47 protein-coding genes and 1 pseudogene are annotated in these 56,136 nt (G+C 45.6%); 16 read left to right on the forward strand and 32 right to left on the reverse strand.

What is annotated here, in order from left to right; all coding sequences use genetic code 11:
- The first annotated feature begins 215 nt into the window (after positions 1 to 215).
- The 4 genes from JGK36_RS07755 to argJ all read left to right on the forward strand — a co-directional run bounded on the left by JGK36_RS07755 (position 216) and on the right by argJ (position 3,988).
- Positions 216 to 1,658, forward strand: coding sequence for a serine/threonine-protein kinase (locus JGK36_RS07755; RefSeq protein WP_293183212.1), 1,443 nt, complete (start codon positions 216 to 218; stop codon positions 1,656 to 1,658).
- Between the two features lie 161 nt (positions 1,659 to 1,819).
- A complete protein-coding gene (locus JGK36_RS07760; protein WP_293183210.1) occupies positions 1,820 to 2,014 on the forward strand; it encodes a hypothetical protein in 195 nt (64 codons plus the stop codon).
- A 66-nt stretch (positions 2,015 to 2,080) separates the two neighbouring features.
- The gene (locus JGK36_RS07765; protein ID WP_293192263.1) at positions 2,081 to 2,221 is read left to right on the forward strand and encodes a hypothetical protein; all 141 of its coding nucleotides are present in this window, start codon (positions 2,081 to 2,083) and stop codon (positions 2,219 to 2,221) included.
- Between the two features lie 525 nt (positions 2,222 to 2,746).
- Positions 2,747 to 3,988 carry a bifunctional ornithine acetyltransferase/N-acetylglutamate synthase gene (argJ, locus tag JGK36_RS07770; protein ID WP_293192225.1) on the forward strand — a complete coding sequence of 414 codons (1,242 nt, stop codon included), beginning with the start codon at positions 2,747 to 2,749 and terminating at the stop codon, positions 3,986 to 3,988.
- A 119-nt stretch (positions 3,989 to 4,107) separates the two neighbouring features.
- Here the strand turns inward: argJ and JGK36_RS07775 are convergent, their stop codons facing one another.
- From JGK36_RS07775 to JGK36_RS07795, 5 genes are all read right to left on the reverse strand, one after another.
- On the reverse strand, positions 4,108 to 4,677 hold the full coding sequence (locus JGK36_RS07775; protein ID WP_293183206.1) for a Uma2 family endonuclease: 570 nt from the start codon (positions 4,675 to 4,677) through the stop codon (positions 4,108 to 4,110).
- 124 nt (positions 4,678 to 4,801) lie between these two features.
- Positions 4,802 to 6,172, reverse strand: a complete 1,371-nt coding sequence (locus JGK36_RS07780; RefSeq protein WP_293196655.1) for a hypothetical protein — start codon at positions 6,170 to 6,172, stop codon at positions 4,802 to 4,804.
- Positions 6,165 to 6,629, reverse strand: a complete 465-nt coding sequence (locus JGK36_RS07785; protein WP_293196656.1) for a hypothetical protein — start codon at positions 6,627 to 6,629, stop codon at positions 6,165 to 6,167. The genes JGK36_RS07780 and JGK36_RS07785 overlap by 8 nt, the downstream gene beginning before the upstream one ends.
- Positions 6,626 to 9,454 (reverse strand): CHAT domain-containing protein, encoded by a 2,829-nt coding sequence (locus tag JGK36_RS07790; RefSeq protein ID WP_293196657.1) that lies wholly within the window; start codon positions 9,452 to 9,454, stop codon positions 6,626 to 6,628. The genes JGK36_RS07785 and JGK36_RS07790 overlap by 4 nt, the downstream gene beginning before the upstream one ends.
- Before the next feature lie 488 nt (positions 9,455 to 9,942).
- Positions 9,943 to 10,950: a zinc-dependent alcohol dehydrogenase family protein gene (locus JGK36_RS07795; protein ID WP_293196658.1), complete on the reverse strand. Its 1,008-nt coding sequence runs from the start codon at positions 10,948 to 10,950 to the stop codon at positions 9,943 to 9,945.
- 266 nt (positions 10,951 to 11,216) lie between these two features.
- On the opposite strand from JGK36_RS07795, the gene JGK36_RS07800 reads away from it, so the two are divergent.
- Positions 11,217 to 14,756, forward strand: a complete 3,540-nt coding sequence (locus JGK36_RS07800; protein ID WP_293192229.1) for a GGDEF domain-containing phosphodiesterase — start codon at positions 11,217 to 11,219, stop codon at positions 14,754 to 14,756.
- A gap of 299 nt (positions 14,757 to 15,055) precedes the next feature.
- Here JGK36_RS07800 and ilvN read toward each other — a convergent pair whose 3' ends face one another.
- From ilvN to JGK36_RS07820, 4 genes are all read right to left on the reverse strand, one after another.
- The gene (gene ilvN, locus JGK36_RS07805; RefSeq protein ID WP_293128958.1) at positions 15,056 to 15,574 is read right to left on the reverse strand and encodes an acetolactate synthase small subunit; all 519 of its coding nucleotides are present in this window, start codon (positions 15,572 to 15,574) and stop codon (positions 15,056 to 15,058) included.
- 426 nt (positions 15,575 to 16,000) lie between these two features.
- Complete coding sequence (locus JGK36_RS07810) at positions 16,001 to 16,813, reverse strand: carbon-nitrogen hydrolase family protein (protein WP_293183194.1); 813 nt, start codon at positions 16,811 to 16,813, stop codon at positions 16,001 to 16,003.
- 312 nt (positions 16,814 to 17,125) lie between these two features.
- Positions 17,126 to 17,254: a photosystem I reaction center subunit IX gene (gene psaJ, locus JGK36_RS07815; protein WP_293183192.1), complete on the reverse strand. Its 129-nt coding sequence runs from the start codon at positions 17,252 to 17,254 to the stop codon at positions 17,126 to 17,128.
- A gap of 122 nt (positions 17,255 to 17,376) precedes the next feature.
- Positions 17,377 to 17,865, reverse strand: a complete 489-nt coding sequence (locus JGK36_RS07820; protein ID WP_293183190.1) for a Photosystem I reaction center subunit III — start codon at positions 17,863 to 17,865, stop codon at positions 17,377 to 17,379.
- A 342-nt stretch (positions 17,866 to 18,207) separates the two neighbouring features.
- Here JGK36_RS07820 and tsaD point away from each other — a divergent pair, with 342 nt between their 5' ends.
- Positions 18,208 to 19,290 (forward strand): tRNA (adenosine(37)-N6)-threonylcarbamoyltransferase complex transferase subunit TsaD, encoded by a 1,083-nt coding sequence (tsaD, locus tag JGK36_RS07825; protein WP_293183188.1) that lies wholly within the window; start codon positions 18,208 to 18,210, stop codon positions 19,288 to 19,290.
- Between the two features lie 395 nt (positions 19,291 to 19,685).
- Positions 19,686 to 20,177, forward strand: a complete 492-nt coding sequence (locus tag JGK36_RS07830; RefSeq protein WP_293183186.1) for a GNAT family N-acetyltransferase — start codon at positions 19,686 to 19,688, stop codon at positions 20,175 to 20,177.
- Between the two features lie 130 nt (positions 20,178 to 20,307).
- On the opposite strand, the gene JGK36_RS07835 is transcribed toward JGK36_RS07830, so the two are convergent.
- The 18 genes and pseudogenes from JGK36_RS07835 to JGK36_RS07920 form a co-directional block, all read right to left on the reverse strand.
- Entirely contained in the window at positions 20,308 to 21,051 is a 744-nt protein-coding gene (locus JGK36_RS07835) for an HAD family hydrolase (protein ID WP_293183184.1), read from the reverse strand.
- Between the two features lie 274 nt (positions 21,052 to 21,325).
- Positions 21,326 to 25,528: a chemotaxis protein CheB gene (locus tag JGK36_RS07840; protein ID WP_293196659.1), complete on the reverse strand. Its 4,203-nt coding sequence runs from the start codon at positions 25,526 to 25,528 to the stop codon at positions 21,326 to 21,328.
- Positions 25,529 to 26,163: 635 nt separating this feature from the next.
- A complete protein-coding gene (locus JGK36_RS07845) occupies positions 26,164 to 27,351 on the reverse strand; it encodes a 30S ribosomal protein S1 (protein WP_293183180.1) in 1,188 nt (395 codons plus the stop codon).
- A 343-nt stretch (positions 27,352 to 27,694) separates the two neighbouring features.
- Positions 27,695 to 28,306 carry a transcriptional regulator NrdR gene (nrdR, locus tag JGK36_RS07850; protein WP_293183214.1) on the reverse strand — a complete coding sequence of 204 codons (612 nt, stop codon included), beginning with the start codon at positions 28,304 to 28,306 and terminating at the stop codon, positions 27,695 to 27,697.
- A 394-nt stretch (positions 28,307 to 28,700) separates the two neighbouring features.
- Positions 28,701 to 28,796, reverse strand: coding sequence for a photosystem II reaction center protein T (locus JGK36_RS07855; protein ID WP_083622085.1), 96 nt, complete (start codon positions 28,794 to 28,796; stop codon positions 28,701 to 28,703).
- A 409-nt stretch (positions 28,797 to 29,205) separates the two neighbouring features.
- A complete protein-coding gene (gene psbB / locus JGK36_RS07860) occupies positions 29,206 to 30,735 on the reverse strand; it encodes a photosystem II chlorophyll-binding protein CP47 (RefSeq protein WP_293183178.1) in 1,530 nt (509 codons plus the stop codon).
- Between the two features lie 521 nt (positions 30,736 to 31,256).
- A complete protein-coding gene (locus tag JGK36_RS07865) occupies positions 31,257 to 31,586 on the reverse strand; it encodes a hypothetical protein (protein ID WP_293143313.1) in 330 nt (109 codons plus the stop codon).
- A 149-nt stretch (positions 31,587 to 31,735) separates the two neighbouring features.
- Complete coding sequence (locus JGK36_RS07870) at positions 31,736 to 33,973, reverse strand: PAS domain S-box protein (RefSeq protein WP_293183176.1); 2,238 nt, start codon at positions 33,971 to 33,973, stop codon at positions 31,736 to 31,738.
- 781 nt (positions 33,974 to 34,754) lie between these two features.
- Positions 34,755 to 38,018 carry an ATP-binding protein gene (locus tag JGK36_RS07875; RefSeq protein WP_293192237.1) on the reverse strand — a complete coding sequence of 1,088 codons (3,264 nt, stop codon included), beginning with the start codon at positions 38,016 to 38,018 and terminating at the stop codon, positions 34,755 to 34,757.
- A gap of 286 nt (positions 38,019 to 38,304) precedes the next feature.
- Positions 38,305 to 39,009, reverse strand: a pseudogene (locus tag JGK36_RS07880) (MAE_28990/MAE_18760 family HEPN-like nuclease).
- Between the two features lie 84 nt (positions 39,010 to 39,093).
- Positions 39,094 to 39,603, reverse strand: coding sequence for a DUF262 domain-containing protein (locus tag JGK36_RS07885; RefSeq protein ID WP_293183172.1), 510 nt, complete (start codon positions 39,601 to 39,603; stop codon positions 39,094 to 39,096).
- Between the two features lie 142 nt (positions 39,604 to 39,745).
- Positions 39,746 to 40,093, reverse strand: coding sequence for a DUF5615 family PIN-like protein (locus JGK36_RS07890; protein WP_293183170.1), 348 nt, complete (start codon positions 40,091 to 40,093; stop codon positions 39,746 to 39,748).
- Complete coding sequence (locus JGK36_RS07895; RefSeq protein ID WP_293183168.1) at positions 40,083 to 40,466, reverse strand: hypothetical protein; 384 nt, start codon at positions 40,464 to 40,466, stop codon at positions 40,083 to 40,085. The genes JGK36_RS07890 and JGK36_RS07895 overlap by 11 nt, the downstream gene beginning before the upstream one ends.
- 93 nt (positions 40,467 to 40,559) lie before the next feature.
- Entirely contained in the window at positions 40,560 to 40,823 is a 264-nt protein-coding gene (locus JGK36_RS07900) for a type II toxin-antitoxin system RelE/ParE family toxin (protein WP_293183166.1), read from the reverse strand.
- Positions 40,816 to 41,070 carry a hypothetical protein gene (locus tag JGK36_RS07905; RefSeq protein ID WP_293183164.1) on the reverse strand — a complete coding sequence of 85 codons (255 nt, stop codon included), beginning with the start codon at positions 41,068 to 41,070 and terminating at the stop codon, positions 40,816 to 40,818. The genes JGK36_RS07900 and JGK36_RS07905 overlap by 8 nt, the downstream gene beginning before the upstream one ends.
- Positions 41,071 to 41,216: 146 nt before the next feature.
- Positions 41,217 to 41,771 (reverse strand): hypothetical protein, encoded by a 555-nt coding sequence (locus tag JGK36_RS07910; RefSeq protein ID WP_293183162.1) that lies wholly within the window; start codon positions 41,769 to 41,771, stop codon positions 41,217 to 41,219.
- 202 nt (positions 41,772 to 41,973) lie between these two features.
- The gene (locus tag JGK36_RS07915; protein ID WP_293183160.1) at positions 41,974 to 42,348 is read right to left on the reverse strand and encodes a DUF5615 family PIN-like protein; all 375 of its coding nucleotides are present in this window, start codon (positions 42,346 to 42,348) and stop codon (positions 41,974 to 41,976) included.
- Positions 42,332 to 42,574 (reverse strand): DUF433 domain-containing protein, encoded by a 243-nt coding sequence (locus tag JGK36_RS07920; RefSeq protein WP_293192239.1) that lies wholly within the window; start codon positions 42,572 to 42,574, stop codon positions 42,332 to 42,334. The genes JGK36_RS07915 and JGK36_RS07920 overlap by 17 nt, the downstream gene beginning before the upstream one ends.
- A gap of 193 nt (positions 42,575 to 42,767) precedes the next feature.
- Between JGK36_RS07920 and JGK36_RS07925 the strand changes: the two genes are divergently transcribed.
- The 3 genes from JGK36_RS07925 (at position 42,768) to JGK36_RS07935 (ending at position 46,430) form a co-directional block, all read left to right on the forward strand.
- Entirely contained in the window at positions 42,768 to 44,690 is a 1,923-nt protein-coding gene (locus JGK36_RS07925) for an ABC-F family ATP-binding cassette domain-containing protein (protein WP_293196660.1), read from the forward strand.
- A gap of 77 nt (positions 44,691 to 44,767) precedes the next feature.
- Positions 44,768 to 45,886: an AAA family ATPase gene (locus JGK36_RS07930; protein WP_293183155.1), complete on the forward strand. Its 1,119-nt coding sequence runs from the start codon at positions 44,768 to 44,770 to the stop codon at positions 45,884 to 45,886.
- The gene (locus JGK36_RS07935; RefSeq protein ID WP_293196661.1) at positions 45,873 to 46,430 is read left to right on the forward strand and encodes a hypothetical protein; all 558 of its coding nucleotides are present in this window, start codon (positions 45,873 to 45,875) and stop codon (positions 46,428 to 46,430) included. The genes JGK36_RS07930 and JGK36_RS07935 overlap by 14 nt, the downstream gene beginning before the upstream one ends.
- Before the next feature lie 25 nt (positions 46,431 to 46,455).
- Here JGK36_RS07935 and JGK36_RS07940 read toward each other — a convergent pair whose 3' ends face one another.
- Together JGK36_RS07940 and JGK36_RS07945 are read right to left on the reverse strand one after the other, a co-directional pair.
- Positions 46,456 to 47,076, reverse strand: a complete 621-nt coding sequence (locus JGK36_RS07940; protein WP_293192245.1) for a methyltransferase domain-containing protein — start codon at positions 47,074 to 47,076, stop codon at positions 46,456 to 46,458.
- 204 nt (positions 47,077 to 47,280) lie between these two features.
- Positions 47,281 to 47,892: a 2OG-Fe(II) oxygenase gene (locus JGK36_RS07945; RefSeq protein ID WP_293200870.1), complete on the reverse strand. Its 612-nt coding sequence runs from the start codon at positions 47,890 to 47,892 to the stop codon at positions 47,281 to 47,283.
- Positions 47,893 to 48,530: 638 nt separating this feature from the next.
- Here JGK36_RS07945 and JGK36_RS07950 point away from each other — a divergent pair.
- The 5 genes from JGK36_RS07950 to JGK36_RS07970 all read left to right on the forward strand — a co-directional run bounded on the left by JGK36_RS07950 (position 48,531) and on the right by JGK36_RS07970 (position 53,542).
- On the forward strand, positions 48,531 to 49,760 hold the full coding sequence (locus JGK36_RS07950) for a hypothetical protein (RefSeq protein WP_293183147.1): 1,230 nt from the start codon (positions 48,531 to 48,533) through the stop codon (positions 49,758 to 49,760).
- A gap of 309 nt (positions 49,761 to 50,069) precedes the next feature.
- Positions 50,070 to 50,654, forward strand: a complete 585-nt coding sequence (locus JGK36_RS07955; protein WP_293183144.1) for a TIGR04376 family protein — start codon at positions 50,070 to 50,072, stop codon at positions 50,652 to 50,654.
- Between the two features lie 304 nt (positions 50,655 to 50,958).
- Entirely contained in the window at positions 50,959 to 52,020 is a 1,062-nt protein-coding gene (gene mtnA, locus JGK36_RS07960) for an S-methyl-5-thioribose-1-phosphate isomerase (protein WP_293183142.1), read from the forward strand.
- A 128-nt stretch (positions 52,021 to 52,148) separates the two neighbouring features.
- Positions 52,149 to 52,658: a type IV pilin-like G/H family protein gene (locus tag JGK36_RS07965; RefSeq protein ID WP_293196663.1), complete on the forward strand. Its 510-nt coding sequence runs from the start codon at positions 52,149 to 52,151 to the stop codon at positions 52,656 to 52,658.
- Positions 52,659 to 52,672: 14 nt separating this feature from the next.
- Positions 52,673 to 53,542 (forward strand): sulfurtransferase, encoded by an 870-nt coding sequence (locus tag JGK36_RS07970; RefSeq protein ID WP_293192253.1) that lies wholly within the window; start codon positions 52,673 to 52,675, stop codon positions 53,540 to 53,542.
- Between the two features lie 192 nt (positions 53,543 to 53,734).
- On the opposite strand, the gene JGK36_RS07975 is transcribed toward JGK36_RS07970, so the two are convergent.
- Positions 53,735 to 54,082, reverse strand: a complete 348-nt coding sequence (locus JGK36_RS07975; RefSeq protein ID WP_293183136.1) for a hypothetical protein — start codon at positions 54,080 to 54,082, stop codon at positions 53,735 to 53,737.
- A gap of 241 nt (positions 54,083 to 54,323) precedes the next feature.
- Between JGK36_RS07975 and JGK36_RS07980 the strand changes: the two genes are divergently transcribed.
- Complete coding sequence (locus tag JGK36_RS07980; RefSeq protein WP_293192255.1) at positions 54,324 to 55,268, forward strand: cation diffusion facilitator family transporter; 945 nt, start codon at positions 54,324 to 54,326, stop codon at positions 55,266 to 55,268.
- A gap of 227 nt (positions 55,269 to 55,495) precedes the next feature.
- Here JGK36_RS07980 and JGK36_RS07985 read toward each other — a convergent pair whose 3' ends face one another.
- Together JGK36_RS07985 and JGK36_RS07990 are read right to left on the reverse strand one after the other, a co-directional pair.
- Positions 55,496 to 55,621 carry a hypothetical protein gene (locus JGK36_RS07985; protein WP_293192257.1) on the reverse strand — a complete coding sequence of 42 codons (126 nt, stop codon included), beginning with the start codon at positions 55,619 to 55,621 and terminating at the stop codon, positions 55,496 to 55,498.
- 42 nt (positions 55,622 to 55,663) lie between these two features.
- Positions 55,664 to 56,136: transposase (locus JGK36_RS07990; protein WP_293200872.1), on the reverse strand; the 473-nt coding region annotated here is incomplete at its 5' end.

Below are 56,136 nucleotides of genomic sequence, written 5' to 3' on the forward strand. Positions count from 1 at the left end.
TCCCAATTCCCAATTCCCAATTCCCAATTCCCAATTCCCAATTCCCAATTCCCAATTCCCAATTCCCAATTCCCAATTACCAATTCCCAATTACCAATTCCCAATTACCAATTACCAATTACCAATTACCAATGCCCAATGCCCAATGCCCAATGCCCAATGCCCGATGACCAATGCCCAATGCCCAATGCCCTATGACCAATTAGCAAACCAAAATGGAAGTTTACTGCACCCGCCCGGGCTGCCCGCGCCCTCAAAACAATTTTTCCGACCTCGATGACAGTTCCCTGCTGAAAACGGTGCAGCAAAGGTATTGCAAGGCCTGTGGAATGCCCCTAATTTTGAGCGGGCGCTATTTGCCAGTCAGGTTGCTGGGTCAAGGCGGTTTTGGGGCGGCATTTTTGGCCAGAGACCGCTATACTCCGGCGATGCGGCAGTGCGTTGCTAAACTTTTGCAGCCGTCGGCAAATATGACTCCGGCACAGCTAAAAATCGCTCAAACTCTGTTTGAACGGGAAGCGGCGGTGCTGGAAGAACTGGGAAACGAACATTCGCAAATTCCGAGTTTGCTGGCGTTTTTTGAGCTGACTGTTCCGAGTTTGCAGCCTGGGAAAAACGATCAGTTTTTCTATCTGGTTCAAGAATTTATTGACGGTCACAATTTGGAGGAAGAACTTGTTGTTAAAGGCAAGTTTTCGGAAGCGGAAACGATGGAGGTGCTGCGGGAAATTTTGAAGGTTCTCGATTTTGTACACTCGCGCGGTTCGATTCACCGGGATATTAAACCTGCTAATATTATGCGGGCTAAAAGTGGTCGGCTTTATTTATTAGATTTTGGGGCTGTCAAACAGGTGACGCAAACTGCGGGTGCTTCTAAGGCTTCGACTGGTATTTATTCTTTGGGTTATGCTCCGCCCGAACAGATGAACGGACAAGAGGTTTATCCCGCAACGGATTTTTATGCTTTGGCTGTGACTTGCATTACTTTGCTCAGCGGTTTGCAGCCGACGGAATTGTTTGATAGTTATGAAAATGAGTGGAATTGGCGATCGCACGTACAGGTAAGCCCGCGTTTGGCTGAAGTTCTCGATCGAATGTTGTTACCGGCTCCCAGCCAGCGCTATCAATCGGCGATCGAGGTGGAAGCGGCTCTGAAATACAATTCTCAACAGCCTACGATGGTGGTGCAGCCGCCTCCCCAACCCACTCCGACCCCCCAACCAACTCAGCAGCCTCCTGTGCCTCCTGTGGTGGCGACTCCTCCGGGAAACCTGCAATCGGGGCCGCGAAGGGCTTTTTCGATTTGGGATATTTTGGGTGGGGCTGCGTTTACGGGTTTTGAAGGGGGGTTGCTGGCGATCGCCCTGACGAGTTTGCTGCCGAATCCAAGTGTGAGTATCGGATTGTTGGGGATGATTGTCGGGGGGCTAATTTTCGGCCAGTACCGCAGGGCGATCGAGCAAACTGAGATGCTGATTATTAGTGCAGGTACTCTGGCTGTACTGTGGTTTTTCCCGGCTTTGCGCGCTGCTGTTACGATTTATCCAAATTCTCCTTTCACAGGCGTGTTGTTTGTGGGATGGTTGGCTGCTTTAGGGGCGATCGCGGCAACAGCTATTTTTCGCTTAATTTATAAGTTACTTTCTAATATTTTTTAAGCCTCGCGGTACTCCCGCATTCTCGATCGCACTTCTTGCCTTATTGTAAACTTTTATTACAATTTTAACTTTGTAGCTTTAGATACAGAAATATCTAGTATAGTTATAAATAGGAACAAAAAGCAGCCCAAGATCGATCGAGGAAAACGGAGGAACCGGATATGTCTACCGAAAATCAAGCCCGCTCTCTGATGATGCGCCACCACCAAATGGTGAAGAACCGGCAGCAATCCATGCTCAACCGCACCGCCAGCGAAGTCGGAATGGAAAATACTCACTACTGGGGCCACATTCAAGGCAAGCCGCAGCCCAGCCTTCAAGCCAGTTACGATCGCAGCAACGCCACCATGAGCTAAGGCAAAGCTCAATTAATTTCCCCAATTGCCCGCAAACCTATTACCTACATTTGGAGAAAACCAGTGATGTCTACCCAACAACAAGCGCGCAGTCTGATGATGCGCCACCAACACCTCATCAAAAACCGTCAGGAATCTATGCTCAGCCGCGCGGCTGCTGAAGTTGGTTTAGATATTGGTTCTGCGGCGAGTGTCGATCGCAAATAACTCGTTTTTTCAACAGCGAGATAGTTGAATCGAGTTTGTTGTTTGCCAGCTAAAAATTAATAATGACAGTTACAAAATCGTCGCGACTTGTTCTTGAGTTAGATCTCTACAGAATAAGTCGCGATTAGTTTTAGGGAATTGATTTAACACAAATAATGAAATATAATAGACCTCTTGCAAAAATAGTTAGGACGGGCTAGAAGCCCATCCCACAAAAATCTTTTTTCTTGTGGGATGGGCTTCTAGCCCGTCCCAAAATTTCAACTATATTTTCATATCGTTTCCGGTTGCATCGGAATGATTTAACCACAGAGGCCGCAGAGAACACAGAGAGAGAATAGAGAGATTAATAATTCCAATGCTACAGGATTTGAGATCGCGCATCGGGGAAAGAACGATTAAACGACAAAAAAACAACTCATTGATTCGTCATTTGTTGGCAATCTAAAATCTAAAATCTAAAATCTAAAATCTAAAATGATATAATCCCCTCTCAATAGAATAGAACGCTCTAGGGAGGTCATCATGTCGGACTGGAAGGAAATTGGCGGCGGAGTTACAGCACCGAGAGGATATCGAGCATCGGGAATTACAGCGGGTTTGAAGCCTTCTGGCTTGCCGGATTTAAGTTTAATTTTGTCAGAGGTGGACGCGATCGCCGCGGGAGTCTTCACCACATCCACAGTCCGGGCTGCTTGCGTGGACTACTGCCGCCAGCGCTTGCAAGCTAAACCCAGCGCCAAAGCAATTTTGTGCAATGCCGGACAAGCAAATGCTGCTACTGGCGAATTAGGTTTAGCAGATGCCCTCGAAAGCGCGAAATTGTTGGGCGAAGCGCTGAATATTCCTTCAGAATCGATTCTTTTGGCATCCACTGGCGTGATCGGGCAGCGGATTAAAATGGAGCCGCTGAGGGCGGGAATTCCGCGATTGGTTGCTGAGGCCTCGGAAACTGGTTCTGATGCGGCTGCTAAGGCTATTTGTACGACTGATTTAGTGCCGAAAACGATCGCCCTGGAAACCATGTTTGGCGATCGTCCCGTGCGTATCGGCGGCATTTGCAAAGGTTCGGGAATGATTCACCCGAATATGGCAACAATGCTGGCATTTGTAACGTGTGATGCAGCAGTGTCGTCACATTTGTGGCAGGAAATGCTGACTCGGGCGGCAAACAGAAGTTTCAATCAAATTACTGTTGACGGCGATACCAGTACCAACGATTCGCTAATTGCTTTGACTAACGGCCAATCCCGCACGCCTGCGATTACAGAAATGGGGGCGGATGCTGAAAAATTAGAGGCGATGCTAACAGAAGTTTGCGTGCATTTGGCAAAGGCGATCGCCCGTGACGGCGAAGGTGCAACTTGTTTGGTGGAAGTACAAGTTAGTGGCGCCGCCGACGAAGTTTCTGCGAGTAAAATTGCCAAAACAATCGTCGGTTCTTCTTTGGTGAAAGCTGCTATTTTTGGACGCGATCCGAATTGGGGAAGAATTGCGGCGGCGGCGGGGCGCGCGGGCGTTGCTTTTGAACAAGAGAATTTGCGGATTCAATTGGGAGATTTTTTGATGATGGAAAACGGACAGCCGAAGGAGTTCGATAAATCTGCTGCGAGTAATTATATGAAGGCTGCTGCTGCTGGTGAATATCTGAAGGAAGACACGGTTTTAATTCAGGTTGCTGTCGGGAATGGCGGCGGTTTCGCGAAGGCTTGGGGATGCGATTTGAGTTACGACTACGTGAAGATTAATGCGGAGTATACGACTTAAGGGCGATCGTAATTTCAGAAGCCCGGGCGGTTGCAAACTGCGCCTGCACAGCCCGGGCGGTTGAAATCGCGGCGACACAGCCCGGGCGGTTGAAAGAGACTGATTCCTCTAATTCTCAATCAAACCATCGGCAAACTCAGCACAAATCCAGGCAACACATCTTCGCCGGACAAACTAACCGGAAACTGTACAATTTCCACCTCACGATTAGCGCGATAAATTTCCACTTGTTCGTCTTGAGGATTAATCAACCAACCCAAACGCAAACCGCTATTGATATATTCCTGCATTTTCTCCTGAAGTGGCTTTAGCGGGTCTGTACGCGATCGCAATTCTATGACAAAATCAGGACAAATCGGCGGAAACTTCTCCCTTTGTTCATCAGTTAAAGCCGACCATCTTTCCAAGCTAACCCAAGCCGCATCAGGAGATCTGTCTCCATTATTAGGCAAGCGAAAAATAGTTGAAGAACTAAACACTATCCCTAGCTGAGTTCGTTGATTCCACATCCAGACTAAGCCAATTAAATTGGCTTCTCGATTGCCGCTGACTCCGCCTACTGGTGACATAATAATGATTTCCCCTTTCGTTGTCCGTTCAAATTGCCAATCTCGATTCATCTGGCATAAACGGTAAAACTGTTCGTCTGTTAACTCGACACTATCTAAGTTTAAAGTAACGGTTGTCATTTTATTACCTCTCTTCTCTTCTCTTCTTCTCTCTTCAGTCCGCGCAGGCGGACTTTGTTTGATAAGAAGCGATTTCAATCGCCGATTGCTGCGCCGATTCCTCTAAAATCGCCGCTAATCTATTTTAGCGCCATTTCTTGCCTATCATTATCAGGACGATCGCACCTGCTACAATTCCCAAACCCATACTCAACCCAAAAACTACATTCACATTTATCGGATTTGTGGGGCTGGCAGGACTCCTAATTTGACTAGCATAAACGCTGGCGGCTACCCCGCTGGTGCCAATTCCCACACCAACAGCCCCAATCGTAACATTCAAAGTGCGATCGCTCTTAGCCCTCTCAATCTCAATAATCCCCTCAATCGTCTGAATCGCATTTTCCAACAACCTCAAACCCGCACTCAAACTCCGATTATCCGCCGCCACTTGCCAAACATACTTCTCCTTAGCAAAATCGCTGAAACTGGCCATAAACTTGAAAGCTTCAGCATCACTTCCCATATCCTCACCGATAGTTTCCAACCGTCTTTTATAATTTTTAAGATTAGTTTTGATTGTATTTTCTTGCTCTTCCAATCTGCTAATATAATTAGCATAAACCGAGAAGATTGTCAAGGAATCAACCAAGCTTTGCTGCAATTCTTTCAAGTCAACTTTCGGCCCATTCACCTGTTGCGGTAATTGCTGAACAATGTCTTGAATAGTCCGCGAAGCATCTTTCAAATCAGCCTTAAGTTGGCGGCTTTGAGTGTAAGCCCAAATCACCTTATTGCGGAAGGCAAACAATCGCATTAGATGCACATAAAGTTTAGCGACAGTCTTGCTAATATCGGCAATTGATTGACCATTATTGTAAGGAAACAAGCAAATTAAGACGTGATGATTTTCGCCAATATTGCCCCTATCCCCCGGTGGTAGCCACAATTCGTAAAAATGAGCACCTTTAAATTGCCCTGTGGCTTTTAAGTCTCTCTCCCATTTAGGATTCGGGAATAGATTGAGTTTACTATAGCAATTTTTAGCAGTTGCTAAAGCATCTTGGTCATCAGCAGTCAATTGTCCCCAAACCAGCCAACTTTGACCAATTGTAGCCGGTGGATTGACACGGGAAATTACCTGTTGTTTCAGCCATTCCAAACAGTCAATTTCTTTCGGTTCAAAAGTCTTTTCCTTGTCGGATTCGATTTTCCCAGACAAGTCAAATTGTGCCGCATAAGTATCGCCGATTTTCACGGGATAAGCATAGCCATCGAGGGGAAACTCAAATGCTGCTAATTTTTTGTCGCCCAGTAACTCAATATACTCAGCAGTTTCTGTTTCAGCTTGCTTGAGTTTTGCTAATTGCGGCGCAGAGATTTTGTCGCCATAAATCTTTTGCCAAAACTGTTGGCGGTTTTGGCTAATCTTGTCCTCATTTTGCCCGATACCGTCTGCTAAATCGTAGACAAACAAATCGACAGTCGGGTAGATTAGCCAATTTTCCTTACTCATGGACAAATCCATCTGCGATCGACAATAAGATTGTATCTCGACTTGCTTGCACAGAGTCCCCAGCTTGCAAAATCTTTCTGAGGAATCCTCCAAACCCGCGCGGCTCAATTTTTTCCTCGATTTTCTTGATAATTTCTGGCAAATTTGTCAAGTCGCTGATGTCGCTAGCGCTGTTATCAGTTTCAATATTAGTAGTATTGTTATTTTCAAATTCAGCATCCGGTAAAACATCTAATCCTTTGCTGCGTTCGTTGCTATGATTCACTAACCAAGTGTCAGCTTCTTCATAGGCGGCTAGCAGAGGTGGATGCAATTCGGCAAGTTTTGCAATATCGATAATCGTGAAAGCTTCACCGATTTTATTGCACTCGGATTGGACTGCTGCGGGCAAAGGTTCAGTTTGTTGGACTAGGGCGATAATAAAAGCTTTGAAAATCTCGTTTTGCGTGTCTTTCATAATCCTGTGATGGTGAAAGCAGCCCAGTAGTAGGGATGCTGATAGGGTTGATCTAATTCCATTGTAGCTAATGCTTGGCGATTCGTGTTAAAGAATCGGCGTAGCATAAATTCAACTTCAGAAAGTTCGGCGCTGTTTGCGGAAATCTTGTCAATTTCCCCTTGATACCAGGCGGCTAAATCCTCGCGGGTGGCTTCTCGTAGCCATTTTTGAGCATTTGCTAAAGCCACGGGTAGAGAATCGCCGGCTTCTCGCCACCGTTGGTAGAAATAAATCATTAATAACGTACTCGCACCGGATTCTATGGGCCACAGGGTACTGACGACACAGCCAACTCCCGCGCGCATAAAACCGCTAGTCAATCCTACATATTCGGCGAGAATCGTTTGTTTGTCTGTCAATGCGGTTTCGCAGGCTGGAAGGCAGATTAATTGGTAGTTGCTGAGGTCAAGTTGGATAATTTCTCTGACTGTTAATCGGTGGGTGTTGCTGAGGTATAAAGTCGATTCTAGCGGATGATCGAAATTATAGCTGCCGTGGCCGGTGAAGTGAAAAATATTGTGTGATTGTTGCAATAATCTTTCGACTTCATCGAGAGTGGCTGCGTCTTCTTCGAGTCGGGTGGAATTGTCGAACATTCGGCAAATAATTTCCGATTCGATTTCGGCGGCGGGGAGAGGGGCGAGTCTTTTTGGTTGGCCGTTTTTATCGGTAATTGTGCTGTGCGGATTTTCGATGCTGAGGATGGAAAGAACCCCCCTAGCCCCCCTTGCTAAGGGGGGGACTGGAGTGTTCAAGGTCTCAGTTTGTGAGGGAGAGATTGGAGTGTTCTCTTTAGCCCCCCCCTTGCTAAGGGGGGGGTTGGGGGGGGTAAACCGATGTTGCAAACTAATCCCAACGGCGGCGCTAGGCAAATAACTAACCACAAAATCCCGACTAAACAAAGCATGAATCGGAAAGCGGTGCAAGTCCCGGTGCGGAATCAAAATTAACTCCGTAATTCCCTCTAATTGCTGTTCAATCGCATCAATTTTCAGGATTGCATTGAGTCGGGAAAATTTACTTGCCATTCCCCCGCGCCAAGGATGATTTACTTGACTTGTTTTCTCCTTAGATTGATAATCGGTATATTGTTGATTCCACTCCTTCACCCATTCTTCAAGTTCATCTGGAAAATCGCTGAAACAGGTTTCGGGAGACAACAAGCCATCGGATTTAATGATGAATGTGGTCAGGGATGCGTCGCTGAGATGCCAGTAAATGGCGCAAGTTGTGGGATTGAGGAGTTGCTGAATTTGGGCGTGAGTGACTGTCTCTTCGGTTTCATAATCGGGAATTGGCAAGGCATCCAGCAGCCAAGATAGGCAGACGTTTTTATCTGTTTCGGCTGTGGCTAAGGCTTGGGTAAACTGCCCTGATTGGATGAATATATTTACGGTTAATTGTTCAAAGCTAACTAATTTGTCGGTGAGTTGCTGTTGGGTGAGTTGCGAATAGTTTTGCTGTTTCAGCAAGCGTTGCAATAAATCGGTTGCATCTCGCTGTAATTTATTGGCTTCGTCAGTTTGTTTTAAGCTGACTAAAGTTTTGATTAATTTCTGCAATACTTGTAGATGCAGTTGGAGGAAAGTATCTGGTGTGAGAGTTTTGAGGGCTTCTTGGTAGCTGGCGGCGGCTTTATTCCAATAGGTGTTGGGAAAATTGAGTTGTCCTCGGCTGTAATGAGCATTTCCTAGTGTTTGATGCAGTTTTCCGAATCCTTCGGGGTGGCTATTTTGTAGGCAATACTCTAAGCCTGCTTTTAATGTTAATACTTGTCCTTCATAGCCGCGCTGTTTCAGGTTATGAGTTAAGAGAGTTCTGGTTACTGGTGGAGATTTAGGGAAGTTTGCTTGTAATATTTCATAAACTAGCTGGCTATATCCAGGTGCGTTACTGACTGCAACACCCCGATTAATCCAGGCTTCGTCTTTATCTGGTTTGATTTCTAAGGCTTTATCGTAGGAGGCGATCGCATCTTCAAGCCTGCCTAAATTACGAAGTGCAACGCCCTGATTGTGCCACGCTTCGTAAGAATCTGGTTTGAATTTCAAGGTTTTTTTGAAGGAGGCGATCGCCTCTTCATATTTGTTTAAATTATCGCAAAGTATAATGCCCCGATTGTCCCAGGCAAAGTGAAAATCTGGTTTGATTTCTAAGGCTTTGTCGTAGGAGGCGATCGCATCTTCAAATCTGCCTAATTTACCCAGTACACAGCCCCGATTGTACCAGCCAACGTGAAAATCTGGTTTGAATTCTAAGGCTTTGTCACAGGAGTTCAGCGCCCCTTCAAAATCCCCTTTCATAAATTGCTCAGTTCCTCGCTTTTTCCATTTCTCAGCCTCTCCATCAACATCCTCCTCCCCCTCATCCGAAACTAGCGGAAACTCAACCAAAATCTCCCTACCAACATTCCCCGCCACCTCTCCCAATTCCCCACCCGCAACTCCACTCAACAACTCCAACCTGCGCGCCAATTCCTGAAGCGATACCACCGCATCCGTAGACGCTGTACTCCCCTGCGCGCCCTCCAACAATCGCACCCCAAACCTCCGCAACCAAGCCGCCAAATCACCATTTTTAATCCGTTTTGCGATTAAGAATCCCGCAACATCGCCTCTTCCCCAGCCCTGATTCACCCCTTCGAGAAGTTCCATCAACTTCGCCTCGTATTCCGCATCAGTCAAAGTTGGCGCAGGTTGAGGTGGTGGCGGTTGAATTGTAGGATTGGTGCCGAATAGCCGCTGAATTAATTGTTTGAGGAATCGCCAGATTTTATCTAACATTGGTGAGATGGTGAGGCGGTTTGTTTTTGTTATTGTATAGCCTTTCTCAAAAAGATGAGGTATGACTGGTAGCTTATATAACCATTTCAACTAAGAGGGCTGAAGCCCAACAACGTACCTCTAAGAGGGCTTAAGCCCAACAACGTACCTCTAAGAGGGCTTAAGCCCAACAACGTACCTCTAAGAGGGCTTAAGCCCAACAACGTACCTCTAAGAGGGCTTAAGCCCAATAACGTACCTCTAAGAGGGCTTAAGCCCAACAACGTACCTCTAAGAGGGCTTAAGCCCAACAACTTACCTCTAAGAGGGCTTAAGCCCAACAACTTACCTCTAAGAGGGCTTAAGCCCAACAACTTACCTCTAAGAGGGCTTAAGCCCAACAACTTACCTTATGTTTCTGATAACCGCTATAGTAAGAATTTTGGGGAGCGGCGCTCTCTCAATTCATTTATTAGTCGCCCCAGGCCGAATTCGATTCGCCGGGAATCTCAATCGCCCGCAATTTCAAGCACTATTTTACCCGTTACTGAACCTTTTTCTAACAACTCATGCGCTGCTTGAGCTTGTTCTAGCGGGAAAGTTTGGCTGACGTGAATTTTGAGCAAATTACGATCGCACAAACGAGCACACTGCTGCAAAATCTTTGCCTGCTGTTGCTGTTCCTCCACCAAATTTTGCAGCATCGGAGTTAACATTAACTCCAGACTAATCCGCAGATTCCGCATTCTCGCTGTTTTCAAATTGCCCAAAGCCGGATCTGGTTCCAAAATTGTTACCAAATCTCCGTAAATCTTCACAGCCGGAATAGTTTGGTAAAAAGTTTCTCCCCCGACTGTATCAAAAGCCAAATCAACTCCTTGGCCCTCAGTCCAAGCCAAAACCCGATCGACAACATCCGTATTTTTGTATAAAATAACTGAATCTGCACCTAACTGCCGTACAAACTCGGCTTTTGCTTCGGAACTAACAGTAGTGCAAACCTCAGCACCCTGCAACGAAGCCAACTGTACCGCGACGTGGCCGACACCGCCTGCACCTGCTAGAATGAGCACTTTCTGACCGGCTTGCAAGCGCCCTCGATCGTACAGCGACTCCCATGCTGTAATTAGAACTAAGGGTGCAGCCGCCGCCTCAACAAAACTTAAAGCAGCAGGCTTGATGGCGAGAAAACGTTCGTCTACAACGGCAAACTCAGCGTAAGTACCGATCGACCCGCCTAAACCCCCGTGGCAGAAAAAAACCTCGTCTCCGACTTGGACACTCTGCACCTCAGCACCGATAGCTTCTACCACTCCAGCACCGTCGCACCCCAAAACGTGAGGAGTTTTCTCGGGGTAAAATGTGCCGCGCGATCGCAACTTAGTATCTATCGGATTGATCCCCGCCGCCCGCAACCGCACCAAAACTTCAGTTTCTGTTTGTATAGTAGGGGCTGAGATATCTTGCAGTTTCAATACGGATGGGCTTCCGGGAGTTTCAAAAACGATCGCTTTCATAGCAGGGTATTAACTCTATTTTCGCCTTCACCTCCAATCCTACCTTGTATTCGTTACTCATCCGTGACGATACTTAGTTATTTTTAATAATATAGACTGCCTTTAATTCAACTGACAATTGACAGTTGACTTGGGACAGCTACCTCTATCTCGAAGTCCGAGGATTGGAGTGATGAATAATCTGATTTTAATTTCTCCCGATCGGGATTCCGGCTTTAAACCAATTCTTTCTGCTAACTACTATAATTGTCGAGCGGTGCTAATCGATGTTCGAGCTAGATTTATTTTTTTACTTTGAGATTCTTGCATACCTTCTGGGATTATCGGCGACTTTAGTCTTCGCGATCGCGATTTATCTCAAGTGGCACCGAAGGCATCCCAGTCTGCCAACTGCCGAAGAGCAACCGCAGTTGGCAGAATTACAGCCAGATTTATCTGCGAGATTGAAAATTAGGAAAAACTTGTTGATTTTCCCCAACTCAAATCTGTTGGCGATCGCTGACAGCTTCTTGGGTAAACTGTTAGGTATTGGCTACAATCTATTCTTAGCCCAGCAACAACGCCCAACTGTGAATTCTTCGCCTCTTGTAGGGCCTTCCACCAGCAAAACCGTTAGTCTGAGCATCGAGGGTTCGATCGACCAAAATGCCGATAGCCCTCCTAACGACAACCCTCCCAAAGCCACCACTTCCCCGCAATTAGAGGAAGACTTGCTAGGTGACATCCTGGCAGGTACTAATTCGCCCGGGGGGACACAATTCTTTGATACCTTAGTTCCCCACTTAGCCTCAGCACTAGGAGTTCGCAGCGCCATTGCTGCCAAATCGATTAAATCGATCGAACGCGCCGATCTAACTCCCGATAAATTACAAGTTATCAGTTTTTGGAGCGACGGACAGCCACAGCCAAACTTTGAGTGCAACACTGCCAATACTCCCGAAGCGCTGGTGTTTGAGCAGGGAATGTACTCCTGTCCAGACCGCCTCATGGAAACCTTTCCTGAAGACCGCAGACCGATCGTTACAGGTTCGCGCAGCTTCCTGGGAATCTTGCTGAAAAACTCCTACGGCGAACCTTTGGGCATTATTTGTATTTTCCACGATCGCCCCCTACTAGAATCACATCTTGCCAAATTTCAGCTAATTATTAGCATCTTTGCCGGACGGGCGGCTGCCGAATTGGAGCGGCAGCGCCTAGAAGCAGCACTCTGCACCGTAGAAGCGAAATACTGCGCGCTTGTAGAACAAATGCCGGCTGTCACCTACATTTCTCCCCTCAACCGCAGCGCTGCCAAACTTTACATCAGCCCGCAAATTGAGACTTTTCTCGGTTATTCTGTAGCTGAATGGAAGGCAGACCCAGATCTGTGGCTGAAACTCGTTCACCCAGAAGACCGCGATCGCGTGTTAGTTGAAAACGCTACACAGAAATTTACCGAGGGAGAAGATATTTTTAGCGACGGGCCGCTGGTGTCAGAATACCGCGCGATCGCCCGCAACGGTAAAATTGTCTGGTTCCGCGATCGAGCGATCGCAGTTCGCGATCGAGCCAGCAACTCCGTCATCCTTCAAGGCGCAATGTTTGATATCACAGAGACTAAAGTAGCTGCCAGCGCCCTGCTAGAAAGCGAATACCGCTATTACACTTTAGCTAAAATACTGCCAGTCGGGATTTTCCGCGCCGACGCTGCGGGAGATTGTTTGTATGTCAACGAGCGATTTTTGGAGATGGCGGGACTGACTGCGCCAAAGGCATTGGGCGAAGGTTGGGCCCAAAGTTTGCATCCCGAAGACCGCGATCGCATTTTGAGCCAGTGGTATCGCGCTGTCAAAGATAAATTGCCTTGTAAGTTAGAGTACCGCTTCTGCAACGGCAACCTCACAACCTGGGTATTTTGGCAAGCAGTGCCGGAAATTGACAACAATGGAGCAGTTCTGGGCTATCTCGGCACGCTGACAGATATCAGCGATCGCAAGCAGGCAGAATTCGCGCTGCAACAAGCCGAAGAAAAATACCGCAGCATCTTTGAAAACGCGATCGAGGGAATTTTTCAAACGAGTGCTGACGGACGCTATATCAGTGCCAATCCGGCTTTAGCCAGAATTTACGGCTACGAGTCGGCAACCCAACTGATCGCAAACATCCACGATATCGAGCACCAACTCTACCTCGATCCCAACCGCCGCGTCGAGTTCTTGGGTGCGATCGAAAAACACGGTTCTGTGTCTGAGTTCGAGTCCCAAGTTTACCGCGCTGACGGAACTACTATCTGGGTTTCCGAAAACGGCCGGGCTGTTCGCGACGCTGGTGGCAATTTGCTTTACTACGAAGGTACTGTCGAAGATATCACTCTGCGGAAAATAGCTGAAGAGAAGTTAGTACACGATGCTTTGCACGATACGCTGACGGGTTTGCCCAACCGAGCTTTATTTATGGATCGTTTGGGACACGCGATCGAGCTTTCAAAACGCCGTCCCGAGGTTTTGTTTGCGGTGCTGTTTATCGATCTAGACCGCTTTAAGGTGGTTAATGACAGTTTGGGGCATTTAGTGGGCGATCGCTTGCTGATCGCGATCGCCCAGCGCCTGGAAATCTGTTTGCGGGCTGGAGATACTGTTGCCCGTCTCGGCGGCGACGAATTCGCTATTTTGCTGGAAAATATCAAAAACACCGATGATGCGATCCACATTGCCGAACGAGTGCAAGCGGAACTGGCACAGCCTTTTTACCTCAACGAATATCAAGTTTTTAGCAGTGCTAGCATTGGCATTGTTTGTTCCGGTTTGCCACAGGATCCCAACAATTTTTCCGAATTTTCTAGTCCAGGAAATCTCGTCCATGTCGATCGGGAAACTGCTTTGTCTTGCCTATCTCCCGACTCTCCTGTTCCCGTCCCATTCCGAATATTGTACGATCGACCAGAAGAACTGCTGCGAGATGCAGATGCTGCCATGTATCACGCAAAGGGATTGGGCAAAGCTCGCCACGAAGTTTTCGACTTAAGTATGCACACTCGCGCCGTCGCCCTTTTGCAACTGGAAAACGAATTGCGGCGCGCTCTAGACTCCCAGGAATTTCAGCTTTACTACCAGCCCATCGTCTCTCTAACTAGCGGTAGAATCAGCGGTTTTGAAGCGCTGCTGCGATGGTATCACCCCCAGCGCGGTTTAGTAGCTCCCGGTGAGTTTATTTTAGTAGCAGAAGAAACTAGATTGATTGTACCTATTGGTTGGTGGATGATGCGATCGGCTTGCTGTCAGATCCACGAGTGGCACGAAAAATTCCCCGCAAATCCGCCGTTGACAGTCAGCGTCAACCTTTCTAACGAACAATTTAAACAGCCGGATTTAATCGATCGCATTCGTGAGATTTTACAAGAAACTCACCTTGACCCCCGCACTTTAAAGTTAGAAATTACCGAAGGCGTGATCGTGGACAATGCCGAATCAGCCGCCGCTATCCTCTCCCAATTGAAAAATTTAGAAATTGAATTATATATTGACGATTTTGGCACAGGCTATTCTTCTTTGAGCCGCCTGCACACTTTTCCCACTGATGCCTTAAAGATCGATCGAGCTTTTGTGAGCCGCATGACTGAAGATGAAGGAAACGAAGCTATTGTACAGACTATTTTGATCTTAGCCAGTCATTTAGGCATGGATGCGATCGCTGAAGGAATAGAAACCATCGAACAGCTTAACTTGCTCAGAGCGCTGCAATGCGAATACGGACAGGGATACTTTTTCTCAAAGCCTGTAGACACCATCACAGCCACAGGTTTGATCGAAAGTCAACCCAAATGGTAATCGCGAATTGGGAATTGGGAATCGGGAATTGGGAATCGGGAATTGGGAATTAGAAGTTAAAACATTCTTCCTTCTTCCTGAATTTCCCCCCTTGGGGGGCATCTGACGGGTGTAGGTTTTTGGGTAAAAGCCTTATCCCATAAGAGTTTGAAATTTTAAGAGGCAAAAGCCCAAAACCTTTGCACTGTCTAGATTTGCTGGGTTTTGCCAGGGGAAAACCTACACCTGTCAGGGGGGCATGGGGGTTGACTTTTTCCTTCTTCCTTCTTCCTTCTTCCTTCTTCCTTCTTCCTTCTTCTTTAAACTTTCGCTTCCAAAGACTTGAGAAACTCCGTATTTACGCCCGACTCCCGAGTCATAGCAATTTTTCCAGTACGAGCAATTTCCTTAATCCCAAATCTATTTAGAACCTGGACGATCGCCACCATCTTACCCGGATCTCCGACAACTTCCAAAGTCAGCGTATCATCACCAATATCCACCACTCGCGCTCTAAAAATCTGAGCTAACTCAATGATCTCCGATCGCGTCCCGCTAGCAGCATTAACTTTCAGCAACATCAACTCCCGTTCCACACAGGGAATTTCCGTTATATCCTGAACTTTAAGCACATTAATCAACTTGTACAGTTGCTTGGTCAACTGCTCGATAATCTGGTCATCTCCCGGTACAACCATCGTAATCCGAGACACTCCCACTTGCTCTGCTGGGCCAACTGCCAGACTTTCAATATTAAAACCCCGACGGGCAAATAAACCAGCAATTCGAGTGAGGACACCCGCTTCATCTTCAACTAAAACCGAAAGAGTGTGTTTCATTTCTCCAAAAAAGACGCATTTTGTGCAATTCTACTGTCGCCCATTCGCCTTTTAGCAGAAGTGCACGCCCATTGAACCTGCCTTAGACATTTTATCCCGAGTTATTGGCCCTTCATGTCCGAGAAAAAAGCTCTTGATAAATTTCGCTTTTACCGCAGTCTCGATCCCCCTAAATCCCCCTTAACAAGGGGGACTTTGATAGCACTCCTGTCCCCCCCTTCTTAAGGGGGGTTAGGGGGGATCGGCTCGATCTCAACCTTAAACCCGCCCCAACCCGGTGCTGACGGCACCCGATCCAAGTTTTTTGTGTACGAACGTACACAATTACTCGATGGCAGAAAAAACTTTTCAAGTCTGGTGGCTGGCGAAAACTGCAATTTTGACACCAATTGGTGACAAAACTGCGAAGTACCAAGCCACCATAACTTACATAAAAACCCGGTGTTGCAGCGATGGCATTTGGCGGCGGACTTGTTCTAGCCGATCGGGATTAATCTCTGCGATCGCCACACCCGGTTCCTCTCCGGCATCCGCCAAAACCGCACCCCAAGGGTCTACAATCATCGCGTGACCGTGAGTTTGACGGCGGCCGTAGTGGTGTCCAGTCTGCGCCGGGGCGATCGTATAACAAGTATTCTCGATCGCCCTCGCTTGCAACAAAACCTTCCAATGATCCTTGCCAGTGTAAGCAGTAAACGCCGCCGGCACGAACAAAACATCAGCACCCTTGTGCGACAAATGCCTGTAAACTTCCGGGAACCGCACGTCATAGCACACCGAAAGTCCCAGCGTCCCCAACTCCGGCGACACATAAACCGGCGGCAAATCTTCACCAGCTTTCACCGTGTTTGATTCCCTGTAAGTAATCCCGTCTGGCACATTCACATCAAACAAATGTACTTTTTTGTACCTTGCCACTTCGCTACCGTTTGGGTCTACTAGCAAGCAAGTATTGTATACCTTCCCCCCATCCGTCGGCACGGGAAATCCGCCGCCCAGAATCGTCACCTGGAACCGCTGGGCCATGGTTTTGAGGAATTTTTCGCTTTGGAGTCCGATCGCCTCTGCTTGAGCAATCTTCTCCTCCTCTTCTCCCATAAACGAGAAATTTTCTGGTAAGGAAACTAACTCCGCACCCCGACGCACTGCCAGGTCGATTAATTCCTCTGCCTGCACCAAATTTTTTTGCAGGTCAGGCAAGCTAGTCATTTGAATTGCTGCGGCGAGATAAGACTTCATCGATTCACAATATTAGTCATTAGTCAGTTGTCAGTTGTCAGTTGTTAGTTGTTAGTTGTTATTGGTTCTTGGTTCTTGGTTCTTGGTTCTTAGTAGCTATGCCCCATGCCCCATGCCCCATGCCCCATACCCTATGCCCCATGCCCCATGCCCTATGCCCCATGCCCTATGCCCACTTCATGTTACTGAGAAAGTCTATAGAGTTTGAGAGTTTTGATGTTTGAGCTTTAAATTAACCTTTAACTCATCACTCAAAACTCAAAACTCTCAACTTTTTTGCCCTAATTTTTGAGACCTAATTCCGGTCAAATCTTAAGGCATCGGATGGAAAAGCAAGTCAGGGAAAAAGCGGTTAAATTCAATCAAACCCGCAGCTTGAATAGAGAACCAAAGTGCTGCCAATACTGGTGCGCTTGAAAGAAACTTGAGAAAATATTGCATGAATTCTGCTCCTGAAAATTCGAGACAGTTGGTAATTGCCGATCGCTCGGTAAGACACTAATTGCTAACTTGCAGTTAATCGATTAACTGTTAGCTATTAGCCTTGGCTCCATTTCCCTATTTTAGCGGGGGGAAACAGTAATTTCGTCGTCCTTGGCAAACATTTCACCAGTGGTGATTTCTTTGAGTGCTGCCAGAGGCCACAAAAAGCCAGTCAGCATACAGGAGATTGCCACAGGAACGTCGATAATAATCTCTTTTTCCTCTGGAGTTGCAGATTTTTTGGCAATTTGCAGATAAGCGCGGCCTACCCAACCAATCCAACCAGCAATATACAAGAACAGCACGCTAGGAATCAAAAAGTCGCCAGCCTTGTCCAAGCTGCCGTCTACGATTAAGTGCGGGTATCCTTCCGGGCCGCACATAGCTTGAGAATACATCTCGAATCTTGCCTTGGCAGATGCCGGATCGCCATTGGTAGAACGTGCATTTTTAGCCAGTTCCTTGAATTCGGGAGAGTCCTTGCACGGCACTAAATTGTAAGCCGAAGCAACTGGAACAAAACTGATCCACAGACTAACCACTAAAATTGCAGCAAACAATCGTCGCATGAAATTGTTTCCTTTTGTTACAAAACAATAAGTTTTTGTACAAGCATTTCAACTTGCCGATCGCGAATCCAGATTACCGCACTTGCTGAGGGTGTAAAGTCTCCATCATAGAGGCGGCAAAGCCCAAAAGAATGAGGGATTCGGGTTTCATAGGTCAGTGCGAGAGCTTAGTAATACCGCTAGGATATTCCACAGCTTGCATTATAATTCGATCGCCTCCGACCCACTCCAACGGCTGGCAAATATCCGCAAGCAATAACCTGAGAACAGATCGAGCCGGGGGACTTGCGCCGAATTCGTTAAGCTAGCAATAGCTAACCTATCAAATAAAATTACCAGTTAATGGCAACCATTTTCGCGATCGAAACAAGTTGTGACGAAACAGCAGCGGCAATTGTTAAGAATCGTCAAGTTTGCAGCAATGTTGTAGCATCACAAATTAAAATCCACGAGCAGTACGGTGGGGTAGTCCCGGAAGTGGCTTCGCGGAGTCACCTAGAAATGCTAAATCAGGTAATTGCCCAGTGTCTGAGTGAAGCCAACCTGAGTTGGTCAGAAATTGACGGCATTGCAGCGACTTGTGCCCCCGGTTTAGTAGGTGCATTGTTAGTCGGGCTGACAGCGGCGAAAAGCTTGGCAATAGTCCACCAAAAACCTTTTTTAGGCGTCCACCACCTCGAAGGGCACATCTACGCTTCTTACTTAATCGAACCAGACTTGCAGCCGCCGTTTTTGTGCTTGTTAGTTTCCGGGGGACACACCAGTTTAATTTATGTTAAAGATTGCGGCGTTTACGAAACAGTCGGACAAACGCGCGACGATGCGGCGGGCGAAGCTTTTGATAAAGTCGCCAGACTGTTGCAGCTAGGATATCCCGGCGGGCCGCTGATGGACAAATTGGCCGCCCTGGGAAATCCCCAAGCATACCCCCTACCTGAAGGCAGAATTTCCCTACCTGGTGGCGGATATCATCCCTACGACAGCAGTTTTAGCGGGTTGAAAACAGCAGTTTTGCAATTAGTGCAGAAACTCAAAAAACTAGATATTAATGCCGGTGGCGAAGGCGTCTTGGCTGCCTCTACAATTAATGATATTGCGGCGAGTTTTCAGGAAACAGTAGCGAAGGGTTTAACCAAAAGAGCGATCGACTGTGCGCTAAATTTCGGACTCACTACCATAGTAGTCGGCGGCGGAGTCGCAGCCAACAGCGGACTCCGAAAACATTTACAAGCAGCCGCAGTTAAGCACAACTTGCGAGTATTGTTTCCCCCATTAAAATATTGCACGGACAACGCAGCAATGATCGGCTGTGCGGCGGCAGAACACTTTCAGCGAGGACACACATCACCGCTAACATTGGGAGCCAATTCGCGGATGGCTGTTAGCGATATCATGGAACTGTACAATCTGAATGTTGATGCTTAGATCCGACGTACAGTTGAAACCGCGTCTATATAAAGGAAGTATTTGTAGGGTGTGTCGCCCTCAAAAATGCCTAAAAGTCGATCGCAAATCTTGTAGCGACGAACCTTATACCATATTTGATGCAACAAACTCGAAAATTTATGGTAGCAAAATTTTTTATAAATTAGAACTCTTGCAAAAGTCAAATTTACCCCCCTTATCAAGGGGGGAAACAAGAATAATCTTACCCCCTCCCCTGATTCAAGGGGAGGGTTGGGGCGGAGTGCTTTGTATTTTTGCAAGAGATAAATTGTACCAAGTGCGTCGCCATAAGATTGTCGATATTTGTTTGGGAATGTTTGAGGGCGACACACCCTACGACTCTCAACTGTCAACTGTCAACTCTTTCTTAAATCATGAAAATCCGCGACGCAGTAGAAAGCGATTTATCCGCAATTGTCCAAATATACAATGCAGCAATACCGGGGAGAATGGCCACAGCAGATTTAAAACCAGTCTCAGTCGAAAGCCGCCTCGCATGGTACAGAGAACACTCGCCCTATTCTTTGCCGATTTGGGTAATGGAATCAGAAAAAAAAATCGTCGGCTGGCTGAGTTTTCAGCTTTTCTACGGACGCGCCGCCTATCAGCATACCGCAGAAATTAGCATCTACGTCGCGCCCGATCGCCAAAGCTGCGGAATTGGACAAAAATTATTGCAATCGGCAATTGCGCGGAGTCCAGAATTGAGACTTAAAACCCTGATGGCAATAATTTTTGCTCACAATCAGCCGAGTCTAACGTTGTTCCAGAAATTTGGGTTTCAGCAGTGGGGATATATGCCGCAAGTCGCCGAACTTGATGGCGTTGAAAGAGATGTGATAATTTTGGGTTTGCGTTGTTTGTAGGGACTGATATCAATTCCGGCTGCGCCGTCAGGTGACAAGCGAGGAGACGGCAGTGCCGTGTCCCTACAATTGATCGCGGTAGGGACACGGCACTGCCGTCTCCTCCGTCTCCATTGATCTGAATGTTTGCTCAATCTGCTAAAATTGTAATTTCATCCAAAGATGCGATCGCCACATCAGCCTTTTCCAAATGACTAACCTGGGCATTCCCCCAACAAATCCCGATGCAGCCAGCCGCGCCAGCATCTTTCCCCATCTGAATATCACCCGCCGAATCTCCCACCATCAAAGTTTCTGCGGGATTTACTCCTAGTCTTTCACAAGCTAACAAAAATAGTTTCGGATCGGGTTTATTCAGATGTACAGAATCTACACCCATTTCTAACTGAATATATTCGCTTAATTGGTGAGCTTTCACAAGTTTTTCTACCGCTTTTGTTGTCGCAGCCGAAAGAATTCCTAGTTTCAAGCCAGCTTCAGACAGAGATTTTAATACTTCCAAACTGCCAACAAACAAAGGAGAAGGTGGACTACTTTTTAACATTTGGTCGGCTTCATCAAAAGCGCGTTGAGCAATAGTTAAAGATTCTATCCATCCTCTGCCAGTTTCCGCGATATATCCTGCCGCCACAATTTCGTTTTCCCGGCGGCTACCGACTGCTAGCAAGCCCGTGGGGTCGATTTTACCAACTTCGATGCCGAAAGCCATTTGTAATGGCTCTCCAACGCCTGGGATTTGAGCATCTACGAGGCGCGATCGTTTCAGCCCTAAATGTCTCAAAAATTCTTGAGAATCCTCTAGAGTACCATCTTTGTCAAAGATTACGGCTTGAATATTAGAGAAGCTAATGCCTCGACATTTAATAGTTACCAAGAATCAAAACTCCTTAATTTTTGTATTTTATTGTATTGTCTCATATTGTGCTATTTTTGGCAATTGTTTTTAGATCGGACGTACGGTTGCAACCGCGTCTATATCAACGATGTCTGAGATTAGACGGCGGTTGAAACCGCGTCTACACAAACGATGTCCGCCTCCGCGGACTGAAGAAAACAAGGTAATTTTAACCGGCATTCTTCAACCCGCGGAGGCGGGTTTTGTTTGTATAGACGCGGTTTCAACCGCCGACTCTTATGTCCAAGATTATTTAAGATATTCCCGCTAGCTCCGCAATGATTAATGCGAGTTGAACAGGCTTCACAGGCTTAGCAATATGCTTGTTGAAACCTGCATCGATCGCCTTTTGCCGTTCTCCATCGCTAGCATAAGCAGTAAGCGCAATGGCTGGAATATTTCCACCAGCTTCGGCATCAAGAGATCGCACTTGTTCCATCAAAGAATATCCATCTTCTTCTGGCATTCCAATATCAGATATCAGCACGTCATATTTGTCAAGGTTTTCCTTCAAAGCCGCGATCGCCTCTTTTGCAGATCCCACCGTCAACACCTCGGCCCCGGAGTCTTCCAGCACAAATTTCAATAACTCACGGGTATCGGCATCATCATCTACGCTTAAGATTTGCAAGCCTTCAAGGCAGCGGTTACTATCTTTCAATGTGTTTAGCGGTAGTCTAAATACAGTTGGCTGTAAATCACTCGGCGGTGTAGATTCCTGGGGTATTGAAACTAGCGGCAATCTCACAGTCATCGTAGTTCCTTGTCCCTCACCCGGACTATCCGCCCGCACTGTTCCCCCATGCAACTCTACTAGATGACGCACGATCGACAAACCTAATCCTAGCCCTTGATTAGCCTTGGTAGTGCTGGAATCTCCTTGATGGAAACGATCGAATATATACGGCAAAAATTCTGCCAGAATGCCTTTTCCGGTGTCGCTGACTCGAATTTGAGCATGACTGTCGATCGCCTCTAAGACAATTTCCACTCGTCCACCCGATGGGGTAAACTTAATCGAGTTAGATAGCAGATTCCATAGGACTTGTTGCAACCTGTCAGCATCGCCTAAAACAGTCGCAGAACTCAACTGAGCAACCATTTGGATGTTTTTGGCATCCGCTGATAATTGAACCCCGTCGATCGCATTTTGCGCCACCACCACCAGATCGATCGGACTAATATCGAGATGAAGCTTACCGCTCGTAATCCGGGAAATATCCAGAATATCTTCAATTAACTGATTTTGGGCGATCGCACTCCGCTCAATCACCTCTAGGGCGCGACTAGCCGTTGCTTCATTCAGCTTGCCAGAGCGCAGCAATTTTGCCCATCCCAGGATCGGAGTTAGGGGGTTACGGAGTTCGTGGGAGAGATTTGCCAGAAATTCATCTTTAGCACGGTTGCTGGTTTCTGCTTGTTGACGGGCTGACTTCTCCTGCATCAATAGCTGCGATCGCTCTATCTCAAACTGTCTGCGATCGGTGATATCCTCGATCGACAACAAAATCATTAAACCTTGGTCTTCGCGTTGCAGTTTACAAGCATTCAGCAGCATAGTTTTCTGCCCAATCTGCTCAAATACGTGATCTAACTCAAAGTTTTGAAGCTGAACATCACTCACCAGAATATCTTCCAAGATCGATCGCAGTTTCGGGATATTCCATTGCCCATTTCCCAATTCAAACAGCGAAAATTCCGCTGTTTCTGGGGATGAAACCTGAAATGTTTCATAGAAACATCGATTGGCAGTGTTCACTTGTAAATTAGCATCCAGCACGACTAAAGGTATTTGAACAGTTTCGACGATCGTTTCAGCATAATTTCGGGCCAACTCTAAGGTTTTGGCACTACGTTTCAGAGCATCAATATCGATCCAAACCATTACCACACCGTCAATCAGGTTTTCCGTCGTGCGATAAGGACGAATGCGGAGGTTGTACCAATATCCCGCTAGAGTTTGGACTTCTTGTTCTTTCGTCTGGAGAGTATCAATCACCTCCAAAATCATTGCTTCCAAATTAGGAACATCAAGAGAGGAACGAATATCGCTAAAAGGTCGTCCAATATCTGTAGTAATCAGATTAAAAAGTTGCTTTGCCATTGGCGTAAAGCGTCGAATCTGTAAATCATTTGTCAGGATTAAAATCGGGATATTGATACTACCAAGCAAATTTATTAAGTCATTATTGACCTGGTGTTGTTCAATATTTCGACTGCGAAGTTCCTCATTAGTGGTGATCAGTTCCTCGTTGGTAGCTTGAATCTCTTCTTTGGCAGTTTCTAGTTCCTCGTTGGTGCTTTGCAACTCCTCGTTGCTCGATAGGATTTCTTCGTTGGCAACTTTGATATCTTGGTTGAGATTTTCCTGCTCATGAATTACCGCTTGCAGATGCGCTTGAGCCGCAAGTTTTTCTTCGTTAGCGGTGACAAGCGTCTGCCTCAGCCGCACAATCTCAGCCTCTAAATCACCAGGCTCCAAACTCTCAGAATTGACGTTATTGAGGTTAATCGCAGTGGGTAAAGCTTCTTCAAATAGAATCAACAAGTAGCGTGATTCGACTGTCGCAGGCTGGAACGGAATCACCTCAAGATTGACGAGACTCGATCGATCGCCCGTTTCCACCCCGATCCCTTCTTTTCTGACAATTACGTTCTGCATCAGTGCCTGATAAATTGCAGTGCGAAGCTCGATCAGCAAGCCTTTCCTTGCCATTGTCAGCAAGTTTAAGCTGGGAATCCCTGGTGTCAGTCTCAAGTAAGCATTGGTGTCTCCCCGCACTTGCAGAATGTTCATCTGTTCGTTGACAACCACACCTGCTGGGGCATAGCGATTCAAAATCAGTTGGTCTGTGTATCGCTGTAAGTCAAATGAATCTGGATCGTTTTCATTCATTTGCTCAGATTCATCTACTTTAGCGACGGGATAAGAACTCGTCGAAAACGAAAATATCGGACTATTTTCAGTCAATTTTTTAGCATAAATTTTGCACTTTGTGTGTACTGAATCAAATAATGATGAGAATTTTCCGATACTCTCAGAAGTGCCTAATAGGAGAAAGCCAGTCGGGTTAAGACTGTAATGAAAAATCGGAATCACTCGTTTTTGCAACGGCTCTGCTAAGTAAATCAGCACATTGCGACAGCTAATTAGATCGAGATTGGAAAAAGGCGGGTCGCTGCCTAAGTTTTGTCTGGCAAATATACACAGTTCGCGGACTGTTTTGTTGATTTTATAGCCTCCTCCTTCCACCAGAAAGAAGCGAGCCCGGCGCTCTGCTGAAACGTCGATCATTTGGTTTTCTAAGTAGAAGCCAGACCTTGCTTTGCTAATCGCCGCTTCGCTAATATCTGTGGCAAAAATCTGGATCTGTGGTAGGGGAGCTCGATCGCTCAAAAACTCTAACAAACAAATCGCGATCGAGTAAACTTCTTCTCCAGTGGAACATCCCGCCACCCAAATCCGGATGGGAATTTCTGCCGATTTATTTTGGGTAATCGTGGGAAAAACCAGCTCTTTTAACTGTTCAAAGGCTTCTGGATCGCGAAAAAAACTGGTGACGTGGATCAGGATTTCTTGATACAGAGCATGGACTTCAGCCGGATAGTCTCGCAGATATTGGGCGTAATCTGCCAATCGTTCCAGCTTGTATAACAGCATCCGTCGCTGGATGCGTCGATCGACCGTAGCGACTTTATAGTGGGTAAAATCAACGCCTGTGGTCGATCGCAACAGTCCCAAAATAGTTGCCCGGACATCACTTTGTTCGGGTGATACTGCAACCGCGATCGTCGATATCGGGCAAGAAATCCAGGGATTGCCACTGAGATTTGCCAATTCCTGAGCAATTTGTTGAGGGGGCAGAACGAAGTCTACATCACCTGTGGCAACTGCGGTATTCGGCATACTATCGAATTTTGCCGAGGCTTCGCATTGAGCAAATGTCAAGCCACCGGCTGCTTTGATTGCCTTGATTCCCAGCGAACCGTCTCCGTCTCCCCCGGATAATATTATGGCGATCGCCTTGTGTCCGCGATCGACAGCCAAGGACACCAGAAACGCATCTCCCGGCATATATTTTCCATAAACTTTCTCGCGGGGTGTAAGTTTCAGCACCCCTTCCACGAGAGTCATCTTAGTGTTAGGCGGAATTATATATACTTGATTTGGCTCTACAGTCGTGCCGTCTTCCACCTGACTAACAGGCATTTCTGTCTTTGTGGCGAGGATTTCGCTTAACAGGCTTTTGTAATTGGGATCGAGGTGCTGAATTAGCACAAATGCCATGCCCGTATCGGCAGGTAAGTGGCCCAGAAACTCTGTGAATGCTTCTAGCCCTCCGGCTGAGGCGACAATCCCAACGATGGGAAACGGGGCTTCTACTGTGTTTTGCTCTGCCTCGTCGATCGCCGATGGTGCGATCGATTCGGGTATATTTGTCTCGGAGGTGCTCATAGAAATCTCCTGAAAAACCCCGTATTTGTCAATCAGGGCTGTTTAATTTTCTGTAGGGGCGGTGCCCCCGTGCCCGCCCTATTCCTGTAGGGGCGGTGCCCCCGTGCCCGCCCCATCCCTGAAACACCTACAAAATAGTGGATGAGGAGAGGAGGGTAGGCACGCACCGTCCACTACCCCTACAAATTTTCTCAATCTCTTTGTTAACAGAAGATCGATTGACTCATATTCTTTCTTTGTAAAAATTTACTTAAAAAAAAAGAGGGTATACCCTCCTTAATTAATAACATTGACATACTCCCCGTCGTAAACGAGCGGGGATTCTTGACACTTCATCGGATGATGCAACGCCCGGTTGTCTTACTCTTCCTCCATGTCCGTTTAGAGTCGTGGCAATGCCCTATCCCGACTATATGTATCGTTTTGTTTTAACTAACAATACTTTTGTTTTGCTTCCAGGTTGGATTATAACCATTGCCCTTCAGTCTTTCCCTATTTCTTGAGCAGTCCCGGTTTCAACTCTGATGAGTATATATCGCTGCACTATACGGCGGGGATTTCAACCACCTACATTCTGGCACAAAGCCGTCCTGGAAGGACGGGGCTTCAAACCCAATTTCTTGGTGATGCCGATATTATTCGACTGTCACCGGAGGTATTTCTGAGGATACCTCTAATGTTGCTTCGGGTGTAGCTTCCGTAACTGGTTCGGATGTAGCTTCCGTAACTGGTTCGGATGTAGCTTCCGTGACTGGTTCGGGTGTAGCTTCCGTGACTACTTCGGGTGTAGCTTCCGTGACTGCTGCGGTTGTTTCTTCCGGCAAATCTTCTTCCATTGCTGAGGGCACATCTTCGAGTATTTCATCGGAGAGTTCATCGGCATCAGTTGAATCAGCAGGAACTTCTATCCCAGCTTTAGCTTGCTTTTGGGCCAGCATTTTTTCACGGAACTTAGCAGCCATTTCCTCAGCTTTCTCGTATACCAATTCACGATTTTTGACCATCGCGCCCGGTTCCGGTTCCAACTGTTTGGTGGAGAGAGAAATCCGGCCTCTTTCGGCATCCAAGTCAATGATCATCACCTTCACTTCGTCGTTGACATTAAACACGCTATGAGGCGTATCGATGTGATCGTGCGAAATTTCCGAGATGTGTAGCAAGCCGCTGACGCCGCCGATGTCGATAAAAGCACCGTAGGGCTTGATACCGCGTACTGTACCGATGACCACTTCCCCGACTTCGAGGCGGTTCATCTTGCGCTCAACTAAGGCGCGACGATGACTTAATACTAGGCGGTTGCGGTCTTCGTCTACCTCTAAGAATTTCAAGGGTAATTCTTCGGCGACTAATTCTTCCTTCGGTTTGCGGGTGCTGATGTGAGAACCGGGAATGAAGCCTCGCAACCCTTCTATTCTCACCAGTGCGCCGCCACGGTTAGTGGCAAATACTTGCGATCGAACTGTAGCGTCTTCTGCTTGCAGTTGTCGCACTCTTTCCCAGGCGCGCATATACTCAATGCGTCGAATGGACAGGGTTAATTGTCCGTCTTCATTTTCATCGGTGAGGATGAAAAATTCTCTGGTTTCGTTTGATTGCAATACCTCTTCAGGGCTTTCGACTCGATTGATCGACATTTCCTGAATGGGAATGTACGCTGCTGTTTTAGCACCGATATCAATCAGAGCGCCCCTCGGTTCTATACTAAAAACTGTACCCGCTACTACATCGCCGGGGCTAAAGTGATAGTCATATTTATCAAGTAAGGCCGCAAAATCTTCGTGAGTAAAGCCGATGTCTTTGACTGTGGTTTTGGTATTGACCATGCGAATAGTTTCCTAGGATTTCTCTCCTTCATGTTTTTCGTTTGCAGGCAGATACTAGAGATTTTGCTGAAAAAGTGGTTAACTTCTTGCAAAATCTTTTACGAAAGTCAGTTTTTGCCAACTTTTGCCCGGTGCAACCGTACACCGGCGCTTGCCATTGCTCTTAATTCCAACTCTGTGTTAAAGCGTTTGATTTTTAACATTCAGAGTCCAGTGGATTATTATACCTTATCGGCATACTGCTTTTAAATTAATTTAGGTAGGGAAACGGCATTGCCGTGTCCTGAGTTGCCTGAGAAGCATCCGGACACGGCAGTGCCGTGTCCCTACCCGATGGATTATTTTAGGGTAGGGATACGGCATTGCCGTGTCCTGAGTCAACTGAGGGTGCAACCGGAATTGACATAACGCAGGATTCCTGGTTTGCTCGATCGCACGACTCATCCGGTTCCGACAAATCCGATTCATTTTCTGGCCCAGTTTCTGGGCACAAAGCTGCGTCAAGGGGACTCTGAAGGTGATTCAGGGTATCGACAAAATCTCGAATGCCCCGAAATTGCCGATATACAGAGGCGAAACGGACATAAGCGACTTCGCTGAGTGGCCGCAAATGTAATAATACTAATTCTCCAATGTTAGAACTCGTGACTTCCCGGAGCGATCGACCTTGCAGTTGGGCTTCGATTTCTTCTGCGAGGGTTTCGAGCTGTCCCGAAGACAAACCTGTTTTTTCGCAGGCCCGAACCAGTCCTCTGACTAATTTTGACCGATCGAAAGATTCGCGCTTCCCGTCCCGCTTAATCACCGTAATCGGCACAAATTCTATGCGTTCGTAAGTTGTGAAGCGGTGCTGACAGCTCAAACATTCGCGCCGCCGACGGATGCTTTGACCAGATTCGGCTGAACGCGATTCGAGAACGCGGCTATTTGTGTGTTGGCAGGAGGAACAGCGCATGATTGCTGATTTTAACAGGTGTTGCCAGCAAATTGCCATTCATCTAACCGCCCGGGGGTCTGATGAATAGCTGGACTAGAAAAATTACTGAGGATACAGTGCTGAGGATGTGTCTCAACTTGAGCTAAAACCTAGTTCTAGACTGCTGTTTGATGGCTAGGCCCGATCCCCCCTAGCCCCCCTTAGGTCGGGGGGACAAGAGTGTCTTGCGTCCCCCCACTATCCGGGAGGACAGCAGTTTTATCTTTCGTCCCCTGACTATCGAGGGGGCGGAAATTCTCTCAAAGTCCCCCTTCTTAAGGGGGATTTAGGGGATCGAGACTCTGCTATAAACAAGAGATACAAAGGTTTTGAGGCCATTGTTGACACCCCTTGGCTGCCAGCGTATAGCTAATTATTTGCCAATCCGGGGTGGTTCCCGAAAGGCTATCGCAAAAAATAGTACACCTAAGGCTAAAGCCAGAATCAAAATGTAAGCAACGCTTTCCATGTTAAATTTTCCCTATCTTCCCTTGCCGTATTATTTTATCAGAAAATTGGGTTGAAAACCCCGTCCCGATCGGACGACTTTTTTACATTGTTAAGTAAAATAACAAATCCATCTTAACAAATGAATATGGTAGAATAACTAGACCAGACAAGATGTAAAAACCTACCCCCGGACTGGGGGAAAGTCTACGCCCAAAACATTTTTGAGGAGATATGACTACGCAGCTAGGCTGCAAATGTAGTCAGCCTGGGAACCCACGCTTGCGCGGGATATTTTGACAGAAATGTCTTAAGAATCCCCGTACCTTAAGGTCGGGGAGTGTCAATAACTAAAAAAACCCGGTTTCTTGAAGAAACCGGGTTTTTGTGCACCGGGGAAGTTTCCCGATGTACTCTTCGGCGGCAGAAAACTAGATAGATTCTTCTCTTCTTGTGCTCTTGTCGCCCAGTTTTTGGAACAAGCCCCACTCGACTTGTTCTTCCAGGTCAGCCTCAACTCCAGCAAACACGTCGCGGAAAATAGTCCGAGAACCGTGCCAGATATGGCCGAAGAAGAACAGCAAAGCAAAGCAAACGTGTCCGAAAGTAAACCAACCGCGAGTTGAAGTACGGAAAACACCGTCAGAATTCAAGGTTTCGCGATCGAATTCAAATACTTCACCCTGTTGGGCGGCGCGAGCAAACTTCTTAACATCTAAAGGATTCTTAAAAGTTTGACCGTTCAGTTCGCCACCGTAGAAGCTGACAGTAACTCCGCTTTGTTCAAAGCTGTATTTTGATTCAGCACGGCGGAAGGGGATGTCAGCGCGAACGACCCCATCTTTGTCCGTCAAAATTACTGGGAAAGTTTCAAAGAAGTTCGGGAGGCGTCGTACCGACAATACCCGACCTTCGTTGTCAGTAAATACTGCATGGCCCAACCAAGTTTTAGCAATACCGTCGCCGTTGACCATCGCGCCAGCACGGAACAAACCACCTTTAGCAGGAGAGTTGCCCACGTAGTCGTAGAAAGCCAATTTTTCGGGAATTTGCTCGTAAGCTTGTTGGAAGCTTTGACCGGCGGCCAAGCTAGCTTGAGCTCTGCGATCGATCTCTTGTTGGAAATAGTTGCCGTCCCACTGATAGCGAGTCGGGCCGAAAAGCTCGATCGGAGTAGCAGCAGAACCGTACCACATCGTACCCGCAACCACGAAAGCTGCAAAGAACACAGCAGCAATACTGCTAGAAAGTACAGTTTCGATGTTACCCATCCGCAGGGCTTTGTAAAGACGTTCCGGCGGCCGCACAGTCAAGTGGAACAAACCGGCAATTACGCCGACTACACCCGCTGCAATGTGGTGAGCGACGATGCCACCCGGATTGAACGGATCGAAGCCTTCAGGGCCCCAAGCAGGCGCCACTGGTTGGACGTGACCGGTCAAGCCGTAGGGGTCGGAAACCCACATTCCCGGGCCAAAAAGTCCGGAAAGGTGAAATGCCCCGAAGCCGAAGCACAGCAAGCCGGAGAGGAACAAGTGAATGCCAAACATTTTTGGCAAGTCGAGGGCTGGTTCGCCGGTGCGAGGATCTCTGAAGAGTTCCAAATCCCAGAATACCCAGTGCCAGACTGCTGCTAAAAACAGCAAACCGGAGAGGATGATGTGAGCAACAGCAACGCCTTCAACAGACCAGAAGCCCGGATCGACGTTAGTTTCGCCGGTGAGGCTCCAACCGCCCCAAGAACCGGTGACTCCTAAGCGAGCCATGAAGGGTAGCACGAACATCCCTTGACGCCACATCGGGTTAAGAACTGGGTCTGTGGGGTCAAAAACTGCTAGTTCGTAAAGGGCCATTGAGCCGGCCCAACCAGCCACGAGGGCAGTGTGCATTAAGTGTACAGAAATCAATCGACCTGGGTCATTTAAGACGACTGTGTGTACGCGATACCAGGGTAGTCCCATTGACTGCGGTTCTCCAAGGTGTAAGTGATGATGTCTATTTTGACGGAAAAATCAGATTCTCAATGCCGTGCAGTTACCTGCGGGCTGTAAATTCTGACGAGTGCCGAATCCTTTCTACCGCTTCTAAAAACCTACAGAAATCTGTAAATCAAACTTAGCGGTCTATGTTTAGCCTAGATCAAGTGCTATAAGCTTCCTGATTGCTCAGGTTGGCCTAATCTTCCCAGTTAGAGACTGCCCTTATTAGCAGAGGACTTCCATATTTGATTTTTTGATGATTAATTTGTGCCAAGTGTGTTTCTGTGGTTTTCATGCCCAGTCAGCTTTAGCAACCCGCACCAATCAAGCGTTTTTCCAGTTTATAACGATTTATTGCTCGGCGATCGTCAAAGTCTGAAAAATCTAGACAAGTCTAGATTTTTCGGCTACTGTTTTAAACCCTCACAGGGGTGGAGGCATAAAAATGAAAGTTATTTAAAGAAGTGTATCGAGTGTTAGAACCGATTGCAATATGTTGGGCCTTACATTAATTGCGGGTTCTCGATTTCGCAGCGGGTGGCGATCGTCCCGAGGCGTTCGAGGACTTGCTCGGCATCGATCAGTCTGGTGAGGGTGACGCTGCCGATATTTTTTGCCGGATCTGCGGGATCGGGAGGGGCACAGGGTTTGACTTCTACCATGAGCACGGCGTCTTCTACGCGGTAGAGCCACATTTTTTCGTTGCGATCCAACAGGGAGAGCTTGAGCTGTTGGATGTCTGGCTGGCGCCTCCAGCCGGCTGCTGTCCACTCGCCGCCAACTCCCCAGACGCGCCCCACTTTCCAGCCGTCGGATAAGAAGAAATATTTCATTTGCTGTGTGCGCTTGTTAATTATTTTTTTGTTATAGCATTCGGCCGAAGCAAGAAGGAAGTTATGTTAGGGTGCCGAGTGCGGGTACAATAATGTGGCGATCGCCTACTTAAGAATTTTCCCCTGCGATCGGCATCCTACTGACTGACTTACAAAGAAACCGGGTGTCGAGTTTCCCGATCGCAAGTTACCTGTTGTAAAGGAATCTTCACAACGAATTCTGTCCCTTTACCGGGAGCAGAAATACAACTAATTTGACCGCCGTGTTGTTCGACAACAATTTGGTGACTGATAGATAAACCCAATCCCGTGCCACTCCCTACAGGTTTTGTGGTAAAAAACGGGTCAAACATCTTTTTTACCACTGCTTCACTCATGCCAATACCGTTGTCAGCAATCCGAATCACTGCGAATTGACTGGGAGAATTTTCGGGAGTAATTGTCGCTGACAACTGATTGTAAGCTCTTGCTGCTTTGCCTTTGCCAACTCCCGAACATTCTGCTGTTTCCAGCTCAGTATGAATCTCTATTTTGGGGTAAGGTTGAGTTTCTAGGGCATCAATGGCATTATTTAGCAAACTGGCAAACACCTGATTCAACTGACTGCTGTAACAGGGAACTTCCGGCAGGTTGCCGTAGTTTTTTATTACCTCAATCTCTTGAGAAATAATGCTGCTCCCGCTTTTTTTGCTAACACCTTTACCTCCCGCTCGGTGCTGGACGAATAGTAAAGTGTGATCGAGATTTTGATTGATATCTACTTCTTTGATGCCGGATTCGTCGAGCTTTGTGAAAAACTTTAACGATTCAACAATTTGTTGGATGCGCGATGCTCCAGACTCGATTGACTGCATTAGCCGCGACCAATCTTTTTGCAAAAAATCTAAATCTATACTCTCAGCGAGTTGTTGTATTTCGGCTCCGGGTTCTGGATATTTGTTTTTGTAAAGTTCCAGGAGGTTGTTTAAATCTTGGAAATAGTGGCGGGCTGGATTGATATTGCCCAAAATAAAACTATTGGGATTGTTAATTTCGTGGGCAACTCCTGCTACCATTCTCCCGAGACTTAACATTTTTTCCGTTTGAATCAGTTGGGATTGGGTGCGTCGGAGATTGTCTAATGTTAATTTTAATTGAGTAGCTTTTTCTCGTTCCCGCAGTTCGCTTTTTCGCAGTTCCAGTTCGGCTTGTTTGACAGCGGTGATGTCGCGGCTGACAGATAAGACAGATGCAATTATCCGATCGCGCTTAAATTCAGGAACCATGCAAACTTGATAAAATTTAGTGCCTGATTTTGTGAGAAAATTAAACTCAAAGCACTGTTCGGTGCCGTTAGCGAATACGGCGCACAAAGCTGCTTCCGAGAGCATCACCACTTCCTCAGACATTCCTAACTCTCGATGGGTTTTACCCGTGAATGCTGCGGCGGGGATTCCTGTCGCTAATTCGGCTGCTGGATTGACGTAAAGGTGGCGCAGTTGCTTGTCAAATCGGGCAATCATATCCGGGGAATTTTCCGCTAAGGCCCTGAATTCTTGTTCGCGGCGGTATGAGGTTTCTTGTGCAAGCTTTTGCTCGGTAATGTCGTAAGTCATCATTAGAATGCAGTTGGTGTCGCCAATGCTAATGATTTCTGCGGATATGAGGACACACTTGATATTGTCGAACTTGGTACGAAACTGGAATTCTTGTTTGTAAATACTGCCGGATATGTGCAAGATTTCTAAGAAACGATCGCGATCGCCCAAATTCTCCCATAAATTGATTTGGCGATCGGTTTTTCCCAAGATTTCCTCGGGAAAATAGCCGGTGAGGTTGCAAAAGCTCTGGTTGACTTCCGTTAAGTATCCCTTTTCCAGTGTGGCGATTGTCATGGCGGCGGGGCTGCTGCGAAAAGCTTTGGCAAATTTTTCTTCGGAAAAGCGCAGGGCTAACTCGGCTAATTGGCGCGATCGCACTTCCGATCGCAACAGCATATTTTGTTGTTCTAATTGTTTGGTGAGGTTTCGCAGTTGTAGGTGAACGTTGATGCGGGCGATCGTCTCTTCGTGCTCCAGCGGTTTAGTGATGTAGTCTACTGCACCCAAAGTCAACCCTTTCACTTTATCCGCAGCCTCGGAAAGAGCTGTCATAAAAATTACGGGAATGTCCTTAACTTCATCTATTGATTTCAGGCGGCGGCAGGTTTCAAATCCGTCTATTCCCGGCATCATCACATCTAGCAAAATGATATCTGGCAAGATTTTTGTGACTCTATCCAGCGCTTTTTCTCCCGTTGTAGCTACAAAAATCTCAAATCCGTATTCCACTAAGAAATATGATAATATGTTAATATTAGCGGGTTGGTCGTCTACGATTAATACTTTGCTTTTTGGCTGAGTCTGCATATTTTTATGTTTGAAAATCAACGAAATGGCTCACATAAAGTAGGTTGATTGGGAGTGTCTTAACCCAACATACAAGAATATGAGAAGGCATTGAATAGAGAAACAGAGTTGCTTGCCACAAACTCAACCTGAAAGCCGAGATGTTGCATCGCTGTTACTCGGCTGCTTGAGTTTGGTAGAATTTGGTGCAACAGATCGGATGTAGGAGATGGAACCCTTATAGAAATCTATTCTACTATTTATTCTTCAAATTTGCTCGGTTATATCAACTTTAGAGTGTGAAAAACTGGGTTTCTGGTGCCGTGACGTACAACTGCCATACATACCAGCGGGAGCATCTCATTTTCGCAAAAAGGATGTTTTTTACAGTGCTGTCCCCGCTCGCGTGCTTTACACAGCACGCGAGCGGGGACAGCACTACTAAAAATGCAAAAATAAGATGTACCCAATACCAGCGATGGCGATCGTCGCGCATCCCAACGCTTACGTTTGACTGGCCATGACTTACTTACCAGAAAGAATTGGTTGAAAGCCCGCCCGTCTTTGAGGGAGAAATTAAAATCAGACTATTCATTACTCCAATCCTCTTCCTTCTAGGTAGAGGTCGCTCTCAAACTGTCAAGCGGTCAACTGTCAACTGTCAACTGTTGAAGTATTTTCCCTCTCACACCCTTACTATTTATACTGCAAGTTTGCTGGCTCCGAACGATTTTTAGGATTGAGGCTATAACTGCTTGTTAAATCAGATTATGAGGATTGAACTCCGTACTAGGAAGCAATTTTAGTCGCCCGGATTTAAGTAAGGCCCAATTAGTTTAATTATCGCGTCATCGTCATAGCGATCGACTAACTGCCAAATTTTCCGAGCAAATAGGGCATAGGTCGGATTTAACTCTTGCAGGCGCTGTGCTTCGTACTTAACCTGCTCGAAATTACCGATTTGAGCGGCTTCGTACAAATAAAGTAACTCTTCGCGGGGAGGCATTTCTACGTCTTCTGAGCCGATCGCCAATTCAGAGAAAGTACGCGCGATGGAGTTATCCCGTAGGGAATCGCCCGAAGCCTCAAAAATCCAAATCAGTCCCAGATAATTCTGTATTTTTGCCAAAAAATCATCAATTATAAAAAATTTACTGATAAAATCAGTGTAGCCTATTTCCTCTTGCTTTTCCAACTCCAACTCGAACAGCCCGCTAGTAGCAATCAAGATTGGCGTCTCCCGAAACATTGGCAAACAACGCAATTGAGCGCAGAGTTCAAAACCGCTGATTCCAGGCATCAACAAGTCAGCAATAATTAAATCCGGTTCCTGGGAAATCGCTATTGCTAAACCTCTTTCACCAGAATCAGCCTCAATTAACTCAAAACCCAGCGGTGCTAAAATATCCACCATCAAAGAGCGATTTTCTGGGCTATCGTCAACAACTAATATTCTACGCCGTTGACCTTCATAACCTGTAATTACGGGTTGCTGTGGTGGTGGCAAAACTGGTAGGAGCACATCTGCGAGGGACAATTCAATCTCAAACCAAAACGTACTCCCAACACCCCAACAACTTTCGACTTTGAGTTCCCCTCCCATCAGCGAAACTAAGGTTTGGGCAATGTTTAATCCCAAACCCGTCCCTTCTGTTTTCTGCCCGATTTCGTTCACTTGTTCAAAAGGTAGAAATATTCGTTCTATTGCATCGCTAGTAATTCCGATGCCTGTATCTTTAACTTGAAAGTGGATTTTGGTAATTGGGAAGGCGGGACTTGCATTAAATAAAAAATCTGATTCCTGGCCCCCGCTCAATATTCCTGCAACAGGTTGACTGTTCTCAATTACCTCTACCTTAAAAAGTATGCTACCTTCATCAGTAAATTTAATCGCGTTACTTAATAAATTCAGGAGAATTTGACGCAACCGCTTTTCATCGACAGATACAAAATCCGGAATTTTACCTGCTATTTGGGTGACAAAGACCAGGTTCTTTTCTTCGGCTTTGAACCGAAAAATTTCTAATATGTCATTGAGAAAATCCGACAAACAAACATCGTTAACAGTTAACTCCATCTTTTCAGCTTCAATTTTAGCCAAATCTAAAATATCATTAATTAAAGTCAGCAACTGAGAACCGCACTGCTGGATCGTGCGAATTTGCTCTTTGTCGCGGGGAGAAAAATCTGGCTGTCGGGAAAGTATTTGAGTGTAGCCGAGAATGGCATTGAGGGGAGTACGCAATTCGTGGCTCATATTGGCAAGAAAGGCACTTTTAGCAAGGGATGCGACTTCGGCGGCTTCTTTTGCTCTTTGGAGTTCGGCAATGCGATCGCTCACCTTTTGTTCTAAAGTGCGATTGTAGTCTGCCTGCAACTTTTCGGCTTTTTTGCGATCGGTGATGTCTTGAGAAGCTGCGATCGCGCCGATAATGTTGCCAGCTTCATCAAACAGCGGCGTACTAAAAACTTCTAAAGGAATAGTGCGATCGGGCAAACGAATTTCTATGTCTTCCACTCTCACGGTTTCTCCTTTGAGCGATCGAGCGACTGGATTTTTTTCAATTGAATATAATTCATCTGTTCCTGCATCGTAAAGTCTAAAAACTTTTGCTATTTGCTCAATTGTAGACTCCGGTATAGTTTGGATATTTACTAACTGTCGCGCTATCTGATTTATGTAAATCAGTTGTCCAGTAATATCATGAACTGATACTCCCACCGGCATAGCTTCGAGGATTTGTTTCATGCGGCTTTCACTGTCGGTTAAGGCAGCATTTAAAGATTGGAGCGATTTGAAAGCATATTGCAGTTTGTCTGCCATATAATTGAACGAATTTGCCAATTGCCCGACTTCATCAGCGCGATCGATCTCGACATTTGTATTCCCTTCATTGTTAGCTAGAGCTTTGGCGGCAGTATTTAAGCATAAAAGTGGCTCTGTTATCCATTTGGCTGTGAAAATGCCGACAACAATTGCTCCCGTTAAGGCAGTCGCACATAGTATAATTGTGGTGAGATTGTTGGCGTCAATTTCTGCCATAAAATCAGATTCTGGGATGACGATCGCAATCAACCAATCTAAACCAAAATTATCCTTGTAAGGTACTACTTTGAGTAATTGGGATTGGCCGTCAATTTCAAATTCAAGGTGTTGAACATGATTAATTTGGGAAAAATCGCCAAAGTGATTCGTTAAAAATAGACCCGTGGCGCGGATTGTAGCATTTGGGCTTGCCGTTAATTTTAATCGATTAAACTGCTGGTTGCTCAAAATATAGGGATTGTCGGGCCCGGAATTGGCTACTAACAACCCGCTGCGTTCGATAATAAAAATTTTTGCCGACTTGCTAGTTTTTATGCTATCGAGAAAATTGGCAATCTTTCTAATGTTGAGGTTTACCGAAAAGACTCCCAGCAGTTCCTTTGTCGCCTCATCATAAATCGGTCGATTGCCGTTAATTACTAAATCTGTATTGTTACCGACTTGAAAAATATTACTCCAGGTGGATTTCCCGGCAGCTTTAGCAGCTTGGTACCAAGGCCTATTTGTGGCATCAGGTTGTCGAAAAGTTTTGTATAGTTTGGTTCTATTACCTAGCAAGTCTGGAACATACATATTGATGATGCCCCGATCGAACTCATCCGATCGCATAATCAGATTCTGTCCGATAGTGCGATCGCTTCCCACGAAGTCTCCCCGTTTGCTACCAAAAATAATGGTTGTCGGCGAATCGAACTGTTTGAGTTGAAACGAAAGGTAGCGTTCGAGTTGCCGCAAATCTTGTAAATTGATTGTTTTTTGGCGCACCGCATCGGCGTTAATGCGGTTGATCGAATGAGGCGCAGACAGATATGTATCGAGGTAATGTACGACGCGATCGCCAATTTGTGCTGCTAGCCGATCTGCTAGGTTGTTAACCGCCTTTTGCCCGTTTGTATAGGAAAGATACCCCACCAACCCCGCAGTCCCGACAATTTGCAGCACAAACGGTACAATCAGCACTGTTCGTAGCGGGATTTTTTTGAGATGGGCAGTTAGGCGATAGACTGTTTTAATCGACATGATAAAACCGTGCTTATCAAAGTGGGGAAATTGAACGATCGCACTTAGTAACGCAAGGATCTCGCTGACTGAGAGTTGGCAGGCTTTTTCTTTAAGCTCTTGCAGAAATATAAAAAAGCACTCCAACAATGGTTGGTATTTGAATTATAGTACATTGGAAGGCGTGGGCGATCGAATCAAGAGAAATCCGACAGCGACAACTTCCGCAAAGGAGGACAAAAATAAGCTAGGAAATTAAGGTGCGATCGAGTAGTGGGAATATTTTTACCCTAGTCGCTACCGACGGCTAAATTCTGTATTTCTTCCGATCAATATAATCATCAATATTATTCAGCATATGAGTTAGATATTTCACCAATTTATCTTTATCATCAACTAACTTGCTCCAAAGTATTTGACTCAAAGCATCACAAAACGAAACATTTCCATGTGCCAAATCGCATCGGATCTTAACCACAAAATTCAGAATGTCATCTATTTCTCTACTCGCAACTCCTAAATTCCCAAAGAAGCCATACATATCTATGAGTTATTTGATAGTTTTAGCATCCAAATTTCCCGATATGGGAATATTAGATGAATCTAACGAAACCATCTCATCATCCAAAACCGATTTAATTAATTCCCGAAGATTGTCAGCGATCGAATCTTTTTTGATATATGAGTCTCTGAAACTTTTACTTTTATCATTCAGCAACCACAATCTCTTGATTTTCGGACTTAAATCTTTATAAGTTAATTGCTCGATTAAGATAATATCATGAATTGCTGTTATGCCGTTTCTAATAGAAGATTCGACGAGATTGTATAATAGCAGATAACAATGAGACTGCAAGATTTTTTGAATCTCGCTATCAACAATATATTCACCTGATGGGAAGATGATTGATTTAGAAGATAATGCACCAAGTTGTTCAATCTTATCTACTAATTCAAAATATTTCTGAATTTCTGCCACTCGCCTGTTAAAGTCTCTGATGAACTCTTTCATAGGCTTTGACTTAAAAGTGGTTTTTTAACATCATATGTCTTCAGTTTAATTGAAAAATCTGTCGGTACGCAATTCAATATCTTCTCAAGAGTTGATGCGACAAAACACTTCATTTATTACTTTCTCATCAGCCTTGTCTGAGAGAACGATCGTTCTGATCGAAGTGTTTTTAAACTTTCTTTGGCGTGAAGGTGCGAGATCCTTAAAATAGGAACCATTTAGAGAATCTAGTGTTTGGAGGTTGCTCAATTGGAACTGATTTGTCAGGAAAGCTGCCAGAGTCATCACCCTCTGAGCTCCATCAACAATCGCTATTTTTCCAGTTTCTTCGATTTCTGCGACAATCATGGCAGCAATAGGCACACCAAGAATAATCGATTCAATGAATCGAGATTGATGATTAATACCCCATCTCAAGTTTCTGTGAAATTCAGGGAGATAAATCTCACCGAGCCCGGCATCATCTTGTTCCAGGTATTTATCGACTATGAATTCGATGGCATATTCTGTGGTATAGTAGTCAATCTTTTGCTTTATTTCGTCAATCTGCTCTTCGGCGATATTGATGATGTCTTGCCTAAGTGCTTGAGACATAAGAACGAACCTGCGTTTATAATAACAAGGACATACAAAGATACTTCAACCTTGGTTGGTATCTGTATTATAATACATTGGCAGGCACGGGCGATCGGGGTTTTGATTAAGCTTTCTTAATTTACAATAAATTTATTGTAAATTAATAACTCCATTGATTGAGAACAACAAACTGATTATTGAGGTCATATTCTGCTATCTCTAAATTATCAATTGCCTTTACTATCGCCTGATAACTCATATTCTTAGAAGCTTCAGAATCTTGGTAAACTGCCAAAATTCCTGAATGTTCTGGGTTGGCTTGATGTAATTCCTGAAAGTCATCACAATTGCGTGTAAGCAGGACTCTTTCATTTTTTCTAGCAGCGTCTAGCACGACTGAATCGGGATGATTCATTAAATTCAGTGTATTGACTGTGGCTACATCATGACCGGCTGCTTGAAGTAGATTAACCAAATATTTTGCTTGAGAATCTTCGTCAAGCAGCATTTGTAGACTCAAGTCGAACTCCTTTTGCTTCCAATCGATAGCGTTCTTCGTCTGCTTCTAATTTTAAAAGTTCCTGATGATTCTCACAGTAATCAATCGCTTCATAGATAGCAGACAGCGGTAAATCCCAATTTTCGGCGGCTTGTTCGGGTGACATCCCATTAGCAGTCATGTCTCGCCAAATAGTCGATGCCAGTAATTTACGTCCTTTAATGTACAGTTGTTTGCGCCAAGCATGAGGACGTGCAACTAAATATTGCCAATTCTCGATTTCTGGTGTAGTTTGGAGCGATTGAACGATCGCACTTAGCAGGGCCAGGCGATCGCTGACTGAGAGTTGACAGGCTTTTTCTTTAAGCTGTTGCAAGGACATATAAAAATACTCCAACAAAGGTTGGTATCTGAATTATAGTGGGTTTTTACAAGGATTGGAATCACTCTTGCTGCTGGGCTGACTAACTCGCCCTCACGGTTCATAAACTTGACTGCGATGGGCTATCGCCACAACAAATACCTGTACCACTTCATCCTCGATCGAGTAAATGACTCTGTAGTCACCGATTCGGTAGCGATAGTACCCTGCATAATCTCCTTTGAGGGCTTTAATATTAGGGTGCGATCGGGGAGTTTGTTCTAACTGCTCCAAACATCGGGCAATTTTATTCGCTAGGGCTTTGTCAGCATTGACATAAACCTTTTGAGCATCAGGATGGAGAAGAACTTCATACATCAGATCGAAGACTTCTCCAGTTTGTATAATCAGTTTTAAGAGTTGCTTCATTTTGCTTAACTCGCTCTAGCAATCCAGAAATTGCCAAAAGTTCTTGAGTTGCAGCTTCGCTTTCAGCATTGGCTAAATAAGCTGCAAAATCAGCAAGCACCTGTAATCGTTCTGGTGATAGTTGCTGGAGTAAGTCGTTAAGCTGGCGGTGTAACTCTGTCACAGATATCAAATCTGCTGAGGAGCGATCGTTCATTTGGGAATTATCCGTGCTTTTTTCCTCATTTTACCGCATAGGTTTTTTGTTTGTCAATCTCCAGTTGCGATCGCACTAACGAAACATAATGAAGTCACAAACTAAAGCTGCAACCAAAAACTTTGGCTAACGCTTTATCATCGTTTTTAATCTGATGCAGCACCATGTATCAGTAAACATCTTCGTTGTTGTTCATTCACAATCAAAAATGTGAAGCCCCAAATTATGAAGTCCCATAACTCATCGTCTACACCGAAGGCTGGATTGTACTGAAAAAATCGAGAATTTTCATAATCAATACACGCATTGACATTACGCCAAAATCCTATGGTCAGGTTCTGTTTTTTGTGCTTGTCCACATTCTTGAACCCGTCTGACGGATTTATGCGAGCAATAAAGGTATTGACTCTGGTAGTCAACCATGTGAGACCGTGATGGCACTCGCACATAGTTGCAAGATGAGGGTGTGTTCTTGGATAAGCTAGTTGCATTAAACTCTGCAATTCCGAACCAGGTATTACTTCCTGAAGATTCTCTCGAATAGCTAATTCATCCAATGTTTGCGATTCTAATTCATTATCCTCAAGCTGTATTCCTTTAGCGCTAAACCGGACGACATAGTTGCAACCATCTAAGCAACAACTCATAGCTTCCATGTAGCCGTTCAACTTAGCAATTTCAGGTGTGTTGTGCAATTTCATATAATTAAACTGTTATCGATGTTAAAATTGAATGGGAATACAACACCTAAAACAAAGACCGCTCAAGATGAGAACTCTAACTTATAATTGTATCGAAGATGCGGTACAAGACGCAATATGAGCAGAAATAATGCAATTAATACACGCGATATCATGCTACACTAAAGCTAGGTAAATGACTGTTGATACTGATGACTATTTTTTAGACATCCGGTATGAGTGGCAGACGGCGAATCCGAATACGGCTTGGCTCGATCGAAATGGCAGAGCCTTGTTCTAGATCCTCCTCGCACTGAGCAATTACCATCAGCAGTAAATCCATTAATGCTTGGGCGCGTAACCTTTCAATCCGAACGCGAATAACTGAGGGAGAAACTGCTTCATCAAGTGCTAGTAATGTATGAAAATCTGCATCGAGGGTAACAACTACACGTTCCTCTTCTCTGGCTTTCTGGATGATTTCGGCATCTTCGGCTTGAGACATACCAATTTCACCAACATGGATGGTGTCGATACTTGCATCACGTAATAATGCTGCCGCAGAAAGTGGTAATCCCTGGTCAAGCAACAGCTTCATAACGATTAGGTAGTTCAATGATCCGATCGTCAAGATAAGAGGATACAAAAATTAGAGCTTGTCGGATATCTTCATCCTCTAATTCTGGAAACTCTTGATGTAGTTCTGCTCGATCGGGATAAGTTGCTAGCAGCTCGATGACCCGACGAACAGTCAGCCGAAGATCGCGAATACATGGTTGCCCATTCATTCGCTTGGGATTGCTTGTAATACGATCTATTTTCATTGCTCCTAATCTCAACTCTTACTTATTATTTTATATCTCATCTTGCCAGTTCGGAAACTTAGACTGATAAATTCTCGCTTGCCTTGGGTGAAATCGCAAATCAAAATCAAGTGCGGTACAAGACATGATATAATCTAAAATACTGCAAATTGCTAGTGAATGTCAAAAGCTAAGTAGATAATTTTATATACTCATGACTATTTTTACTCTACGATCGATCAAAAAAGACTTCGGCATCAAGGAACTCTTGACAAATGCCAGTTTCAGCCTGGATGAAGGCGATAAAGTCGGACTCATCGGTACCAACGGTTCCGGGAAATCAACGCTGCTGAAGATGATTGCGGGCTTGGAGTCGATCGACTCTGGCGATCGCTGGGTCAATCCAGGCTCTACAATTGTCTATCTGCCGCAACAGCCGGATTTAGACGAAAGTCACACGGTTTTAGAGCAAGTATTTGCCGACAGCGGCGAACAAATGGCTTTGGTGCGGGAATATGAAGAAATTTCGGATGAATTGTCCCACGGTAAAGGCGATACCGACAAGTTGATGGCGCGTCTGTCTACTGTCTCGGCGCGCATTGATGAGGTGGGCGCGTGGGATTTGGAAACTAAGGCTAAATTGATTTTGACGAAGCTGGGGATTGAGGATTTTCATGCCAAAATTGGCGACTTGTCCGGTGGCTACCGCAAGCGAATTGCCTTAGCAACGGCGCTGTTGTCTGAACCTGATGTGTTGTTGATGGATGAACCGACAAACCACTTGGATGCGCTGTCTGTGGAGTGGTTGCAGAACTATTTGAACGGCTATCGCGGTGCTTTGTTGCTGATTACGCACGATCGCTATTTTCTCGATCGCGTTACCAATCGCATTCTGGAGATCGATCGCGCCGACCTATACAATTATGCTGGCAATTACGCTTATTATTTGGAGAAAAAAGCCTTAGCTGAAGAATCCGCCGCCAGCACTCAGCGCAAATTTTCGGGAGTATTGCGGCGTGAGTTGGAATGGCTCAAGAAAGGGCCGAAAGCGCGAAGTACGAAGCAAAAAGCTCGGATCGATCGCATTAAGGATATGCGCGCAGAGGAGTTTAAAACAGCCAATGGTAAAGTCGAGATTGCCACAGCGGGCCGCCGAATTGGCAAGAAAGTCATTGAGTTGTTGAATATCCGTAAAGCCTATGGCGATCGCACTTTAATCAGAGATTTTACCTACAATTTCACTCCCGAAGACCGGATTGGGATTATTGGCTGCAACGGTGCGGGAAAATCGACGCTGATGGATATCATCACCGGACGCATTCAGCCGGATTCTGGTACTGTGGAAATTGGCACAACCATTCATATCGGTTATTTTGACCAGCATTCAGAGGATTTGACACCGAATGAAGACCAGCGGGTGATTGAATATCTCAAAAGTGTGGCGGAATTGGTGCAAACGGCGGATGGGGAAATCATTACTGCTTCTCAAATGTTGGAAAAGTTTCTGTTTCCGCCCAACCAACAGTATGCACCCATTAACAAGCTTTCGGGCGGCGAAAAGCGCAGGTTATTTTTGCTGAAAGTGCTGATGAGTGCGCCCAACGTGCTGATTCTCGACGAACCCACAAACGACCTAGACGTGCAGACTCTGGCGGTTTTAGAGGATTATCTCGAAGACTTTAACGGCTGCGTAATTGTAGTATCGCACGATCGCTATTTTCTCGATCGGACGATCGACATGGTGTTCGCCTTGGAACCTGGCGGCAATTTGCGTTTATATCCCGGCAATTACTCAGTGTATTTAGATTACAAGAAAGCCGAAGAAGCCAAGGAACTCAAAGGACAAAAAGACAAAGAAAAACTTACACGCACCGCTGAATCCAACAATTCATCAGCCAAAGTTGCTCCTCAAAAATCAACTAAAGTTTCCTTCAATGATAAGCGGGAATACGAGCAATTAGAGACTAAAATTCCGAAGCTGGAAGCAGAGAAAGCAGAGATTGAGAAGATTTTGTCCAACAATGCTCCGAGCGGGTTTGCGGAGGTGAAGAAGTTATCCGATCGTTTGGCTAAATTGACTCACGAAATTGATACTGCGACTGAGCGGTGGTTGGACTTAGCCGAACGGCTGGGGTAATTTTGGTTGTCCGAGTGTTGTGTTTGGCTCCTGTTAACAATGACAGGAGCTAGAGGAATTATAAGTAAAAAAATCCCATGCTGAAACGAATATATATTGACAATTTTCGCTGTCTGGTAAACTTTGAACTTGACTTTGATGCAATTAATCTATTTCTAGGTGCTAACGGTTCAGGTAAATCGACTGTTTTTGAAGTATTGCAAAAAATTCAAGCATTTATCAGCGGCGACAGTAAGGTAGAAGGAATTTTCAAACCTGCGGACTTCACCCGCTGGCAAACCTTACAAATTCAGCGTTTCGAGCTAGAAATTCTCGGTAATGACGGCTGCTACACATATCAATTACAAATCGATGAGTATGGAGATAAATGTCGTGTTAGGTACGAGAGTCTGCTCTTTGATAACCGACTTTTACTACAATTTGAATTCGGCGAAGTTCAACTCTATCGAGATGATTATTCGCCAGGCCCGAAATACCAGTTTGACTGGTCGCAATCTATTCTGCCTTCATTAATGCCAAGAAACGACAACACGAAGTTAACTTGGTTTAGAGAACGGATGGCGCGATTTATCATCGTGCAAGTTGTTCCCAGCTTGATGGTTGATGAAAGCAAGCAAGAACAAATGCGTTTGACTCCAAAAATGGAAAATTTTGTTTCTTGGTATCGCTACTTATCTGAAGATCAAGGTAAGGTTGCGGAAATAGGAAATATTTTAAAAGATGTTTTGAATGGATTCAACAATTTTAAATTTGAGCGAGTCAGCGAAGAAAATGTGTTGTTAAAACTGCGGTTTTCAGGAGAAACAGACAATATCAAACCAATTGAATATCGCTTGGGAGAATTGTCGGATGGACAAAAAACCCTAGTTGCTTTATATACCCTGATTCACGGTACAAAATCTGAAGACTATACTTTGTGGATTGATGAACCGGAAAACTTTTTAGCATTACCAGAAATTCAACCTTGGCTGATTGAACTTTATGACCTTTGTAACGAGGGAAAACTTCAAGCTTTACTAATTTCTCACCATCCTGAGTTAATTAACTATCTGTTAGCTTCACCGATTGGCTATTGGTTTGAGCGTCAAAGCAATGCTGCGGTTCGAGTTAAACGAATTAGTAGTGAAGTAGCTGATAATTCTGGATTGCCAGTTTCTGAATTGATTGCACGGGGATGGTTGAATGAGTCAGCGTAGAGTTCAGATTGTCATTCTCTGCGAGGACAGACAGCAGGAGGTTTTTGCCCGTCATTTCCTGAAAAAGCGAGGTTTCACAGGTCTATTTCGGACTAAGATTTGTCCGCCCGGTAGCCAATCTGGAGAACAGTATGTACGCAGTCAGTATCCGGTGGAAGTGAAAGCTTATCGCCAAAATAGAAACCGGGTTTCGATCGCATTAGTGGTATTAATTGATGCAGATACGGGTACGCCACAAGACAGACTAAATCAGTTAGCTAGTATACTCGATCAAGATGCTCAGGAAAAGAGGGAATCCCATGAGGCGATCGCAATTTTCGTCCCCAAGCGCAATATTGAGACTTGGATACACTATTTGCAGGGAGAAACTGTGAATGAGGAGGATGCTTACGCAAAATATGAGAAAAATGAGGCTATTTGCAAAACCTATGTTGAGAATTTAGCCGATCGATGTTATTCTCAAAGCTTACCAGAAGATGCACCGCCATCGCTTCAGGCAGCTTGTGGGGAATTACAGCGGGTGTTATCACTGTTGGATCAATGAGTTAATCAATCATAAAATCTAAAATCTAAAATCGATTGACTGCTGTCGCTGTCATCATCCCCCAAAACCAATCGATTTTGTATCGTTCAATTTCAACTTCTTGCAATCCCTCACTTTGCATCATCGCTTGACATTCCGCGACTCCATAGGTACGCAAATGAGCGCGGTTAAAACATCGCAGGAAAAAGTCACAAACCTTGCAAGTTAGATAATCATAACACCAATCTGTAATCACTAGACGACCATTAGGTTTGAGAACCCGTTTTGCTTCTTGGAGTGCTTGGAATGGATCTCGAAAAAAATGAAATGCACTGGTTGAAACTACTAGATCAAAATAGTTGCTGGGAAATGGCAGGTTGTCAGCACTACCTAGTTTTAACTCCACAAATTCAGGTAGTTTCTGTTTGGCAATTTCGAGCATTTCGGCACAGGCGTCAATTCCGATAACTTCTGATTCTGGAGACACCTGTAACAGACGCTGGATTAAAACCCCGGTTCCACAACCAAGGTCTAAAATACGTTCTCCTTGGTTAATTTCTAGACGGTTGAGTGTTTCCCCAATTGTGGCATTGACATAAAATGACCAACGACTATCATATCGCTTGGCGAGGCGAGAATATTCTGTTTGAACTGGATCTGAGTACATGATTTTTAATTAGAAGGAAGACATAATAAGCTGTTCCGCATCTAAGTTAGGTTTTTTGTGCGGGCGAGACGCCCACCCCACAATAATTTTATCAAAATCTAAGTGAATTTTTCGGGCGAGACGCCCACTCCACAATAATTTTATCAAACTTAACTGTGAAATTTAGATGCACCTCAGCTTATTAGATGAAAGCTCGGAACTGTCTTATTTTATTTTGGATTTTACAGCCCGAGATTCTAATGTAAATCCGGGAATATCTGCTAATTCTGTTTCACTCAAACTGTACTGTTCGCAAACCAAACTCAGGCGAGTCCCAGGACTTGTAACTGCATTCACAGAATGGGTTAAGTCTCCTTGGAAATACACCAGCGTATTTGCTTCTGGCTTAATTTGCCCGACTTGTTTTTTGTGACAGCGCAACACCAACTCTCCGCCTTCCAGATTTGTCGGTACTTGCACATACAATACGCTGACTGTCGCGGGCGGTTCAACTGTTTTGCAATACGATCGCAAAGATCGATCGATATGCGGATCGACGCGAGAACCTTCTTTCAGCAGTAGAGGGTTGAGGTAAAAAGCATTACAAGCTGACTGTAGGGCTTGGTCTAGATAGGGTTTGAAGCAGGGGAATTTCTGTTCGACTTGTGCAATCTCTGAACGCTGGAATACCAGTGAAAACCCTTTTGTACCGATGAAGTCGCGGTTGAGATTATTGATGGCAAAATAAGGAGATGCGAGAATTGCTCCGCGCAAATCGTTGAGATAAGTAGTGGAGAAAGCGTTAAGATGTTTGCTATAGTATTTCAAGGAATTCAAAGGTAATGTTGACGATTTCTTTGTAACTTTTTTAAATGGCAAAAATAAATACTATTTAACTGCCATCCTAAATGTTTGGCAATATCTCATACATTAATATATAGCCTTTCTCAAAAAAGTGAGGTATGCCCGCGAGTCCTATGCTCTATGCCCTATGCCCTATGCCCATTAGTACCTCATCTTTCTGAGAAAGGCTATAACCTTCTTTTTTTATAGATGTAACTGTATTTTTTCACCAGGTAATTCTATTTGTCCCTTATATTGTATTTCAATAGTCATTGGTGTCAATTCTTGAATTCTCCAATTCTCCAATTCTTCAATCGATTAGCCGTAAAGTCAAGTTGTGTGTCTAGAGCCGGGGAAAGCCCTGAATGGGCATTGACAAAAAAACTAAAATGTGTATGAGACTAAGGCTGAGTAAAAGTGGCAGCAGAAATTAGCAGGCAAAAAGGCGGAAAACAGCTTGCTTCAGAAGTAGAGACCGGGCAATAAGTTTGCCAAAGACTAAAAATTTTGTTATGAGTTGAGCTACAATTAACCTGTTCTAAGCCAAGAATTGGTCAACATCACAAGTATCCTGTAGAAATCTGAAGTTGAGAATCTCAGAGTTGTCGAGGAGCGGGAGCCAACAAAAAACTATGCCTCAAAAAGTAATCGCCAAACAGATGTCCTTGGAATCAGCGTCCGATCCGATCGCCGTGGTGGCGACCGTCGAAACAGTGCCATCCGAAACAGTGGCAGTAGAGTCCTACGCCGATCGGTTGATGGACGAACTGTTTGAAGGAGTCGATCGAGCATTCGACGGCAGCGAGGGACTGCCAGCCGAGCAGATGCCACCAGCAGAATTCGTGGCGCTAAAATCCATCTCGGTACCTCAAATAGTTTTGTCGCAGTTGGCGCCAGAACCTCCGCGAGGCGGGGAACAAGAGGTAGCAGCGATCGCCCGCCAAGTCGCCCTAGAAACAACCAAAAAACAGTCCAAACAATCATTTGACCGAATCCTGCTAGGAGCAGCCTGTGGGTCGCTGCTTCTAGTCATGGGATTGTGGCTGGCAAGCAGGTCGGGACTGGTGCGCTTGCCCGCAGCCCCGACCCCGCAGACGCCGGCAGCAAGTGGCAAAATTGCACCAGACACCCAGTTTGTCGAATACGTGCAGCGATCGCTAGTAGCGATCGAACAAAAAAAAGCTCCTCAGGCTAACTCGCAACTTGCCACAGTTCCGGGAGCCGCAACCCCAGGAACACTCCCGAGCATTTCAATTTCCGGCGCGCCACCGGCAACCGCAGGTCTTTCGACAGCAGTCAACCGCATCGCGAATGCCCTAGAACAAGCCGCCGCCGCGCCGGGAGCACCTGCACCCCAAGTCGTAGTCATCCCTCCCCCCGCTCAGGTGACTGTGGCTCCGGCGGCTCCGACTCAGGTGAATGTGGCGGTTCCGGCAGCTTCTCAAACCGCAGCAGGTTCGCCTTCACCGTCAGCCTCTGCCTCCGGTCGCGCGATCGCCACCGCTGGCAATCGCAGTCCCCTCGCGGCTGCTGCTTCCCCCTCGGAGTCTGTGCAGCCAAAGATTTTGGCTCGCGAAACTGAATCAGCACCAGCGCCAGCAGCAGGGCAATCCGCGCCAGCGCCCCAGCAATCGGCAGCGGCTGTTACCGGCGCGCCGACTTCCGCCCAGACGCTAGTGGGGATTTTGGAATTGGGCGATCGATCGGCTGCTTTGTTTGAAGTAGACGGTGTAGCCCGCAGAATTTATGTCGGTGAAAGCATCGGCGCTAGCGGTTGGACTCTGGCAGAAATCAAAAATCAAGAAGCAGTTATCCGCAAGGGTGGAGATGTGCGATCGGTTTTTGTCGGACAAAAGTTCTAATCCGTTAGTTGACAGTTGACAGTTGTCAGTTGTCAGTTGTCAGTTGTCATATCAATTCCGGTAGCATCGTCCTGTATTCAGCTCTCTATTCTCGGACTCTGTGTCAATAGTGTTCTAGAAAGGTTAAATCACCTGACCATGCAACCGGAAACGATATCAGTTATCAGTTGTCAGTTGCGGTGCCTTGAGCGAAGTCGAAGGGTCAGTTGTTAGTAGCTAATAAATCGATCGCTGGGGAATCTCCACTGCTAAAAACGAATAACAAATAACCAATAACAAATAACCAATAACACAGAATTTTCATAAAAAATGAGCATATTTGATGATGTCAGCCGCTTTCTAGAAACCCGATTAGAAGAATTTTTGCGTAGCAACCCCCACCTGGAATTGCAGGCAATAGAAGAACAACTCAAGGAACAAGAAGAAGACACCCTGCGACTGATTCTAGAGATTCAGAAACAAGAGAAAACACTGCAAGCAGAAATTCTGTCCGCCGCCCAAGAAATTCAGCGCTGGAACGATCGCGCCAACAAAGCCAAAGCAGCTCAAAGGCTGGATCTCGCTCAAGCCGCCCAAGAGCGACAAGCAGCTTTGCTGCGTCAGGGAAATCAGCGCTGGGGACAAATGCAAGGCTGCAAAGAACGGATAGAAAAAGCCAAAGAATTGTACCGCCAAATTCAATTGCGCCGAAAAGAAGTCCGGGCCAAAGCCGCAGAAGCGAAAACTAAAACTACCGCTAAAGCAGATAAAACTGAGCAGAATTGGGATACAAAGGGTTGGAATCAGAGTTCTAATTATAACAGTTTTAAGGCGGCAGACCCTCTAGAACAAAAGTTTCAAAACTGGGAAGCTGAGGAAGAACTCGATCGCATGAAACGCAATATGGGTCGATAAGCTGCTGGGCGAGCGAGAGATAGCGTGCTATGTTCCAGAGGAGAATTTGAGGAGTGGGGAACAGTTCCGGGAAATATACAATTTAAATCCGCAACAGCCGATCGAGAGTATCCCTGTTGAACAATAATTTTTGTTAATTCTGTACCCATATATTCGTAAATATGCAATAAATCTCCAATCTCCAATCTCCAATCTCCAACGGCAGGACAGGGATTTTGGCAAATCCAGCCTATCGCTCATAACATAGGAGGAAGAGTCGCCTTCATGGCATCATAGAAACTTGTCCCTCATATCATTGAAACCGATGACTGCTCAAAAATCCCCCGTTTCCCCCGTCACCTGGATTGAAGACCGAGTGCTGCTAATTGAGCAAAACCGACTGCCCAAAGAATACGCTACAGTCGAAATTACCAACTCTCAAGATATGGCTGAGGCGATTAAAACTATGATCGTCCGAGGTGCTCCGGCGATTGGGGTAGCAGCAGCTTACGGGATGTATTTGGGGGCGCGAGAAATCTCAACGGGCGATCGCACTGAATTTCTGGCTAAACTAGAACAAGTTGGTGAATTATTGCGATCGACTCGTCCCACAGCAGTTAATTTGTTTTGGGCAATATCCCGAATGCTCAAAACAGCAAATCAAACTACCGGTTCCGTCGAACAAGTACAAAAAACTTTGTTAGAAATGGCCAAAACCATTCAAGCAGAAGACGTACAAACTTGTAAAGATATCGGCGACAAAGGTTTAGAAGTTCTACCAGCAACACCCGAAAAATTGAACTTACTAACTCACTGCAATGCCGGTGCGTTAGCCACAGCCGGCTACGGTACAGCATTAGGTGTATTTCGTTCTGCTTGGCGAGAAGGCCGACTCGGCAGAGTTTTTGCTGACGAAACTCGCCCCCGTCTCCAAGGCGCCAAACTCACCACTTGGGAATGCGTGCAAGAAGGAATTCCCGTCACATTAATCGCCGACAATATGGCCGCTCACTGCATGAAACTCGGCATGATTCACGCCGTAGTTGTCGGTGCAGACAGAATCGCTGCTAACGGCGACGCCGCCAATAAAATTGGCACTTACAGTTTAGCAATTGTTGCCAAAGCTCACAACGTCCCCTTCTTTGTCGCCGCTCCTCTGTCAACAATTGATTTTGAACTTTCCGACGGTAGCCAAATCCCCATTGAAGAACGCGATTCAGTTGAAATGTATCAAGTTGGAACTACCCGAATTTGTCCTGAAGGAGTAGAATTTTACAATCCAGCTTTTGATGTAACTCCGGCTGCATTAATCTCGGGAATTATCACAGAATACGGCACGGTTGCTCCGGAAGATTTGAAACAGTTTCAAGCAAAACAATTAGTTTAATTGTATGTTACTCCACCGCTCAGTTCATGATTAATTTTTGCGAATAATACTGCTTTGGCTAATTAGGTGGAGCGATGAATTTGACGTGAAATATGTAGCCAAAGCCGCAGATATGTAAAGACACGGCCGTGCAGCGTCCTACCGCCATTCAAGTTTTAAGCAATGGTAAAAACATGATTTATAGCTCTCGTAACCAGCAGATAAAAATTGCGATCGCAACTCTAATTCTACCAGTTTTGTTTCCTACAGTGGCTCATGCTCAGTTGTCGCCAACCCTTAAAACTCAGGAATCAGCAGCCAAACAATATGTGGTAGAAATGAATAAAGCTCAGCAAGACTACTATCGCAATAATACGGGTTTTACAAGTTCTGTTTCTAATCTAGCTCTCGGCATTAAAGCTGACACAGCTAATTACAAATATTCAATTGATACAGTAAACAAAGCTGTATTTAATTATGCAGTGTCGAATCAATCTAATCTCAAAAGTTTTGTGGGTGGAGTCTTTTTGGCAGGAAATAAGACCCAAACAATCTTGTGTCTAAATGTTGCTTCTGGCAAGATTAAACCAGCTAAGCCAACAATGGATACTAAAGGGGTTGTAGCCTGCGGTGCTAATACAGCAAAAGTTGCTCAATAAATTATCTCTAATTGATGTGTAATTTAGCAGATAATTGGATAGTAAGTGCAGATATAGCTAAGGAGTTGCTGTCACGAGGAGCTACCTTGCTCGATGCTCGCGCACCTATTTTAAAGTGGTTTTGCCGTCTCCCGCCAGCTATTCCCGTAACTTGGCAGGAATTTTCGCGATCGCACTTTCCGCACAAAGGCAAAATTCTCGAAGATGACACAATCTTAACAGAAAAACTGCAAGCACTGGGAATTTGTCAAGACAAACCTGTAATCGCGATCGCCAATTCCGTGAAAGGATGGGGCGAAGACGGGCGGATTGTTTGGATGCTGCGAAGTTTGGGACACGAAAAAGCTGTTTTTGTAGGTGGAGGATATCAAGCTTTAGTCAAAGCTGGAATTTCTCACGTAACAGGTGCAAATAATCCACCTCAGCCCGGAGATTTTATCGTATCTCGCCGCTCGACTTGGGAAATCAATCGGGATGATTTAAAAGCTATTTTAGGCAATGATAATTTAGCAGTTATTGATGCCCGAGAGCCGCGAGAATATGCAGGTAAAACACCTTACGGAGAAACGCGGGGCGGCCACATTCCCGGGGCAATTCACCTTTATTACAAACAGTTGATGGACAAGCAGGGACAACTCCTCTCTCGCGGGGAAATTGTCGAAATCTTGCGGCAGAAAGGTGTTTCGCTGTCAACTAAAATTGTGAGTTATTGTAGTGGCGGAATTAGGTCTGCGTGGTTGACTTCGGTGTTGACAAGTTTCGGCTTTGATGCTAAGAATTATGCAGGTTCAATGTGGGAATGGTCGGCTTCGCCTGCTGATAGCTATCAGTTAGAAAAAAGTCGTAGGTTGCCTCAGCTTAGAGCTTGTCAATTAGAGATATAGCGGTTCTCAGAATGATGAGGTACGTTGTTGGGCTTCAGCCCTCTTAGTTTGGTCGTAGGGTGCGTCAGCTCAGAGCTTTTTAATTATATATGAAATAACCATAGCTGACGCACCCTACTAAGCTTTGACAAAACCTGCTAATTCATTAAGAATGCAACCTTGATAAACCGACGGGTTTCAGGTTGAAGCATCTCAACCAACTTGTTCGATATACTGAGCGAGATCGTCGCGCAGGCGGCTCAGTTCGGCTTCGGTGGTGACGCGCAGGCGATCGTCCCTAACCGTAATCAGCACTTTCGCAGCAAAAGGAGTCGCCCAAATATTTGGGTTGCAGAAAACCTCCAAAAATACATCCCCTGCATACCGATATTCCATCGGTTTTTGGGGAGAAGCTTTAGCACCAGCGGTTTTGGCTGCTACGGCTTTCAAGCTGTCCATCAAAGTGGCGATCGCACTTTGCAAATCCCGCGCAGCTTCCGGGGAAAAGCTAAACGAGACAGAACCTTCAACTAAATTCAGTGTCAGCGGAGAAAGAGACATGGGCAATGAAATTTAATATACAATCGTTAATGCTAAAAAATATAGTAACCCAAAAGAAGTACGTTCCAGCTCAATTGGACTGCGAGAATGCTATTAATTGAAACTTCTCTCAACAAGCTTGGCTAAATTAATGAAAATAAATCTAGTTGCAAGCTAGATTCTATAATACTTTTAACCTTTCGTGACTTGATACGCTTTAAACTAGAAGCCAGAAAACTCGATCGCTGATAGAGGAGATTCTATGGTTGCCGATAACCGTTCCGAAGTCCGCAAGGTTTTAATCATTACCTTATTGCTAAACTTGCTAGTGATGGCAATTAAAGCAGGCGTGGGATGGCTGACTGGTTCCTTGAGTTTGCTGGCAGATGCCTTGCACAGCGTCACGGACAGCGCTAATAATATTTTAGGATTGGTAACTAATCATTATGCCAATCCGCAACCCGATCGCGATCATCCCTACGGACACCAGAAATTTGACGCTCTCGGAGCTCTGGGAATTGCAGTTTTTCTGGGAATTGCCTGTTTTGAAATTCTCAGCGGTGCTGTCGAAAGGCTGCTACACGGCGGTAAAGCTGTCAAAATATCCCCAAATGAACTGTGGATTTTGCTGCTGGTACTGGGGATTAATATTTTTGTAACTTTTTACGAGCGCAGAGTTGGCAAACGTCTCGGTAGCGCGATTTTGGTGGCTGACGCCCAGCACACGATGAGCGATGTTTGGGTGACAATTATGGTCATCGGCGGGTTGATTGGTGTTTGGCAAGGTCAGATTTTAAAGATACCTCAATTGCAATCCCTGGATGTGTTTTTGTCTTTTCCAGTTGCTCTTTTGGTATTTCACAGCGGTTGGAAAGTTTTAACGGAAAATTTGCCTTGGTTGGTGGATGAAATGGCGATCGCACCGGAAGTCATCCAAGCAATTGCCATGGATGTGCCCGGAGTTGTTAATTGTCACTCGATCGCCTCTCGCGGGCTGATCGGGCGTCAAGTGTTTATTGATATGCACATGATTGTCAATGCTGTCGATGTAGAAACTGCTCACCGGATCACAGAAGAAGTTGAAGCCCGTTTGGAAGAACGTTTCAGCCCTGTACGCATCTTAATTCACGTTGAGCCGCCTGCTTACCATTCCGACCAAATTAGCTACGAGGCGCAAGAGAGGGAAGAAGGAATCAGCAAGAGGTAAGGATGAAGCAAGAAAGATTTAGGCTGTATTTCCAGTAAAAAGCAGGTTGAGTGATAAAGGAGGAAGGCGATGAAAGGCGATCGCAATTCCTCCAATTTTTTAAATCCTATCAATCTGGTGAGAGCAATCGCACTTCGTTTAGTTGTGGTTTTCCACAGGAAAAAGGGGGTTTTCCACAGAAATATGCAAGTTTTCCACAATAGCTTTAATAATTATCGGGCAAAAGACTATAGGTATAAGTTGCCAGTATTTTGGATTTCTACAGCTATTTTCTCTCGCAAGTCCCAAGGTACCAGAATTTCGACTTGCGCTCCCAAAGCTCCCAACCACCTCAGCGGGTAGTAATCTCTCATTGACATACTCCCCGGCGTAAACGCGCGGGGATTCTTTACGCCTCATCGACTGATGCTACCTTTCATAGTCTTACTCTGTCTCCGCGTACATTTAAGGTCCATGCCGACCATTTCTATATTCCTAGCAGCGTTTTCATCTCTATCTTGCTCAACACCGCAACTGACGCAAAGCACTGAACGAATAGATAAATCAATCTTCCCCCATTTGAATCCACAATCTGCACAGATTTGGCTAGTCGATTCCCACCTACTAATTACCTTGAATTCCCTGCCAAATTTCTCCGACTTGCCCTCACAAAGAGTCCTGAATTCTCTCCATCCTTGCAGACTAATTGCACTGGCAAGTTTACGATTCTTGACCATGCCTGACACGTTCAAATCTTCCAAAATAATTACTTGGTTTTCGTTGACTATTTTGGTTGACAATTTGTGTAGGAAGTCTTGGCGGGTGTCGGCAATTCGATTGTGTAACTTGGCAATTTTAATGCGAGTTACATTCCTTCTTTTAGAATCTT

Source organism: Microcoleus sp. PH2017_35_SFW_U_B, from assembly GCF_020737865.1.
Taxonomy (GTDB): domain Bacteria; phylum Cyanobacteriota; class Cyanobacteriia; order Cyanobacteriales; family Microcoleaceae; genus Microcoleus.

Coding starts and splice junctions, on each gene's coding strand:
- JGK36_RS07755 (WP_293183212.1), top strand. CDS start 216: ATGGAAGTTTACTGCACCCGCCCGGGCTGCCCGCGCCCTCAAAACAAT.
- JGK36_RS07760 (WP_293183210.1), top strand. CDS start 1,820: ATGTCTACCGAAAATCAAGCCCGCTCTCTGATGATGCGCCACCACCAA.
- JGK36_RS07765 (WP_293192263.1), top strand. CDS start 2,081: ATGTCTACCCAACAACAAGCGCGCAGTCTGATGATGCGCCACCAACAC.
- argJ (WP_293192225.1), top strand. CDS start 2,747: ATGTCGGACTGGAAGGAAATTGGCGGCGGAGTTACAGCACCGAGAGGA.
- JGK36_RS07775 (WP_293183206.1), bottom strand. CDS start 4,677: ATGACAACCGTTACTTTAAACTTAGATAGTGTCGAGTTAACAGACGAA.
- JGK36_RS07780 (WP_293196655.1), bottom strand. CDS start 6,172: ATGAGTAAGGAAAATTGGCTAATCTACCCGACTGTCGATTTGTTTGTC.
- JGK36_RS07785 (WP_293196656.1), bottom strand. CDS start 6,629: ATGAAAGACACGCAAAACGAGATTTTCAAAGCTTTTATTATCGCCCTA.
- JGK36_RS07790 (WP_293196657.1), bottom strand. CDS start 9,454: ATGTTAGATAAAATCTGGCGATTCCTCAAACAATTAATTCAGCGGCTA.
- JGK36_RS07795 (WP_293196658.1), bottom strand. CDS start 10,950: ATGAAAGCGATCGTTTTTGAAACTCCCGGAAGCCCATCCGTATTGAAA.
- JGK36_RS07800 (WP_293192229.1), top strand. CDS start 11,217: ATGTTCGAGCTAGATTTATTTTTTTACTTTGAGATTCTTGCATACCTT.
- ilvN (WP_293128958.1), bottom strand. CDS start 15,574: ATGAAACACACTCTTTCGGTTTTAGTTGAAGATGAAGCGGGTGTCCTC.
- JGK36_RS07810 (WP_293183194.1), bottom strand. CDS start 16,813: ATGAAGTCTTATCTCGCCGCAGCAATTCAAATGACTAGCTTGCCTGAC.
- psaJ (WP_293183192.1), bottom strand. CDS start 17,254: ATGCAATATTTTCTCAAGTTTCTTTCAAGCGCACCAGTATTGGCAGCA.
- JGK36_RS07820 (WP_293183190.1), bottom strand. CDS start 17,865: ATGCGACGATTGTTTGCTGCAATTTTAGTGGTTAGTCTGTGGATCAGT.
- tsaD (WP_293183188.1), top strand. CDS start 18,208: ATGGCAACCATTTTCGCGATCGAAACAAGTTGTGACGAAACAGCAGCG.
- JGK36_RS07830 (WP_293183186.1), top strand. CDS start 19,686: ATGAAAATCCGCGACGCAGTAGAAAGCGATTTATCCGCAATTGTCCAA.
- JGK36_RS07840 (WP_293196659.1), bottom strand. CDS start 25,528: ATGAGCACCTCCGAGACAAATATACCCGAATCGATCGCACCATCGGCG.
- JGK36_RS07845 (WP_293183180.1), bottom strand. CDS start 27,351: ATGGTCAATACCAAAACCACAGTCAAAGACATCGGCTTTACTCACGAA.
- nrdR (WP_293183214.1), bottom strand. CDS start 28,306: ATGCGCTGTTCCTCCTGCCAACACACAAATAGCCGCGTTCTCGAATCG.
- JGK36_RS07855 (WP_083622085.1), bottom strand. CDS start 28,796: ATGGAAAGCGTTGCTTACATTTTGATTCTGGCTTTAGCCTTAGGTGTA.
- psbB (WP_293183178.1), bottom strand. CDS start 30,735: ATGGGACTACCCTGGTATCGCGTACACACAGTCGTCTTAAATGACCCA.
- JGK36_RS07865 (WP_293143313.1), bottom strand. CDS start 31,586: ATGAAATATTTCTTCTTATCCGACGGCTGGAAAGTGGGGCGCGTCTGG.
- JGK36_RS07870 (WP_293183176.1), bottom strand. CDS start 33,973: ATGCAGACTCAGCCAAAAAGCAAAGTATTAATCGTAGACGACCAACCC.
- JGK36_RS07875 (WP_293192237.1), bottom strand. CDS start 38,018: ATGTCGATTAAAACAGTCTATCGCCTAACTGCCCATCTCAAAAAAATC.
- JGK36_RS07885 (WP_293183172.1), bottom strand. CDS start 39,603: ATGTCTCAAGCACTTAGGCAAGACATCATCAATATCGCCGAAGAGCAG.
- JGK36_RS07890 (WP_293183170.1), bottom strand. CDS start 40,093: ATGCTGCTTGACGAAGATTCTCAAGCAAAATATTTGGTTAATCTACTT.
- JGK36_RS07895 (WP_293183168.1), bottom strand. CDS start 40,466: ATGTCCTTGCAACAGCTTAAAGAAAAAGCCTGTCAACTCTCAGTCAGC.
- JGK36_RS07900 (WP_293183166.1), bottom strand. CDS start 40,823: ATGTATGAAGTTCTTCTCCATCCTGATGCTCAAAAGGTTTATGTCAAT.
- JGK36_RS07905 (WP_293183164.1), bottom strand. CDS start 41,070: ATGAACGATCGCTCCTCAGCAGATTTGATATCTGTGACAGAGTTACAC.
- JGK36_RS07910 (WP_293183162.1), bottom strand. CDS start 41,771: ATGAAATTGCACAACACACCTGAAATTGCTAAGTTGAACGGCTACATG.
- JGK36_RS07915 (WP_293183160.1), bottom strand. CDS start 42,348: ATGAAGCTGTTGCTTGACCAGGGATTACCACTTTCTGCGGCAGCATTA.
- JGK36_RS07920 (WP_293192239.1), bottom strand. CDS start 42,574: ATGAAAATAGATCGTATTACAAGCAATCCCAAGCGAATGAATGGGCAA.
- JGK36_RS07925 (WP_293196660.1), top strand. CDS start 42,768: ATGACTATTTTTACTCTACGATCGATCAAAAAAGACTTCGGCATCAAG.
- JGK36_RS07930 (WP_293183155.1), top strand. CDS start 44,768: ATGCTGAAACGAATATATATTGACAATTTTCGCTGTCTGGTAAACTTT.
- JGK36_RS07935 (WP_293196661.1), top strand. CDS start 45,873: ATGAGTCAGCGTAGAGTTCAGATTGTCATTCTCTGCGAGGACAGACAG.
- JGK36_RS07940 (WP_293192245.1), bottom strand. CDS start 47,076: ATGTACTCAGATCCAGTTCAAACAGAATATTCTCGCCTCGCCAAGCGA.
- JGK36_RS07950 (WP_293183147.1), top strand. CDS start 48,531: ATGCCTCAAAAAGTAATCGCCAAACAGATGTCCTTGGAATCAGCGTCC.
- JGK36_RS07955 (WP_293183144.1), top strand. CDS start 50,070: ATGAGCATATTTGATGATGTCAGCCGCTTTCTAGAAACCCGATTAGAA.
- mtnA (WP_293183142.1), top strand. CDS start 50,959: ATGACTGCTCAAAAATCCCCCGTTTCCCCCGTCACCTGGATTGAAGAC.
- JGK36_RS07970 (WP_293192253.1), top strand. CDS start 52,673: ATGTGTAATTTAGCAGATAATTGGATAGTAAGTGCAGATATAGCTAAG.
- JGK36_RS07975 (WP_293183136.1), bottom strand. CDS start 54,082: ATGTCTCTTTCTCCGCTGACACTGAATTTAGTTGAAGGTTCTGTCTCG.
- JGK36_RS07980 (WP_293192255.1), top strand. CDS start 54,324: ATGGTTGCCGATAACCGTTCCGAAGTCCGCAAGGTTTTAATCATTACC.
- JGK36_RS07985 (WP_293192257.1), bottom strand. CDS start 55,621: ATGAGAGATTACTACCCGCTGAGGTGGTTGGGAGCTTTGGGAGCGCAA.